The sequence below is a fragment of the Pseudoselenomonas ruminis genome (genome assembly GCF_008271295.1).
Lineage (GTDB): Bacteria > Bacillota > Negativicutes > Selenomonadales > Selenomonadaceae > Selenomonas_A > Selenomonas_A ruminis.
The window spans coordinates 1-57,671 of the sequence record NZ_VTOY01000011.1; the positions used below are offsets into that span (position 1 = coordinate 1).

Here is a 57,671-nt window from a genome sequence, read left to right on the forward strand (position 1 = left end):
GAAGCATCTTCGCAAAAACTCGCACAACCGCTTGCCAGTCAAGGCTTTGAGCTGTTTTTGTCTTTGCTGTATCTCTCAGCGACTTGTATTATGATACACGTCTTTGAATGAATTGTCAACACCTTTTTGCTAAAAAATTTAAAAATCCTTAAATTACTTTTTGAATAGCAACGCGGGCGAATCCCGCCATGAGATTCGCCCGCATCTTTCTTCTTAAATTAGAGCTGGATATTGGTAATAATACGTCCTAAGCGCGTACCCGAAAGCAGATTCCACATCCACTTGATGGCAACCGTCAAGTTCGTATGCGCACCAGCCAGACGGATAAGATGTACGAACATCCATGCACACCAAGCAATGAAACCGGTCAGCTGCGGATTCATGCTGGTCTTGTTGACTACTGCCTCGCCACGGCCAATCGTTGCCATTGCCCCCAAATCCTTATAATGGAAATCAGCCAGATCCGACTGCCCATGAATGAGCTTCATGATATTGTCATGGGCTACCTGTGCCTGCTGGGTAGCTACCGGTGCTACCGTCGGCAGCGGACGCTCCGTGCCATGATGGAAATTCGCACAGTCGCCAATTGCAAATACATTTTCACTGCCTTTGACCTGCAGTTTTTCATTGACCACCACCCGGCCTGCGCGGTCAACTTCACCACCGCAATTGGCGATAAACGGCACAGCCTTTACTCCGGCAGCCCAAATGACAGTCCGTGTAGGAATCTCACGGCCGTCTTTTAATTTCAACGTGTTCCCATCATAATCTACTACCTGGGTATTGAGCATGACATTTACTCCTTTGCGCTCCAACACTTTTACCGTGTGGTCGCGAAGGTTCGGTGCCATCATCGGAAGCACGTTATCGGTAGCCTCAATCAGGCTGACACTTACCTCATTAAAGTCGAGGTGATGATATTCTTTTTTCTGAATGCCAATGAGCTCCGAGATTGCGCCGGCTTCCTCTATCCCCGTCGGACCGCCGCCGACGACGACAAAACTCAGCATGCGGCGGCGCTCTTCCTCGTTGTCTTCATGCTTATTCGCGCGCTCAAACATGTGAAGGACATGGTTGCGGATATGAATAGCCTCCTGCAGGGTCTTCATGCCAAAGGAATTTTTTTCAACATTTTCCATGCCAAAGAAATTGGTGGTTGCACCAGCAGCCAGGATAAGATAATCGTAGGCAATTTCCCCATGATTGGTCAGCAGCACTTTGCGCTCCTGGTCAACGCCCTGTGCTTTTGCCATAAAGAATTCCACATTCTTGTTCTTGCGGAAGAAGGTACGAATCGGATATGCGATTTCATCCGTGGAAAGGACTGCTGTAGATACCTGATACAAGAGCGGCTGAAACAGATGAAAGTTATGGCGGTCCACTAAGGTGACTTCCACATCATCCTTCGCGAACAGCTTTGCCAGTTTTACACCGCCAAATCCTGCACCAACAATTACGATACGAGGTTTTTTGTCTGCCATGATAAAGCCCTCCCAGAATTATCAAATTTCCCTCAAATTTTCACCATTGTCGTGAAAGTGAAAAAAATCACTTTAACACCTATGGGTACTATCATAACATGATATCGTACAAATGCAAGTATAGATTTACATTTTTCTGTAAATTTATTATTATGTCCTATTTAACTGTAAATCTGCACCTTATTTTATCTTTCTTCCATGTTTTTATTCGTGAAAACAATCACTTGGATAAAATAAGAAATTCAATATATTGCAGTTTGTGGGGTAAAGAGGGGCCAGTTCGAGATAACTCGTCGGCGGCGAGGGACACAGTACCAACGCTCCGCCGGTGACAACCCGCTACAAGAAATTTTTGCCTTTTAATTAAGAGTTGGAAAACAGTTAAACGCGCTTCACTTGAACGAAACTGCTTTTCCAACGAGAACGCAGGCAAAAATTTCTTGCTTAACGCGGAACGTCAAGGCTGCGCTTATGGTAGTGTGTCCCCCGCCGCCTGGGATAGTGCCGACACTAAGCTGTCTTCCCCTCTGGGGGGCGGTGAAAGTTCGTGTCCGTTCCAACCTCAGCCGCCGCTTAGGACAGTGCCATAAACGAAGCGTTTGATGTTTTCCGTTAAGAACGAAATTTTTATCTTCCCCATTCGTCGAAAAAATGTAACCGTTCAAGCGAAGCGCGTTTTGAATTTTTTCGATGCTTAATTAAAGATAAAAATTTCGTTTAGGAAAACATCTCCCGCGTAGTGTTGGCACTGTCCCTAGCGGCGGCGAAGAGCTGTTTCGAACCAAACCTGCTAACCTACAAATTGTAATTTGCAAAAATTCCTGCTGACTCATCAGAGTCAGCAGGAATTCATAGTTGTAAAATATTTTTTAGTATCTTTTTCGTTTCACCGAAGATGGATATCCCAGCTGCTCGCGGTATTTCATAACCGTACGACGGGAAATATCCATCTTGCGTGCTTTTAGCAGTTCGCAGAGCTTCTGGTCACTGAGCGGTTTGTGCGGGTCCTCGCCCTTTATCAGCTCGGTAATCGCTTCTTTGGCCTGTGCCGCGGCAAAATCCGCCTCGCCGCTGTCCTTAGCCAAATTGGCAGTAAAAAACTTCCGCAACGCCATAACGCCATGGGGGAACTGTGCATATTTATTGGCTACGGCACGGCTTACCGTAGATTCATGGACACCAATTGCATCCGCCACATCCTTCATCGTCATCGGATGCAGTCCCTTGATTCCCTGCACCAGAAAATCCGGCTGACGGTTCAGAATTTCTTCCACCACCTGACGAATCGTCGTGCGGCGTTGTTCAATGCTGTTAATCAGCCAGGCAGCCGCATTAAGCCGCTGGGTGATGTATTTCCTGGTCTCAGCATCGAAGGATTCGGCATGCTGATAAGCGGCAGAAATTCTAAGCTGCGGTATATAGTTATCATTAAGCGTGATACGATAGGCGCCGTCCACCTCCTGAACCACTACGTCCGGTGTGATAAAAGATGCCTTCTCCCCGCCATAAGCCGCCCCCGGTTTGGGGTCCAACCGACGGACGATATCCACTGCCGCCTGTACATCCTGTGCCCGGCATTGCTCTGCCGCCGCAATCTTCTTGATTTGTGCGTCCGCCACTTCATCCAAATGATGGTCAATAACCGACGCCACCAGCCCCTGATAAATTCCCTGCCGTTTGGCCTGAATCCGCAGGCATTCCGGCAAGTCACGGGCTGCGACACCAGCCGGTTCAAACTCCTGCAGCTGCCGCAACACGGCTTCCACCGCCGGAAGTTCCGCCGCTGTTGCCCGCGCGATTTCTGCCAAAGGAAGTGTCAAATAGCCATTGTGATCCAAAGAACCGACGATAAAGACAGCAATTGCCCGTTCAAACGAATCCGGGAACGCAAAATTCACCTGGTCTATGAGTTCCTCTTCCAGCGTCATGGCAACAGGCTCTGCCACCTCTAACGACTGCTCGGAATCTTCCCCGTAGTAACCCGAGGCTCTGCCGCCTTCCCCCAGGTAGTCAACCAGCCGCGACATATGTTCTGCCTGTAAAAGATTCTCCTCTGCAGGCGCACCATCGCCGTAGTCTATTTCCAAAGCAGGGTTTTCCAAATATTCTTTTTCAATCTCGGACCGAAGATCCTGCGCTGAAAGCTGCAAAATCCGGATAGCCTGCTGCAATTTGACCGTCATTGCCAAATGCTGCGAAAGATTGAGATTAAGTGATTGTTCTGCTTGCATGGAAAGCTCCTTCGATGGTAAAATTTCCGTCCCCGAAAATCCTTGCCTTATTTCTGGGACATTGCTGCCGCAATAGCAGCACCGAGGCCTGAGCCGCCGTTTTCAAGAACCGTATCGATTTCGGCAGCATCCTCGCCGAGCAGCTCCGAGAGTGCCCGCATGATATTTTCTTTAGCCAGTGGCATTTTTTCATAGACGGAACCGTCAATAGCAATATGCTGCTTCTGCGGCTTGTCCTTGCCAGCCAGCTGCCAGATAATGCCTACATAAGAGGCCGTAACCAGGCGCGCCGAGCGGATAACCAGCGCCGAGGCCAGCTCCTGAACCATTTTGCAATCCGCCGTATCCAGCGTTTTGCCAGCCTTCTTGGCTACGATTTCAGCAACCTTTTCACGGGCAGGGCTTTCGTCCACAATGATATTGCTCATATCGATGCTCGTAAAGCCATAACCTTTGCCCGGCTCCTCCAGCAGCTCTGCCAACGCCATGCCAAACAGTTCGCCCATATAACGGCCCGAAACCATCTTTTCCAGGCGCTGTTCACCCGGTTTTTCCGAAGCCTTATCAAAGGCGATATCGAAGCGGTTCGGAATCAGCTTCATGAAGCCACCGGATTCCAGATTCAGAATCATCGGCGCCTCTGCACTGTCCGCATACGGCTCCAGATAGCAGGTATTGTGGCCCGTCGCATAGATAGAACCGATGTAAACGCCCGGCTGCTTGTAAGCAGCAGCCAGCAGAACCGCAACGGTATCGTTGATAACAGCCGTCGGCTGGACATTGTCGATTCCCTGACGATGCAGCGCTTCCTTCAGGAGGTCATTGACTACCTTCCCCTCAACACCGGCCGTAGCAAACTCCTTCGTCCAGATAATGAGTTTAGCATTATAAAGGTCCGTCTGCTCAGACGGGAACGAGAACGTATGACCAAGCAGGTATTTTTTCTCATGGTCGCCTTCCACAGCCTCATCCACGAGTTCTGCAATGAAGTCAAACATCTGCTCAGCCGTAGAACCAGCACCGACAAAGTCATAGACACCTTCTACGCGCAGCGGTTTTGCCACTTTTTTGACTATCTCGAACTTGCCTTTGCCCTCCAGGCGGATGCGCAGGACACGTACATTAGTGCCACCAAAATCCAGGGCCAGATACTCGCCAGTCTCCTCGCCTGTCGGAAGTCCGACATAGGATTTGAGCATGCGCAGCGAAGATTCGTCAGGGTCATCAAGTCCCTTGACCAAGTCATACCGGAAGTCCGCTGCAATTTCATGCAGCTGCTCCCCGCTTACCGTAAACTCCCGGATGATGTCGTCAAACTGATTCTTGTCGAATGCCATGATTACTGTCTCCTTTACCTCTTAAATTTATAAGTCATTGCTGATTTTCAGCAATTTCCTCCAAATATGCCCAGCGGTCCATGAGGTGTTCCAGTTCCGCCTGCAAGCGGCTCTCCTCTTTGCTGAGTTCATTGAGCTTGCCATAATTGGCTGCATTCTGCTCCATCTGAAGCTGTACAACCTTAAGCTCGCCCTCCTTGCTGGCTATAATGCCTTCAATTTCTGCATATTCTTTCTGTTCTTTAAAGGAAAGTTTCTGTTTTGATTCCGTACGCGGCGCACGGGATGATGGCTTTGCCTCGGTGGCGAGTTTCTTCGCTGCCGGCTTTTCCTCTGCCTGTGCTTCCCGCTCTGCCACCTTTTCCTTGTAGTAGGAATAACCGCCGGAATACATAGTCAGTCCGCCATCGTCTTCATAGACAAAGACTTTATCGACCAAGCGGTCAACAAAGAAACGGTCATGCGATACAAAGACAATAGCGCCACGGAAATCGTCGATAAAGTTCTCCAGCACCGCCATCGTCTCAAGATCCAAATCATTGGTCGGCTCATCGAGCAGCAACACATTCGGCTCCTCCATCAAAATCCGCAGAAGGTAGAGCCGCCGTTTTTCCCCACCGGAAAGGCGGGAAATCGGCGTCCACTGCAAATTGCCGGGGAACATAAACCGTTCCATCAGCTGAGAAGCCGATACGCGCGTGCCATCCGCCAGCGTGATATGATGGGCCGCTTCCTGGATATACTCAATCGCCCGCAGCCGTTCATCCATCTCGTCATTCCGCTGTGCAAAATAGCCAATCTTAACCGTCTGGCCAATGGTAACCGTACCACTGGTGGGCTGCAGCCGTCCCGAAAGAATATTCAGCAGGGTTGTCTTGCCCGTGCCATTGCGCCCCAGGATTCCCACCCTGTCATTGCGCAGCAGCGTATAGGAAAAATCCTTCAGGATGGTACGTCCATCCACTTCATAATGAACATTCTCCAGCTCGATAACCGTCCGCCCCAGCCGGCTGCCGGCCAAACCGATTTCGACCGTGCCCCGGTCCAGGTCGACCGTTTGATTCTTTACTTCTTCGTAGCGTTCAATGCGCGCTTTTTGCTTGGTCGAACGCGCCTGGGCGCCACGGCGAAGCCACTTGAGCTCATTGCGCAGGAAATTCTGGCGCTTCTGTTCGCTAGCCTGTTCCTGCTCAATGCGGGCTGCTTTCTGTTCCAGAAAATCGGAATAATTGCCGCTGTAAGTATAGGCCTTGCCCTTGTCCAGCTCCAGAATTTTCGTCGAAGTGTGGTCAAGGAAATAGCGGTCATGCGTAACCATCAACAAGGCGCCTTTGCGCCCCTTGAGGTATTCCTCCAGCCAGTCAATCGTTTCACTGTCCAGATGGTTTGTCGGCTCGTCCAAAAGCAAAAGATCACAAGGCTGAATCAGCGCCGTCGCTAAAGCCAGGCGCTTTTGCTGTCCACCGGATAAGGTTCCGGCCTTAGCCGTATAATCCGTGATACCGAGTTTATTCAGTACCATTTTAGCCGTGCTTTCCAGCTGCCAGCCATCCAGCTCATCAATCTTTTCCGTATACTGCATGATTTGCCGCTGCACGTCTTTGTCCTCGGGATTCCGCGCGGACTGCGCCAAGGCGAGCTCGTAGCCGCGTAAGGCCTGCATCAACGGCGTCATTCCACGAAATACTTCCATTAGAACGGTATTTTCCGGCTCAAAGACCTTATCCTGAGCCAGATATTCCACCCGCAGGCCGCGCATCGTGACCACAGAGCCTTCATCGACCGGAGTGAGTCCGGCAACGGCCTTGAGAAAAGTCGATTTTCCCGTGCCGTTCACACCGACGATTCCGACTTTGTCGCCATCATCCATGCTGAAATTAACTCCTGCAAAGAGCTGCTTTTCGCCATAACTCTTCGTGAAATTTTCTATCGTGATTATCATGCTATATACATCCTAACTTACAACATGCCCTTTTATTATAATCGTTCAAAAAGTAAAAACCTAGTACAAGAAATGTAACTTGTTACAACGAACCAAAATACGCCAAAATCGTCAGATTCAATACATAAATATACCTCTCTCCTAGCGGAGAGAGACCTATTTATACGATTTCTTCATGTTCTTCTGTCAGCTCGTTGGCCAGCTTGACCAGCACGCGGGTAATGCGCGCGCCATCAACCTCCTCGACAAAGAGCAGATTGCCGCCCGCGGCTGCCATCTGGCCGACCTGCGGTTCGCCGCCAATCTGGTCATAAAGCCAGCCGCCCACGCTGTCCACATCTTCATCCTCAATCCGGACTTCGAGAATGTCTTCGAGTTCTTCAAGCAGCATCTTGGCATCTACCGAATAGACGCGGTCGCCGCGGCTCTCGGCCGTAGGCCGCTCCTCATCGAACTCGTCCTGGATATCGCCTACGATTTCCTCAACGATATCCTCAATCGTCACCATGCCGGCAGTGCCGCCGAACTCATCCACCACAATTGCCAGCTGCGAATGGCTGCTCTGCATTGTTTTGAGCAATACGTTGACATCCATGCTCTCCGGAACCACCAAGGCCTTGCGCGAAAGCTTCCGCAGGTTCGGCTTGCGCCCTTCGACCATCACCCGCATAAGGTCTTTGACATGAAGGAAGCCGATAATATGATCCTTATCTTCCCGGCATACCGGATAACGGGTAAGCTGTTCTTCCATGATAATGTCCAGATTATCTTCAAAACTGTCTTCGAGATAAAGAACCACCATATCCGTGCGCGGCGTCATGATTTCCCGCACGTTAAGTTCCGTAAAGTCAAAGACGTTGTCCACAAAATCGGCTTCGGTGTCATCAATAAGCCCCTGCCGATGGCTTTCCTCCATCAGCAGGCGTATTTCTTCTTCGGTATGGGCATTTTCGCCCTCCGAAGCAGCTTCAAAGCCCATCTGTTTCGTCACCCAGTTGGCTACATGATTCAGCAGCCAGACAAACGGATACATGATTTTATGGAAAATCAGCATTGGAAGCGCTACCGCGAGCATTATTTTCTCCACGCTCTGTATAGCCATTGTCTTTGGCGTGAGCTCACCCATGATGATATGCCCGGCCGTGATGATAGAAAATGCCAGCACCAGGGAAATCGTATGGCCAATGCTCTCATCCATCCCGAAAAGCCGCGTAACCGGCAGGATTATCGTGGCCACGGCCGGCTCACCGACCCAGCCCAGCCCCAGCGATGCCAGCGTGATTCCGAGCTGGGTAACCGAAAGCGATGCATCCAAATGGTCTGTGAGCCGCTTGGCATAAACCGCCCGCTTGCTCCCTTCCTGAATCAGTGTCTCGAGTCTGGACGGGCGGATTTTTACACAGGCAAACTCCGCCGCCACAAAAAATCCATTCATAAAGATGAGAAAAGCAACCAGTACTAATTGCAATAGTATCGGCACAATATCCAAGGTATCGTTCCCTCCTGATTAGTTCGCACCAGGCTTCTTGTGCGAGGCCTTTTTATCATACGCCTTATACGGGCGGTTCTTCTTTTTCTTCTCAGCCTGAGGCTTTGCCTGCCCCTTAGCCTTCTTGATTGGCTTAAACGTAATTCCCAGCCGTTTTTCCAGCTGCTCGAGTTTATATGCCTCTTTGATATCGGCCAGCGTAACGACCGTTCCCTTTGCCCCGGCACGCGCCGTGCGGCCCGCACGATGCTGATAGGTCTGGGCATCATCCGGCAAATCCAGATTGAACACATAGTCAACACCTTCAATGTCGAGGCCGCGTGCCGCCAGGTCCGTAGACAGAAGCAGCTGGACTTTTCCCTTTTTGAGGTCGGCAATTGCCTTCTGACGGGCCTGCTTATTCTGATGGCCCAAAAGCGAAGCTGCCCGAATGCCATCATACTGCAAATGGGCCAGCGTCTTTTCCGCATCAAATACGCGGTTGATGAATACCAGACCGCGCTTTACGCCAAGATTCCGCGTAAGTTTGCGGACATTTTCTATTTTATCACGAAACGGAGTCATGAGATAGTAATTTTCCCTGGCCTCCCTGGCGGCCATATCTTCCTTAACGACGATGTGCTCCGGACTCTCCAGGAACTCAGCCCGGTCCATCGCCTTTTTCGGAGCTGTCGCCGAGAATAAGATAACCTGACGGTCCTTAGGCAAAAGTTTTACAGTCTCCACCGTATTGTCAAGGTTCTGGTCATCGAGCAAGCGGTCAAATTCATCGAGCACCAGCAGTTTTACCTGCTGCAGTTTGAGCTTGCCTTTGCGGGAAAGCTCGATAATACGTCCAGCCGAACCGACAATGAGCTGCGGCTTCTCTTTGAGTTTATCGATTTGACGCGCGATATTCGCCCCGCCGATAATCCCCTGCACCTTAATACCAAGACCTGCCTGCTGGCTAAGTTCCCTGGCCACATTGGCAATCTGCATGGCCAGCTCGTAAGTCGGTGCCAGAATGAGCACCTGTGCCTGACGAATTTCCGGGTCAATCTGCTGCAATGCGGGCAGCAGATATGCCAGCGTCTTTCCCGTGCCAGTCGGTGCCTGCCCCACCAGATTCTGGCCGGCCAGCACTTTGCCGATGGTCTTTTCCTGTATCTCCGTCGGCTTATTGAGGCCCTGTTTAGCCAGCACTTCACAAAGTGATTCCGTTATTCCTAAATCTGCAAAAGTTGTCATAGTCTCTCCTTACTTGTTATGACAGCAGCGGTTTATCATGGCTGTCATCAAATGTTGCCGTACAACGGGGATAGTTGCTGCACCCCCAAAAGACTCCGTTCTTGCCGCGAATCTGCCTGAGATGTCCCTCCCGGCAGCGCGGACAGAGGTATTTGTCCTTATCCGCCTTTTTGCTTGCCGCGCTTTCATTTTCTTTCATGTGTTCCAGCGGACTTGCCGAGTACTTCGGCTTATTATTCCAATCCTGCCAGTCGCTTTTCCGAGGCTTTGCGGCCTGATAACTTTGCATATCCGCCGCCATCTGCGCTTCGTAATCAGCCGGCGAAAACAGGCTGTTGAGTTCATCCATATCCTGGCTGGACGGAGCACTGTATTCCTGCGCCGCATAAGACACCACCGGCTGCGGGGAATACGCCCGTCCCGGGCGCACTGCCGGATGATTCCCGGACGCACTTTCCTGCCGGGCCAGTGCCGACGCCGAAATCGTCGTTGGCGCCATGTGACGCGGGCTGCGGGTAAGACGCATCCTGGCATCTTCCATATCGGGCTTGCCCTCTTTGTCATTACAGGTCATGCGGCACTTGGGGTAGTTGGAACAGCCCCAGAAAATGCCATTTTTCCCCTTGCGCTGCAAGAGGACACCCTGATGACAGGACGGACAGATATTTTCGCCCGTGACTTCCATCTTCACGGCGCCCGCTTTCTCACAAAGGCGGGTTGTAAAGTCAATCTGCCCCTTGAGGAACTCCTCGAGTGAACCATCGCCCTCCGACATGGAATGAAGCTTATCCTCCCAAATTGCCGTAGAATCCGGATAAGTCATTTCATCGGGCAAGGCATCCACCAGCAAATAGGCCGCCGGAGTCGGGCTCAAATATTTCTTCTTGCCCTTGGCCGTCATGAACTTGCGCTTGATGAGGTCATCGATAATCGTCGCCCGCGTAGCCTCGGTGCCAATGCCATAAACATCTTTCAATTGCTTCTTGGCTTCCGGATTTTTGACGTATTTATGGATTTCCTTCATGCCGGCCAGCAGCGTCGATGGCGTGAACCGCACCGGCGGCTTCGTTGCCCGCTGGGTAATGTCCCCGGCGGACCAATTCACGCCATCCTTTTTCTTCATCGCCGGCAGCGTCCTGCTCTCATCTTCCTCTTCTTTGCTGTCGTCCTCTTCTTCCACCTTTTTCCGCTTGGACTGATACATGATTTTCCAGCCTAAATCGCGCTCCGTGCGGCCGCTGGCCGTGAAGAGCTCTTCCTTATAGGTGACCTCTACCTTCGTCTGGTCATAGACATGAACCGGATAGAACTGCGCGATATACCCGCGCGCAATCAGATGGTAGAGATTTCGCTCTTCTTCTGTCATCGTCAGGACATTGGCCTTCACCGTTGTCGGTATGATGGCATGATGCGCGGAAATCTTTTTATCGTTCCACGCGCGGCTCTTTGTCTTGACATCAGCCTTTGGTGCCCACTCTGCCACCTCAGCGTCGCCAGCCTCCGCCAGATTGCGCAGGATTACTCCGGCGTCGCCGAACTGGTTAGTCGGCAGATACTCACAATCCGAACGCGGATACGTCGTGAGTTTTTTCTCGTAAAGCTTCTGGGCCGTATCCAGTACCAGCTGCGGCGCATAGCCATACATCCTGCCGGCCAGCACCTGCAGTGTCGACAAAGAAAACGGCAGGGGCTGCGGTTCCTGCTTCTTGGTTTTCTGATAGGCCGATATCACACCATCGAGGGGAGCCTTGCCAAATGCGGCCAGTTTCTCTTCCGCGATCTGCTTATCCACCAGCCGGTTTTCGCTGTCCAGCCCCGCCATGGTATCCTTGGGTTTCCACTGGGCCTGAAAGCTCCCATTCTCATGGGTAAAGGTACCCTTGATGGTATAGTAGTCCACCGGCTTAAAATTTTCAATCTCTCGTTCCCGGCGCACCACCAGCGACAGTGTCGGGGTCTTGACCCGTCCGATGGGAAGTACCAGCTTATCGTGGCCAGCCCGCCGGGCAGCTAACGTATACGCCCGAGAAAGATTCATGCCAATCAGCCAGTCAGCCCGTGCTCTGGCCAAGGCCGATTTTTTCAGATTGACGAAATCCTTATTTTCGCGCAGACTGCTATTGGCCTTTTTGATGCTCTTCTCATCGAGCGCATTTAGCAAAATTCGCTTTACCGGTTTGGTCATGCCGATATAGTCGAGCACCTCATCCACCAGCAGCTGGCCCTCACGGTCCGGGTCACCGCCATGAACGATTTCATCCGCTTTTTCAATCAGCGATTTGACGATGGCAAACTGCTTCTCACAATCATTGGCCACGAATAATTTCCACTTATCCGGAATTATCGGCAAATCTTCTGCCCGCCACCGTTTGAAACGCGGATCGTATTCATCCGGTTCCGCCTGGCGCAGGATATGGCCAAACAACCAGGTAACAATCCCTTCCCCCGTCTCCAGATAACCATCATGACGAATCACCGGGCCGGCCAGACACTTTGCCAGTTCACGCCCAACACTCGGTTTCTCGGCAATATATAAACGCAATGTAACAGTCTCCTCTTCTAACACTATCCCACGATATAAGCAAGCAGGCAGTAGGCTCCATAGACGAACAAGCCTACCCACAATAAGATAAACAGCGAAGCGCCAATCATCAGCAGCGGCATATAGCGGGCAATGCGCTCTGCCTTCATCTCGGCCTCCCGCCGCACATGCGAGGGCAGCATATTCGTAAGACCGCATACCGCCGCCGGAACGATAACCATATCATCCAATATCCCCGCCAAAGGAACGGTATCGGGAATAATATCTATCGGACTCACCAGATAAACAACCGCGAGCCCCAGCATGGCCTTGATGCGCCGTGGCGTATCCCGATGACGCAGTGCGGTCAGCAATACAATCAAATCATAGCGGAACAATTTCAAAAAACTTAAGAATCTGCGCATCTTCATCCTCCTCGCAGCGGTCATTTCTTCCCTATATAATATAGCCCCATTGTATCATTTATGCCTGCTGATGAAAAGAACCAATGGCTCCGCAGACAAAAACGCCGTTGAGCAGTCTGCTAAAAGACCGCCCGACGGCGTTTTTCCAACGTATTTTATATGGATACAGACGTCCGGATTTGCTGGCCCTCCACAGCCTTCCATTCGGAACCATCGGTATACGTGATGGACACAAGTTCCACTTCATATTTGCCAATATCAGATTGAGGATTAACCCGCCAGCCTTTCCGCGAATCGGTATACTGCCCTGGCAGGATATTCTGATTGTATTCATATAACTCACTGGCCGCACTCGAACGCTTTCTGTTTTCCGGTATGAGCTGTCCTCTTTTATCATACTTGTAGACATTTACCCGGTAGTTGGCAATAGTCCGCTGTGGGTCAGTGTTCTTCAGTTTCAAGCAAAGATACTTAAAACGTAAATCATCTTCTTCAAAGGTGAGCCCCTCAATGGCTGCCTGCGGCGCATTTTCCGCTATTTTCTGCGGATCGACTCCTGTCTTTGGCAAAGCCTCAAATTTCAGACTGTCCAACACTTCCTGCGGCTGTTCTTTTCCCTGTTTGGTGCTAAACGCAATCGCCCAAAGCTCCTTGTTTTCGACCAGGGTAATATAAACCGTGCAATGATACTTTTCCGAACACTCGTTGTAGTCAAAGTCAATTTTTCTGGCAGCTTTGCCATCTAATGTTGTCTGTTCAGTAGTCCAGTTCGCTACATCGAAATGCATCCCCTTGAGCATCGACTCAGATTCTTTTACTTCACTATCGAAATTTATCCAGTAATTCTTATCCGGATCATAATACCCAGTTTCTATCGTGATATTCGTATCTCCGGCCTTGCCTGTCCAAGATTTTGTTTCCATACCATTGGATGCCAGTATACTCGTATGTTCATTTTCTGATCCCTTAGGAAACTTAACGTGCACCGTCGCATACTGACCGGTCAAAGTGGTATCTTCCAAGGATGTTTTTCCCATTCCATCTAAGGTCACCACACCGGCACATCCCGATAATATAACGCACAAACATAACATGGCCAATAAAACTATACTGCTTTTCTTTCTCATACTATATCGTCCCTCCCTATCGCTGCTCTTTGCCACAGCAAAGCAAATTTATTGTAATAGCTGCTTGTTACAGGACAATTACATCGAGATGAAAATCTGCTGATATTCCCCTCCACCGTTACATGACTATACTATTTTTTTATATATGTTGACTTTATTATGCTGCCTTGTTATAATTTATTTACAATTTTACAGTTAATAATTATTCTCTATAAACGGCAGGAGGAATACCGATATGGCAAAAAAATCTTTCCCACTGAATAAAGAACAACTCCAGGAAATTGTCAAAAAATATCCAACGCCATTTCATATCTATGACGAACACGCCATCCGTGAAAATATCCGCGCACTGCAAAAGGCGTTTGCCTGGGCTCCCTCCTTCCGCGAGCAGTTTGCCGTCAAGGCACTGCCAAATCCGCGCATCGTGCAACTTCTCCACGAAGAAGGAGCCGGCACCGACTGCAGCAGCCTCGCGGAGCTTTTGCTCTCCGATATTGCCGGCGTCAAGGGGGAGGAAATACTCTTAACCTCGAACGACACCCCGGCCGATGAATTCCAAAAGGCTATCGAACTCGGTGCCATCATCAACCTCGATGACATCTCCCATATCGAATACCTAGAGAAAAACGCCGGACTTCCAAATATCATCTGCTTCCGCTACAACCCAGGCGACCTTATCGAAGGCAACGACATCATCGGCAAGCCGACCGAGGCCAAATACGGCCTGACCCGTGAGCAGCTCTTTGAAGCCTATAAGATTGCCAAAGAAAAAGGCATCAAGCGCTTTGGCCTTCACACCATGGTTGCTTCCAACGAACGCCGCACCGAAGCCTTCCTGTTCACGGCGAAACTGATGTTTACACTGGCCGTCGAACTCAAGGAAAAACTCGGGATCGAAGTCGAATTCGTCAATCTTGGCGGCGGCTTCGGAATCCCTTACCTGCCGGAGCAGGAACCGCTGAATCTTATGGAAATCGGCGAAGGCATCCATAAGCTCTACGACGAGATGATGGTTCCCGCCGGCCTCAATAAAACCGGCATCATGACCGAGAGCGGCCGCGCCATGACCGGTCCTGCCGGCTGGCTTGTCTCCACAGTTCTTCACGAAAAGAAAACCTACAAGGACTACATTGGCCTTGATTCCTGCATGGCTAACCTCATGCGCCCGGCACTCTACGGTGCCTATCACCACATCACGATTGCCGGTAAAGAAAATGATCCCTGTGACCATCTCTACGATATCACGGGTTCCCTCTGCGAAAACAACGACAAATTCGCCATCGACCGCAAACTGCCGAAAATCGATATCGGCGATCTGGTCATCATTCACGACACCGGCGCCCACGGCAGTGCCATGGGCTTCAACTACAACGGCAAACTTTGGTGTGCCGAGCTGCTGCTCCGCGAGGACGGCAGCATCGAACTCATCCGCCGCGCACAAACCATCGATGATTATTTTGCCACGCTCAAATATCCGGGCTCGCTGGTAAAATAAATACGCCAGGAAAACAACCGCACGCAAAAACAGCCTCAAGGTCTAATGCCTTGAGGCTGTTTTGCTATTTATTTTTTGGGGGTAGTTCCATATTACCAGCAATCAGTTTTTATAATCCGGCTTTCTCGCGGATATATTTACGCGCCTTCTGCGCATATTCCAACGGGTTGGCCTTGGCAGGGTCCTGCTCGGCTTCGACAATATACCAGCCATCAAAATCGCTCTTATTCACGTAATCGAATATGGGTTCAAAATCCACATCCCCATCCCCGGGAACGGTAAACATACCGGCACGTACACCATCGAGGAAACTCATCTTCTCGTCAATTACCCGCTGGCGTACATCCATGCGAACATCCTTCAGATGAATGTGACGGATACGGGACATATACTTTTTCAAAATCCCCAGGTAGTCCTCCCCCGAGCAGACCAGATGGCCCGTATCATAGAGCAGCCAGACATAATCCGGGTTGGTATTTTCCATCAGGCGGTCAATTTCGGCCTCGGTCTGAACTCCAGTGCCCATGTGGTGATGATAAGTCATCGTCATCCCCATATCCTTGGCTACTTTTCCCAGTTTATCCAGGCCTTCCGTCAAAAGTTTCCACTGCTCGGCCGTATTTTCCGGCTTGCCAGCAAAGACCGGCACATCCAGTTTGCCCTGAACACTGTTACCCTGCTCCGCTACATTGCAGAACTTCGCACCCATGCTTTTCAAGAACGAGCAATGCGCAATAAAATCTTTTTCGACCTGCTCATACGGCTGCGTCAGCAGGAAGGAGCTGAACCAGGCACTGGCAATCTCCATGCCGCGCAGTGCTAAAGCCTTTTTCAGTACAGCCGTATCCCTTGGGTAACGGCCGCCCACCTCGCAGCCTGTGAACCCTGCCAGCGCCATTTCACTGACGCACTGCTCGAAGGTATTTTCCTTCCCTAAATCCGGCATATCATCATTCGTCCAAGCAATAGGCGCAATACCAAGTTTAATCGTTGCCATGCTGCATACTTCCTTTCCTCACGAATCAAAGGCCATACTGGCTACGGATTTCTTCAATGCGTACCGGGCGGTGTTCAGCCACAGACTTCTTGGCAGCCAAACCAATCAGCACGGGTTCCAAACCATCTTTGGCATTGACTTCCGTCTCGGTGTCATTGACAATGGCTTCAACGAAGCTGTCCACTTCTTTTGCATAGGCCATCATATAACGTTCCAGGAAGAAGAACATCGGTTTTTCTGCTACTACGCCATCTTTGCCGCTGAATACCGCATTGGAATCCGAATCGTTGCTGATAGCAATGCAGCCCTGGTCGCCAAAGACCTCAGCTCGCTGGTCATAGCCATAGCAGGCTGCACGGCAGTTATCGATGACAGCCGTTGCACCATTGTCGAGTTTTAACGTGATAACAGCGGTATCAATGTCTCCGGCTTTGCCGATTTCCGGGTCTACCGTAACCGAGCCAGCTGCATAAACCTCTTCTACCTCAGCGCCGGACAAATAACGAACCATATCAAAATCATGAATCGTCATATCGAGGAAAATTCCACCGGATACTTTTACATAATCAATCGAAGGCGGCTCCGGGTCACGCGACGTAATTTTGATAATCTGCTGTTTGCCTACGCGGCCATCCTTGACAGCCTGGCGTACTGCCTGGAAATTGTGGTCAAAGCGGCGATTAAATCCAACCTGATATTTTTTGCCAGTTTCTTTTACGACTGCCAGGACTTCCTTGATTTTCTCTACATCATGGTCAATCGGTTTTTCGCAGAATACATGCTTGCCAGCGCGCAAAGCCTCGATGGAGAGCGGCGAATGCTGGTCCGTAGAGGCGCAAATCAGCACAGCTTCAATTTCCGGGTCATTGAGGATTTCATGATAATCCTTAGTCGTTTTTTCGACGCCCAAAGATTTCGCCCATGCTTCCGTCTTTTCATTCATAAACGGGTCAGCAATCGTTTTGATTTCTGCATGTTTCACAAATTTCGAAATGCTTTCCCCATGAACATGTCCGATACGGCCTGCACCAATAATACCTACTTTAATCATTACTCTCTCCGCCTTTCGCTCAAATATTTGAAGAACTTATGGTTACCTTGTTTGTTCTTCTTGATTAACTTTATCTTTATTATAGCACCGGTTTATCAATTGATTCTGCGGTATTTTGGCATATTTGCATCATTTGCACGCTTATTTATCCGTTTTATCCCCAATTTTACCATCATACACTATAAAATCTTGTTATCAGACCGCCAAACAGAAAAAAGTGCTGACAACTGCCCTTTTTTCAGTATAAAATAGTAACAGTTATCCAACATAACAAGGGGGTTGAAGATATATGCTGCAATACTTCATGGACAATCACTTCCACTCCGCCTTCCAACGGGGACACTGGCCCCAATTGGAATATATCTGCAACGTAGATGCCGAATCTTCCCGCATGCCGCGCAGCATGCACGAACACCAGCACATCACCGAAATCGTGCTGGTCTATGATGGCGCAGGTATTTTCATGATTGACGGCAACCGCTATACCGCCAAAACCGGCGACCTCATTTTCTACAACAGCAAATCCATCCACGATGAATTTGGCGGCAACGGCAGTGAGCTCTATACCTACTGCATCGGGCTCAGCAATCTGCGCCTCGATAAACTGCCGCCAGGAAAAATCATTGCCCCAGACCTTTCGCCGGTTTTATCCTGCGGCGATGATTACCCAATCATACTTGATTTATTCCAAAGCATCGAGCGGGAAAGCCGCCTGCCGCAGGGTGCAGAAACCGCGGCCTTCCTCTCCTACGCCCTGCTCACCAAGATTTGCCAGCTCATCCAAACGCATAGTTCTCCCAAGGAAGAGCCAAAAACCTCCCCAGCCACCCTGGCCCGGGAGTACATTGACAGGCACTACAAGGAAAATATCAAACTCGCCGACATCGCCAAATCCGTCCATGCCAACACGTATTACATCTCCCATCTATTCCGTTCCGAAATCGGGCTCTCACCGATGAAATATGTCATCCTGCGCCGCATGGGGGAAGCCCAGAACCTGCTGATTAACACACAGCTGACCATTACGGAAATCGCCACCCGCGTCGGCTATAACAACTCAAACTACTTCCAAAACGCTTTCAAAACAGCTACTGGAATAACACCTGGCGATTACCGGTCCACCTGGACCAAGTAACCGCAATAGCAAAGGCCCTGCCGGGAATCCCCGGCAGGGCCTTTGCTATTGCGGTCATTTCTTGGCCTGACGCATTTCCACATAACTCTGGATGAGGTCTGCTGCCTCTTCCAGCGAAATCCTGCTCGTGTTGATCATCATGTCATAATTTTGCGGGTCGCCCCACTTGCGGCCAGTATAATACGCGTAGTAATTGCGGCGCTGTTCATCCACCGCATCGAGCTCTTTTACCGTCTTCTCATCATACTCGCTCTTTGCCCGTTCCGCGCGGAACGCATCATCAGCATAGATGAAGAAAGAGTAATGTTCCGGGCAGTCCTTCAGGACGAAATCCGCACAGCGCCCCAGGAAAACCGCCCCCTCGCCGCGCTTGGCAATCGCCAGGATGGCCTTGGCCTGCTCGAGGTAACGGCGGTTGTAATCCGCCACCCGGCCAAATCCTCCCTGCTGGAAATACGGCTTGCTGGTTTCCGGGGAAGCATACGAGGACGCTACAATGCTCTCGATGTCGGCACCATGCCCCATTTCCTCCGCCGCCATGCTGACAATCTTTCGGTCATAGCGGCGCACGCCCATGCGCTTAGCTAGGATTTCCGACACCTCCCGGCCACCGCTGCCATATTGGCGGGTAATCGTTATAAGTGTATTCTCTTTCATCATAGACTCCTTTTTACATCTGGCCTAAAGCTTCACGATGTACCAGTTCCTGCATGATAGCCGGATATTCCTTATCCAGTTTGTAGTTCACCAGTACGACAATCAGAACGCCCCAGACAACCAATGGTGCATACATATAGATACTCATAATCATGCTGATAACAGCCGGCGTCTGCGCGACGGAACCCGTAGCCGTTGCCACATAACCAGCATACGAGAGCAGTCCCGTCAGGATAGCGCTGGTAAGACCCGTACCAACCTTGGTACCAACCGAGCCGCCCGAGAACACCAGCCCCTCCTGGCGAAGATGGCTCTTCCACTGGCCATACTCAACGGCATCACCAAGGAAGCCAAAGATAACCGACTGAATCGGTGCAAAACCAATGCCGCGGATGACACAGCTGAACACCAGCATGTTGAAATCTTCCGGATTGAGCAGGAAAATCAGATGGCCGACCAGGCAAATCAGAACGCCGCCAAGGCTCATGTTACGCTTGCCGAAACGCTGCAAAAGCTTCGGGCTGAACAGAGCCATGACGCCAATAGTCACCAGCGTCTCCAAGAGATACAACCCACTGTAGAGGGAATCGTTATTGAAGATATACTTGCAATAATATGGCAGGATAGTACCCGTGACCGTAAAGATGACGTTCTGCATCATCCAGATGGTCATGCCGGCCCAGAAATACTTGTTCACAGCCAGACCTTTCAAAGCCCGTTTTACCGGAACCTTTTCATCAGCCTTCTCACGGGCTTCGATAACAACAGTTTCCTCACAGTTGCGGAAGCAGAAAATAAGAAGTGCCAAACCAACCACAGCCCAAAGGCTCATTACCTCAACCCAGGCCATCTGGCTGTCACCAAAGACCTTTACCAGCGGAAGCGTAGCCGAAACCGAAAGGATGCGGCCCCAGGGAGAGAGGCACATACGCGTGATGGAAAGCATATCACGCTCCTTGGAAAGTCTGGTCATCATCGCCGACAGGCTGCCATAAGGAAGATTCAATGCCGTATAACAGAAAGTAGTGCAGAAATTATACGTTACAAAGATATACGCAAATTGCAAAGCTGACGTAGTTTGCGGTACCGTATAAATCAGAATGATTGACACCGCAAACGGTATACTCATCCAAAGAATCCAAGGACGGGATTTGCCCCATTTGGAATGAGTCTTTTCCACCAGGAATCCCATAACAACATCGGAGAAACCATCAAAGCAGCGTGACAGCAGCATGACCAGACCAACAATAGCCGGATCAATACCCGCATAATCCGTATAGAAGAATGTTAAGATACCCATGGCACCCCAGACAACATTCTGGGCTGTATCGCCTAATCCGTAAGCAATCCTGGTTTTCCAGGAAAGCTGTGCGTTTTCTGTACTCATCGTTATCACTCCTCATGTTCATTCAAGAAATCCTCAGGAACTGTTTGAATCTTGTGATGTTTTGGCGCCTTTTGTACATCTGTTGATTATATTATATCTATTTCTTTGCTATTATTTCTATAGAAAATTGTTTTTTTCGCGAATAACCCATATAAAATAAATATCTAGACCACGAAAAAAGCGAAGTAATTCGGACAAAATTACCAATTATCCCCGTTATACTATAAAATATTGCGCTTACACAAATTCATGGATTTTCATTCCGTTCCTAACCTCCTCTGAACAAACAAAAACAGGCAGCTCCCTACAGAACTGCCTGTTCAACTACTCGATCAATATTTCCTTGCTGCATCGTAATGCGGTTTCATGACTTTTTCGTAACACTCGTTGACTTTCTCGTTTTCCGAAACCTGGGCCACCCCTACGCGCCACCAATCGCCATAACCATGGACCATGGTCTTGGGCAGGACTTTTACATCGATAAGGGTTGAAACGGTCTGTTTCTTGGCGTCCTCAATGGCAGCTTTCAATTCTTCGATGGTGTGAACAGTATACGCCACGCAGCCATAGGAACGGGCATTCATCGCAAAGTCCACCGGCACAAAGCTGCCATCCAGCTGACCGGTCTTGGCATTGCGGCGACGGAATTCCGTGCCATAACTGCCCTGGCCATGTCCTACTTCCAGATTGTTGATGCAGCCGCCGCTCATGTTATCGAAGAGAATCACGTTGATTTTCTTGCCTTCGGCAATCGAGGCCGGGAGCTCCGAATGAAGCATCATATACGCATAGTCACCGACCAGAGCATATACTTCGCGTTCCGGTTCAGCCATCTTGACGCCCAGAGCAGCATTTACCTCATAGCCCATGCAGGAAAAACCGTATTCTACATGATAGCTGCCCACGGACTTAGCCCGCCATGCCCGCTGCAAATCCCCCGGCAGGCTTCCGGATGCACCTACGATGATGGCATCTTTGTCGATGCACTCGTTTACCGTGCCCAGCACCGTGGTCTGCGGCAGGCTGCATCCCGTCAATTCGATAAACTCTTTGGCAGCAGCCTTGAAATCAAAATCATCGTTGACTTCCGGTACAAAATCCTCGCCGGTATATTCGATATGGTAAAGACGGTCTACCTCTTTGTCATAGGCTTCCTTGGCAGCCTTTACCTCAGCCTCGTATTCCTTGGACACATGATAGCCCGTAGCCGAAAGTGCTTCATCGAGCATCTCCAAAGCCGCCCCAGCATCACCAACGACCTGCAGGCCATCCATCTTGTACGCGTGGAATTTGCTGACGTTGATGTTCAAATACTCCACCTCGGGATTCTGATAAATCCACTTCGAGGAAGTCGTAAAATCCGTATAACGGGTACCAATGCCGATAACGAGGTCCGCATCTGCCGCAATCGTATTAGCGCCCAGGCCGCCCGTTTCGCCCAGGCCGCCCAGATTCAGCGGATGTTCCCAAGTGATCGTTCCCTTGCCGGCCTGCGTCTCGCCAAAGGCAATGCCGTATTTCTCGGCAAATTTGCGGAAGGTATCTTCCGCCTCGGAATACTTCACGCCGCCGCCAAAAATCATAATCGGTTTTTTCTTGCGGCGAATGAGTTCCACCGCCTCGCGAATTGCCCGCTCCGAAGGCTTTACTCTATCAATATGGTGTACTCTCTTCTGGAAGAAATACTCCGGATAATCCCAGGCCTCGCCCTCTACATCCTGCGGCAAGGCAATGCAGACCGCACCGGTATCTGCCGGGTCAGTCAAAACTCTCATGGCATTGATGCAGGCCGTCATGAGAATTTCCGGACGGGTTACGCGGTCCCAATATTTGCAGACCGCCTTAAACGCATCATTGGTCGTGACGCTCAGGCTGTTCGGCTGCTCCATCTGCTGCAGCACCGGGTCCGGCTGGCGGTCAGCATAGGTATCACCGGGCAGGAACAACACCGGAATGCAGTTAGCTGTAGCGGTTGCTGCTGCCGTCACCATATTGGCTGCGCCAGGGCCTACTGAAGACGTGCAGGCATAAATCTGTTTCCGGCGCTTCTGTTTGGCGTACCCCATAGCGGCATGCGCCATGCCCTGCTCATTGCGGCCCATGTGCATGACCAGATGTCCCGGGTCCTGCTCCAAAGCCTGCCCCAGACCAACTACATTGCCATGGCCGAAGATGCCAAAGATGCCGGCAAACATCGGATTTTCTTTTCCATCAAATTCAACATACTGATTATTAAGGAACTTCACCAAAGCCTGTGCCACAGTGAGTCTGATTGTCTTAGCCATATCCAAGCCCTCCTTAGAAGTTATCGATTGGGTTCCCAAATCTGGGCCTCAGGGTCCAGCAGCCAGGTGTGCTCTGGCAAATCCGTCCGCGTCTTCTTCCACGGATTATCCGGCAGATGGCGAATCATCCAGCTGTACCACATGGCATACCCCGGTGCCGTAACCTGCGGATGCATGAGGCCGCCGGAAAGCTCCGACCAGCTGTTATGGGTAATCTTGAACGCATCATCGCCAATAAAGCAAGCTCCAAATCCCTGCGGTTTGTCGAATTTATACGTATAAACTTCCGGCTGGGGATGATTGTGCGGGATGTAACCCGACCAGCGGCCGGGGCTGTTGATTACCTCACCATTTACCATATTGGAATACGGCGCATTGTCATAGTCAAAGATGGTGCGCACCGTGCGCTCGGCCGTGCCCTTCCACATGCCCTTGCCAAATACATCGGCCTGCACATCTTCCGGCCGGTAAAATACCGGCGCAAAGTTACGGTCGTTTAAGGTCTGCTGCACTAAGACTTCCGAAGCTTCCAGTGCATTGATTGTCACTTCCACACCACAAGGCACATGGAGACAGTAGGGATTTTCGTCAAACAGGGAATGACGCTCCATAATTTCCTGCTTGCCCTGCCAGGCCACTTCTACCTTGCCCGTGAGGATGACAAACGCCGTCTCCTGAACCCTGTCCAGGAAATTCACGCATTCCCCTTCCGTCATTACCTGATAGCCAATATCCATCATCATGTCACTGCCACGGGTAGTCATGGCATTATAGCCAGATTTAAGTTCCGTTCCCAATCTGCCGAATCTCATAATTTAGCCTCCCAGTCAAGTTCCGTAATAACTTTTTCCTCTTTATGCTCCTGCATAAAGGCTTCGATCTGTTCTGCTGTCTGCATCGCATTGGAGCAGCTGTGGCTGGCTACTACCATCGCGGCATGGGCCGTCGCATGCTGCAGGGAATCCGGAACGCTCCAGCCTTCCAACAGTCCATAGATGAAGGCACTAGCATAGGCATCCCCGCCGCCAAAGGACTTCAGAAGCTTAATGTGATACGATTCCACTTTGTAGGCATGCTTATCAGCCGTATAGCCAATCGACCCCTTCTTGCCATGCTTGATGATGACAATCTTTGCACCGTTTTCGATATACTTTTCGGCAATCTCATGGTCCGGCACATCATTTGCCAGCACCGGCAGGCCTTCAATGAGGTCAATCTCATCCCGGGAACCGATGATGACATCCGCAAAGCGGGCCACCAGCGAGTAGTACACGCAGATGTCCTTATCCGACCGCCAGCTGTAAGGACGATAATCCGCATCAAATATAACCTTGGTGCCATGTTTTTTTGCATACTGCAAAGCCAGCAGGCAGGCCTCACGGGACGGGCTCTTGGAAAGCGCCACCCCGGAAATCAAGAGAATCTTAGAACCAGCGATATACTCCTCGTCGATATCCTCTGGCGCAATCTCCAAATCAGCGACCCGGTCACGGTACATGAGAATACTGCTTTCCGTCGGGCTCTTGATTTCCGTAAAGGTCAGCCCGATGCGTTCGCCATTTTTTGCCCGCACCATCTGCGACGTATCAATCCCCCGGCTTTCGAAATAATTCAGCACGAAATCGCCAAACTGGTCATCGGATACACAGCCGATGAAACCGACCTTTTTCCCCAGACGGTTCACACCTACGGCAATATTTCCCGGCGACCCGCCCAGATACATGGAAAAGGTCTCCACCTTATCCAGTGTACGGTTTATCTCATTGGGATTAAAATCCAGTGTCACGCGTCCAATCAAAACAATATCCCGTTCTTTTTTCTGGTCAAATTCTATCAGTGCCATATCGATACACCCTCCAAGGAATTCTTTTCAATCTCTTCCTGCGGCCTTTACCAACAGCCCCAAGAACACGGCTGCGAGCAATCCGCAAATACCAACGATGAAACATGCTGCTTCTTCAATTATATAACGCAGCCTTGCCCTCAAGTCCAAAAATTTCCATGTGTTTCTTAACATTTTCGTAAGTCCCCACACAAATGGCATCACTGAAGTCAAAATAGCTTGCGTCAGGCTTTGCCTTGTGCACGGCTTTTATCTCAGCCGCGGAATTATCATAGGATGCCGTCGCAATATTTATCTTGGTAATGCCATTTTCCAGACAATGCCTGAAATCCTCGCGTGTCAGGCCCGTTCCGCCATGGAGCACCAGCGGGACAGCCAGCGCTTCATGAATCTCTTTTAGCCGGTCAATCCGCAAATGGGGCGTTTCCTTATAATTGCCGTGAGCCGTACCAATGGCTACTGCCAGCGCATCCACCTTCGTTTCCTCCGCAAAACGCTTGGCTTCTGCCACTGAGGTCACCTTGATATCCGCCGACGCCATATCCCCCTCAGCACCGCCAATACTGCCGATTTCGCCTTCTACGGACGCGCCGAACTTTTCCGCTATCGTCACGACTTCCCGGGTCTTTTCAATATTTTCCGCCAGCGGGAAATGCGAACCGTCAAACATGACGGACGTAAAGCCAAGGCTCAGGGCCAGGCGAACCGTTTCCAACGTGCGCCCATGGTCCAGATGAACCGCCGTAGGCATGCTGCATTTTCTCGCAGCAGCTATCATCACCGGCCCCAAAAGCTCTAACGGCGAATAACGCAAGCGTCCCTCGGCAATCTGTAAAATCAGCGGGGCCTTGAGTTCCTCTGCAGCTTTGATAGCCCCCATTGCCATCTCCATATCTGAAACATTGAAAGCCCCCACCGCAAAACCGGCATCCGATTTAGCCAGCAGCTCCTTCATATTTACCAGCGGCATAGTGTCTGCCTCCCCTCAATATTTCAAAATAACTTCTTGTAGATTTCAATCAACTCTGCTTTGGCAGGCACCCGCATCGTATTCTGTGGACTGCCGCTCTCCAATGCATCATCAGCCATCTTATCGAGCTGAGCGAAGAAGTCTTCCTTTTTCACGCCCAAATCCGCCAATTTTGGAATACCAACGGCTTCGCAGAAACGCGTAACTTCTTTGACAAACGCCTTAGCAGCGTCCATGGCCGGCGTATCCTCACCAGCTACTCCCATAATCCGGGCAATGTCAGCAAAGCGCTCCGTATTTTCCTCAATGGCAAACTCCATGCAGGCCGGCAGCAAAATCGCATTGGATACACCATGCGCGATATGGAACAGGGCACCAATTGGACGGCTCATCCCATGAACAATCGTGACCGATGCATTATTGAAAGCAATGCCTGCTTCCAATGCGGCTAAGCTCATGGCGAAACGGGCCTTTACATTATTCCCATCTGCATAACAGAGCGGAAGATTCTGGTGAATCTTAGCAATAGCCGAAAGGGCAAAGGTGTCTGTCAGCGGCTGTGCCTTGCGCGACGTGTACGCCTCAATAGCATGACACAACGCATCAATTCCCGTTGCCGCCGTGACTTTCGGCGGTGCCGTCATCGTAAACGTCGGATCGACAACCGCCAGTGCCGGAATGATGGATGGCCCGCCCAGCAGCATTTTTACATTGTTCTCCGTATCGGAAATGATGGTGTTCTTCGTTACCTCACTTCCCGTACCAGCCGTAGTCGGAATGGCCACCAGGTACGGAACTTCCATATCGATATTTTTATGCATGAATTCACTAATTTTCGTTCCTGCCGGCACCGTCGACATAAAGCCGATGGCTTTGGCCGTATCCATCGGGCTGCCACCGCCCAGCGCAATGATGAAATCGCAGCCTTCCTGCTGATATACGCTAAGGCCAGCCTCCACAATTTTGTCCGTGGGTTCACTGTTGGCTCCATCAAAGATTACATAAGAAAGACCCGCTTTCTTCAGTGCATCTTCCACTTTGGCCACATTGCCAAACTTAACCATAAATTGGTCCGTTACAATCAGAGCCTTCTGCCCTTTACCTTCAATATGTTTTCCCAATTCAGCAATAACATTTTCACCAGAAATAATCTTGGCAGGAACCATAAACGTGTAACCCATGACAACGCATCTCCTTCGTTTGCTATTTGTAAACATTTGGTAACTTCTTGGTAACTTTATGGTTATAATTTACACCTGTACAATCACTTTGTCAATATTATTTCGGCAAAAATCATCATTTTTTGTCATTTTTCAACTCATTATTATAAAAACGGCGTCAAAACAAGATTAATTCTAATATCTCTTGCCTTATGCTAAGATTGGAAGTATAATATATCCATAAAATATACCCAAAACTTCACAAACACATTAACATAAATACAAGAGGTGGATATTATGAAAATTGACCGTATTCAACAAATCCATGAGCTCTTGAAGCGCAATCACAGCGTCTCCCTCAATGACCTCTGCGACAACTTCGGAGTCTCCAAAAACACCATCCGCCGGGATGTTGCCGAACTGGAAGCCAGTGGCATCGTCAAGAAAGTCTACGGGGGCATCGTGCTGGCCGACGAAGAAACCGGCGCACCGGAACCCTTCGCCTACCGCGAAGGACGAAATGTCGATGCCAAGAAATTGGTAGCCGAAGCCGCCGCCGCCCAGGTACAGGACGGCGATGTCATCTACATCGACTCCGGTACCACCACCATGCACATGATTCCCTATCTGGTAAAACGGCGGTATCTTACGATTGTAACCGCCAGCGTCCATGTCATAAATGCTGCCGGCAGTTATCCCGGCCTTAACATCATCGCCACTGGCGGCACCCTCTACATGCCCTCCAACGCCTTTGTCGGCCCCAGTGTTCTCGCCGCCCTGCAGAACTACAACTTGTCAAAAATCTTCTTAGCCAGCACGGGCATATCCATCGCCCATGGCGCCACCAATGCTTCGCCGCTGGAATGTGAAATCAAGCGCAGCCTGTCCCAAAAGAATGCCGAAACCTTCCTGCTGGTGGACAGCAGCAAATTCGGCAAAGCCTCCCTCATGACGTATTGCCAGCTCTCAGACCTCAATGCCCTCATCACGGAAAAAGAACCCGCCAAGGAATATGTCGACTACTTTGAAAAGCACAATGTACGGCTGATACTGCCATGATGCCATAAAAAACGGCTATTGCCCCGTTCCGGGCAATAGCCGTTTTTAGTTTACAGATTCGCCATCTGTCAGGCATACGCGATTGCGGCCGCTGTTTTTAGCCTGATACAGTGCCGTATCGGCACGCTTGAAAAGTGCCTCCGGCCTGTCGCCTGCTTCCTGCCAGACCGCAATGCCAATACTGCAGGTAATCCATTTGCCTGCTATTTCCGTTTGTCCAATTCGCCGGCGTATTTTTTCCGCCAGCGCCAGGACCTCATCCCTATCCGTCGCATTGACAACGACCATGAATTCTTCGCCGCCCCAACGGATGCAGTGACTGTACTGCCCCAACTCCGATTGAACCACCTTGGAAAAGGCCATCAGCACAGCATCACCAGTTTTATGGCCATAGGTATCATTCACTTGCTTGAAGTGGTCAATATCCAGCATCAACAGAGCCAGCACGCCCCCTGACAGCTGTACCCTGGCAATGCCCGCCGCTAACAGCGATTTCAACCGATTCCGGTTAAAACACCCCGTCAAAGCATCGATATCCGACCGCCGCCGGGCCAAAGCTGCCTTTTGCTCCAGCCCCGCAGTCCGCCGTTCGAGCATTTGCCTTTGCCGCAGCTGCCCCCGCATGATTTCAATGACAAAAAATGCGAATCCATAAACGGCCAGTGGCGTGATAAACGTCCGCCATGGCAGCAAATGAAAATGACCGGTCAAGCCATCAAAGACGCCAAATACTGTGAACATACACGTAGGCAGCAGCACGGCCCGGCAAAGATAATCTCCCTGTCTGGCCGCTTTCAGTACCCAGACCATAGCCGCCAAACCGCCGATTCCCATCAACGGATAGTAAAGCGCCATCAATCCATTCATGGTATGAAACCCAGCCAATTCCCCCGTCATAGCGGCCAAAAACAGCAGCAGCGCTGCCCTCACAATCCATTTCATATGCGCATAGGGTTTGTTCCGCAGCAATTCAGCGAGGATAAGATACGATGACACTGGGAGCAGATAGGCCAAAATGCCAGCACAATACCACCAAAAGGCCGGATTATCCAGCAGGATATATTTGAAATAAGACACGCTGATCAGCCAGCCGAAAAACGCCAGCATAAACAAGCTGATAAATCCATAAAGGCGTTTCACTCCATGAAAATAAAAATACTGATAAACCGCCATAATGACGAGGATAATAAACGCCACTGGCAGCGCCAGTATTACCGGTATATCAAAATAGTAGAGCCGCTTAATCTGTTCCAGCTCACTATCCAGGAAAAACATATTGAAGAAACCCGGATTATGCTGCGAATTGCCATACAGCTCCACCAATAACGGTTCCGGCCCCTGGAATTCCGGCAATTTCACCACATGCAGAACCGCCCCTTCGTCAAACCGGACCGGTGCAAACGAGCCCCTTTCATAAAGCAGTTCGCCCTTGAACCAAATCCTTACCGCCTGATTCGTAGTCATGAACATCAGCGTATCCCGTTCCGGGCAGTCAGCCTGAAGCATCGTCGACAGCCGGCAGTCTTCCCCGCTTTCCAGCTGATACTGCCAATCATCAGCCAAAGCGGCAGCATGAACTGGCGAAAGACTGCTCCAAAGCAACAACAGCAGCAGGCAGCATCTTTTTATTTTCTCCGCGAGCGGCTCCCGAAATTTTATCCTGCGCATCATAGCACTCACTTCATCTTATTCCTGCATCACACAATTCCTGCCTTCATGCTTGGCCCGGTACAGGGCATCATCCATGCGGCGGAATAAATCAATATCGCTGTCCGCATCACCATGCCAATGAGCCACCCCAATGCTGACAGTAATCTGCCGTTCAGGCAAAATCTCTGCTTGCTCCACCGACTGGCGGATATTTTCGGCTAGTGCCAGGACAGCCGCTTCCTCATCGTCCGGGCAGTAGACAACGAACTCCTCACCGCCCCATCGGAAGAAGCAATGATTTTTATCCAATTTCTCCCGCACCAAAAGCGAAAATTTCCTTAAGACCTTATCGCCGCTGTCATGTCCGAGCCTATCATTGACCTCCTTAAAATAATCGATATCCAGCATGATCATCGAAAATTTTTCTTCGTGCCGCTGCTGCATAAACCGGTCAAAGGCCGTGCGATTGCGGCAGCCCGTCAACGTATCCAGCTCGGATTTCTCGATTGCCAGCGCAATTTCATATTCCAATTTGTTCGCATGTTCCTGCATCTTTCGTTCCCGCAGCAATTGCTCCCGCAGCATGCAAACCACAAAAGCCGCTAAGAAGTACACACAAACGGGCACGAGATACGTCTTCCAAGGCATAAGCGGCAAAAACTGGTTTACGCCATCCAGCGCGCCTACCAGGCAAAAGCTAAGCATCGGCCCCATCGCATACCGCGAATAATGATTTTGATATTTGCGTGCCGACAGCAGTAAACACCCCAGCACATAAAACTGGCAAGGGACTATCAACAGATAATACAGATACAAACCATAACTAAAGCCCGGCCAACCGAAAAGCTCCAGGACGAATGCCGATAAGGCCAGGATTGCGTATATCCCGATTACAGGACAAATTTTCCGTTTGAATTCCGGCTCCACGATTTGATACAGCACAAAATTCCCCATAACCGGCAAAAGATAAATAACCACCTGCGATATCAGCCACCACCAAGCCGGCCAGTCAAAAAAGAGCTGCACCGTATGCGAAAGACTGATGCTAAGTACACTCATCAGCAGCAAAAGCCCCAGCAGACTGATATCGAGCTGTTTCCACGCCGCCTGCTGGAAATAATACATGAGGATAATCAGCGTCAGCAGCAAAGCCCCCGGCAGGGACAACACATAGGGAAGGTCGTACAGAAAAACCTTGCCGGCCTGCACTTTGGCCGTATCCAGGCTAAACTCGGAAAAACAGCCCCAGTCAAAACTCCGCTCTCCCCAAAGCTCCACCTGCAGCTGTTCCGGCTGGGTGATTTTCGGAAGCTTCACCAGATGCCAGCGCCGTCCATACGACGTCAACAGCCTGTCCTCCTGTTGTTCCTGCGCATAAATCAGCTGATTTCCCACGCTTATGCGGACATTCTGGCCGCTGGTCTGGAAGAACAACGTATCTTTCCCCGGCTCATCCGGTGACAGCATGACCGAGAACCCCACGCCATTCTCAAAGCTGCGATAGTGCCAATCGTCCTGTATTGCTGCCAGTTCTCCTGTAGCCGGCTGACTGACGGCAGATAAAAAAAAGAACAGGAGCCTGATTGCCAGCGTAACTGCGCGCTTCATATCAAAACCTCCTGTTCCCATCTGCTAAACGTATTAAAATCACTTTCACTACATTAGCTGATAAGCAACATTTTGTCAAGGAATTTCCTTATTTATCAAGACTAAAGTCCTACGCTTCCACAGCACAACAGACCATATTCCGGCCATTCCGTTTGGCCGTATAAAGTGCTGTATCCACCCGTTTTAACAACGCTGTGGCAGTGTCACCACTTCCCTGCCAGGACGCCACACCAATACTGCAGGTAATCCGCTGCCGCGGAAAAATATCCGAATAAGCCACCTGCCGCCGCAATCGCTCTGCTACCAGCTGCGCTTCGTCTTTCGAGCAGCCGCGGCATACCAGAATGAATTCTTCGCCGCCCCAGCGCACAAACACATCCGATTTTTTGATATTATCACGGATAAGCCCGGCAAAGGATGCCAGGACTTCATCGCCTGCATCATGACCATAGCTGTCATTGATTCGCTTGAAAAAATCAATATCCAGCATGATGAGTGAGAAGGTCTCCTTCTCCTCACGATGACGGCTGATTTCCGTCTCGAGTACCGCATCCAGGCGATTCCGGTTATAACAATGGGTCAGCCGGTCGGTTTCCGACCGTTCCACCGCCTCTGCCATCGCATCGGCAAGCCCCGCCGCCCGTATCGCCAGCGACCGTTCCCGCCGAATCTGCTGCCGCACAATATAAAGCACAAAAATGCCAATCGTGAACGTACCATAAGGAAGCAGCGACCCGCTTTCCGGCAGCCAGAAAAAATGGCCAAAAGCACCATCCAGCGTACCCATAACAAGCATTGCCACCAACGACGGCAGCAGGGCCCGGCAGTAATAATTGCCCCGGATTGCCGAGCGGATCGTCCAATAAGCAACCAGCCCCTCCAAAACCGGCAGCAGGATATAAAAAACCGAAGCACAGGCATCCAAACCATTCAGCCCGACCAGTTCTGCCAGCAGCGCAGTCAGAAACAGTGCGGCAAAGGCCAATACCGTCAGCCACGTCCGCCGCCGGTACTGCCGGTCAATGACCCGATAGATAATCAGATTGGCCAAAATCGGCAACATATAGGCATTGATGCGCAGCAGAAACCACCAGAACACCGGCGCATCCAAAAACAACTGCTTCGTATTCAATACGCACATCATCCAGCTGACAAAACAGCCGATAAACAAAATAATCTGCGTATAAAGCGATTTTGGTGCAGTCGGACTCATGTAATACATCATCATGATAAAAATCATAAAGATGCCCAGCGGGATATTGGCGATATACGGAATATCCCGCCGCAGGATTGTCGCCATCTGCGTCACACTGGATTCCAGCTGGATGGTGCCAAAATTGCCCAAGCAAAACGGATTGTCAGAACGCGTACGTATCAATAGCGTCCTGCCTTCATAATCCGGCGGCAGCGTCACCATATGCCAGCGCTGTCCATACGACATCGGCCCCTGCTCCATATCGCCGTAGCTGTAGATTTTCTGGTCATCCAGCCAAATCTCAAAATTTTGACCGGTTACATTGAATAAGAGAGTCGCATCATGGACCGCTTCCTCCGGAAGCGTTGTCCGCAGCCATAAATATTGCGTCCCCTTCGCAAATGGCGGCTGCCCCGGAGGTTGGAAGGGCCTCCACGCCCCTGCACATTCCGGGTCATCCTGCCAATACCACTGCCCATCCAATTTCATCGCCTGGCAACACGGCATCATAGCCAGCAGGCAAAGGATGAGCGCCCACCAAAAGCCCATCATGCTCCACCAGTTTTGCCATCGTCTTTTCCCACATATATCCGCCTTAACCAATTCGATCCCCTTCTGTAAAAAAGCCCCACTGTTTCCAGTGAGGCTTTTGAATAGTTCTGATTATGCAAGGACGCGGGCCAGGCGAACCAGCTCCGGATCCAGCGTCTTTTTGTTGTTGACGGCATCAAACAGGTTTACACCGACGACTTTGCCCTCATTGAAACCGAATACAATATTCGTTGCACCAGAAATGATGGCAAGAGCAGCTTTTTCCCCCAGCATCGAAGCCTTCATGCGGTCTTCAACCGTCGGCGAGCCCCCACGCTGGATATGACCGAGAACCGATACACGGGTATCAATGCCCGTCTTCTCCTCAACGACTTTGCCAAGGCCAACTGCAGAACCAGCGCCTTCGGCAACAACGATAATGCTGTAGCGCTTGCCGGCATCATACATTGCCTTGAGTTCATGGCACATCTCATCCAGGTCGTATTTAACTTCCGGTACGAGAACGTACTCAGCACCGCCGGCGATACCAGCCATCATAGCCAGCCAGCCAGAATTGCGGCCCATGACCTCAACGAGCATGATGCGGCGATGAGCCGAAGCCGTATCGCGCAGCTTGTTGATGGCATCGACAATCGTATTGGCGGCCGTATCGCAGCCAATCGTGTAGTCCATACCCCAGACATCGTTATCAATTGTGCCCGGCAGGCCGACAATCGGCAGGCCCGTTTCCTTAGAGAGCAGGCTGCCGCCCGTGAGGCTGCCATCGCCACCGATGATTACAAGACCCTCGATACCGCGTTTCACCAGGTTATCAAAGCCCTTCTTACGGCCTTCCGGCGTCTTGAATTCCATGCAGCGAGCCGTTCCGAGGAACGTGCCGCCACGCTGGATGAGGTCACTTACGCTGCGGCTCGTGAGCTGGACGATATCATCATCAACCATCCCCTGATAGCCGTTGTTAATGCCATAAACCTCAATACCTTCGTAAAGTGCCGTACGGACAACAGCACGGGCAGCTGCGTTCATTCCCGGGCTGTCGCCACCGGACGTCATTACCGCAATTGCTTTTTTAATCATGGAAACATCTCTCCTATAAAACTATGAAAAACTAATAAATATTTATTATCAAACCATACTACTTTATTTTACGAAACTCAGCCATAAAAGTAAAGTATTTCATAAGAAAAAGGAGCCGAAAATCAGCTCCTTTCTCAATTTTGTAACGATGTTTTATTTTACGTTCATGATGCCGAGGGCATAGCAGATGATACCAACTGCGAACAGACCGAAAATAATCGTGATAGCACTGACTTTGCGTTTGAGGAGTGCCATGCAGGCAAACGTCATGAGCAGTGGAACAAGACCCGGCATGAGCTGGTCGAGGATCCCCTGAACCGTCGTAACAACATGCTCGCCTTTGGCGTTCGTGATTTCCGAAACGACAACCGGGATGTTGACCGACGTCCATTTGTTAACGAGCGCACCCATGACAAACAGACCGAGGATGGAAGCACCTTCCGTAATCTTCTGGAGCTTGTTGCCAGCGATATCTTTGACGATATCCGTACCTTTGGCATAGCCGTATTTGATGCCGTACCAGCGAACTGCCAGACGAATGGCATTGAACAGAACGAAGAACAGGATCGGGCCGATGATGCTGCCCGTCAGTGCGAAGGATGCACCAAGAGCTGCCGTGATCGGACGGAGCGTGCCCCAGAAAATCGGGTCACCGACACCAGCCAGCGGGCCCATCATACCGACTTTGATACCGTTGATAACACCGTCTTCGATCGGTGCACCGTTAGCTTTTTTCTCCTCAAGAGCAGCCGTGATACCGATGATCGGTGCCGTTACGAATGGCTGCGTGTTATAGAACTCGAGGTGACGTTTGATCGCTTTTTTGAGCTCCTCGCCCTCATAGAGACGGCGAAGGATTGGTACCATGCCGAAGCAGTAACCCAAACCCTGCATACGCTCCATGTTCCAGGATGCCTGCAGGAAGTTAGAACGGACGAATGTCCAGAAAAAATCGCTGGAAGTAATTTTCTTTTCCATTATGTATATCCTCCTCTACTCGCGCTTAGTCAAGTTCGTCGTCAAGATCGTCGTCAGAGCTGGATGCTGCTGCGGCTGCTGGAGCTGCGGCTACTGCCTGATATTTCGGGTTCAGCTGGATGTAGACAACAGCGGCTACCAGGCCGATAACACCGAGAGCAACGAGGTTGAAGTTCGTGAAAGCTGCTACAACGAAACCGAGGAAGAAGAACGGCATGAGGTACTGAGCGCCCATCATGTTGATGACCATTGCATAACCTACGACAACGATGAAGCCGCCAGCGACCTGAAGACCACCGGAAATGACCGGCGGAATAGCACTCAGCATGTTCTCAACAGCACCCGTACCAACCGTCATAGCGACGAGCAGAGCCGGTATACCAACGCGGAGACCCTGCAGAATCAAAGCGCCGTAGTTGCACAGATCGATACCAAAAAGATTCCCCTCTTCTGCGTAATCGTCTGCTTTGTGCTGGAACACGACGGAAACCGTCTTACAAATGATTGCCAGTACCTGACCAGCAGCAGCCAGCGGCATGGCAATTGCGATACCAGTTGCCACGTCCTGATGGCTGGCAATAACCAGAATCGTCGAAATAACCGAAGCCAGTGCAGCATCCGGTGCGATTGCAGCACCGATGTTCATCCAGCCCAGTGCCATCATTTCGAGGGTACCACCGATGATAATACCAGTCGTCATATCACCAAGAATAAGGCCAGTGACCGTGCAGGCAATCAGCGGACGGTGCGTCTGCATCTCGTCCAGGCAGGACCCCATGCCTGCGATTGTCGCGAAGATAAAGATAAGCAGGATTTGAATAGAGCTCATTGTTTATTCCCTCCATTATGTAATATGAAATTCCCCAGGGAAGAAGCCGCCCCATACAGCTTCCTCCCTTCTATGAAGAATATCCTTATTTCAGGACATCCATCAGCATAACTTTCTTATCCGTATCAACTTTACGGATTTCCAGCTCGATGCCTTTCTCGTTGAGTTTCTTGAAGGACTCGATATCCTTGTCATCAACGGAAACAGCACCGGTAATCTGGTGTTTGCCTTCCTTGAAGCTCATGCCGCCAATGTTGACGCTCTTGATGTCAACGCCATGTTCAACCAGGTACAGAACGCTGGTCGGGTTCGTGAACAGCAGCAGGCATTTTTCGTTCTCATATTTCGGATTTTCATAAACGCGGATAGCTTTGTCGAGGTCAACGACATGGGATTTGATACCAGCCGGAGCAACCTGTTTCAAAAGCGTTGCGCGAATCGTGTCTTTTGCGACCTCATCATCGCAGACGATGATGCGCTGGCAGCCCGTTACCTTCGACCAAACCGTGGCAACCTGGCCATGAATCAGACGGTCATCAATTCTTGCTAAAACGATATTCATTATAAATCCTCCTCTTCATCATCGGAAATCTGGCTTGCGTGGAACGTCTGCGTGCCGTTCTTGCCGGCTTCAACAGCTTTCTCCATCAATGCCTTGATATCCGAACCATCATCCATCATCTGAGCGCTGCACATCTCGATAAGCATCGGCAGATTGACGCCCGTTACAATGCCGTAGTTCTCATTGCCGATAACCAGACGGCAGGCTGCGTTGTACGGGCTGCCGCCGAACAGGTCGTTCAGGAACAGGACACCGCCATCGCAATCGAGCTCTGCAATAGCAGCCTCGTATTTCTTGACGACGTCATCCGGACCCTCGCCCGGAATCAGCGTTACGGCACGAACATTTTTCTGTTCGCCGCAGATCATCTCGCAGGACTTCAAAAGTTCCTGTGCAAAAATACCATGTGTTCCAACAATAATACCAAACATGGAAACATCCTCCTTATACTACATTCCCTTATAACCATCCGGCTGTCTCTGAATGTTTTTGGCTTTTTTTGCCTTACGCCCCTATATATTGCAAGCTGCGTGCCAACTTTGTGTATTAAAACGAAAAAATCTTTTTACGCCTTATTTTACAGGGGTTTTTCATAAAACTTTTTTTCAGTCTGATACTTTTAATACACTATTGATACACTTTCAGGCTTTTTTCGATACACTTTAATACTGTCAGAAAATAAAATATCGACAAATAAAATACACTATGATGACAAACGTCATTATAGTGTATCGTATCGGCTTATTTTCTATTGACTTATATCATATTTGCCATGAAATAAAACTCATCTTCATCAAACCGGAGTTTTAGTGTCTCATCGAATACTCTGGCTGCTTTTTTCAGCGCCTGCAATTTTTGTGTATCGACTTCATCCTTATCGCCCTTGTAAACCAAGGCACTGCGGGTAACAATACGCTCCAGCGCACAGCCACAATGAACCAGCAGCCGGATTCGTACGGGATTTGAGAGCTTTTTCCCCAATTCTTTTTCCAGCAGCCGGTCAAACTCGAGCAGCCCGCCCATGACTTTGGCAGGATTCAGGTAGGTCAAAAACTTCTGCAGGGATTCCTCGCAAAGTTTCTGCACGACCATGCTCCCTCGTTTTTTCGGCACCATATCGATTTTCCGGTCCAAAACCAATTCCGAAAGCAGCTGCTCGCCCGTGCCGTCAATAAGCTGTTCCAACGGGATAAACGGAATCTTCGCCTGAGGCTTCTTCATCCCCACCGCCGCTACGATGCGATACGCCTGGCTGATTTCCTCGATGCGCTCTTCCATGTGTACCAGCCCGATGGGGATAACCTCAACGGCCCGTCCCGCATGGCGCAGGATATCTTCCACCAATGCCTTGAGTTTCAAGGCTGCCCCCTGGCCCGTAGAGCAAATGGTCACAATAGCTTCCTGGCTGTTTTCGTTATGCTGGGAAGCATCTGCCGAATCCACCGCTTCATAACCCTTGAAATTCCGCAGGGATTCATAGATGCTGTCCAAATCCATTCCCGCGATATCCACCTTGCGCATCGCCTCAAGAATCAATGGCGTGGATACCATATCCAGCGTGCGGATAGGAATTTTCAGCTTTTCCGAAAGCATGGAGCCGATGTTGCAAAGCGACCCCATATCCGCGAGAATCAGTACGCCTTTGGCACAGTTCATGGTCCGCAGCATTGCCGCCGTCTTGTCGAATATCTCCTGCGGCTTGATTTCCAGCGGCATATCCACCGCAATGATATTGATATCGGTAGAACTGAACAATTTCTGCGCGACATCGACCATCGAGCTGGCCGTGCTCTTGCCATGGGTTGCCACGAGTATCGTTACCTTCTCATCGAGACCGTCATCATCGGACGATTCCAGCAGCAGGGCAATATACTCGATTTCATTGCGCGGCACCTTGAGATGGTAATGCTTTTCAATCATCTCACCGATTTCGCCAGCCACCTGCACGCACTGCGAGTCCTGCGGAACTGCCCCCTCAATTTCCGTATAGGGAATCGATTCCTTCGACTTTACCCGCTTGAGGAACGCCGACAGGTGCAGGCTAAACGCGTACAAAAAGCGGTCGCGGTAGCTGCGGTTCATGCGTTTTTGCACGTAGAGCGATACCTGCTCCGAAAAATCCACCAGGGCTTCATCGACAATTTTCAGCAGGCGCTCACGCGTCGTCATATTGACCGAATGCTTCTTATTATAGAGGTCTTTGACATACACATTGACATCCGTAGCAACGATTTGCTTGATGAGCTCATCGCTGATGCCTTCGCCTTTTAACAGCGCTACTTTGTCTTCCACAACCTGATACAAATTGAAGCCGCCTTCATTTCCGCCAGCGCCTTCCATCTGGAAATTACCGCCCGGCGGCGATACAACCAGCGGTTCGCTGACATATTTCGTCAGTTCCGTCAGCGCCTGCCGGTTGGCCGAAAGCGTCAGCAAACCATCCTTGACATTCGGCGGCAGCATCTTGAAATCGACTTCGATATAATTCGGATTGTCAATGCCATTCAGAAAAGCCTGCGCACAGAGCAGTTTGATATTCGACTTCAGCTGCCCCACGTTGCCGCTGCCAATGCTTCCAATCAGCGCCTTTACCGATTCGACACTGATGCGGACCGGTTTTTTGACGCGCTGGGCTTCATCCATAAACAGCAGCTTCAAAATATCCAATTTTTCTTCCAAGGTGCGCTCCGCCAGCGGCCGGATCGTAATGATATTCGGAATGCGGCGCACGAAGGTACGCGTGAGCGCCGAGTTCGGGTCCTCGGTCGTCGCGCCAATGATAAGCACCTTCGCCCGGCGGCTGCGGGTCGTCTCGCCCAAACGGTTAAACGTGCCCGTATCCATAAAATAGAATATCATTTCCTGCCCTTCTGGTGGCAGGCGATGAATTTCATCCAGGAACAATACGCCGCCATCGGCCTCTTCCACAAGACCAGCCTTGGCCGTATCCGCCCCGGTAAATGCCCCTTTGATATGACCAAAGACATGCGAAATCAAAAGCTGCGGATTGTTGTAATAATCGGCACAGTTAAACGTCACAAACGGTGCATCGTCGGCAAAGCGGTGCATGGCCTTGCCATAGGCAAACATCATGTGCGCAAACAAGGTCTTGCCGACACCAGTCTGGCCTACAATCAGCGTGTGCAGGCCATCGGGCGGGTAGAGAATAGCGGCCTTTGCCTGTTCGACCTGCCGCTTGAGGCTCCGCTCCGCACCAATCAGATGTTCAAACGGATTTATCTCCTCCTCTTCCACGCCACTGAGTTTCCGGCACTCCTCAATATCCTGGAACTGGCAGCTGCCAGTTCCAAAATCCGTTTCCAACAGTCCCTCCAGCGTTTCCCTGTCGAAATAACGAACCGGCCGCCCGGAAAATTTAACGATTTTCCCCTGGCGATGCAGTTCATTTAATTCTTTTGACACATTATTGCGCAAAATATCCAAGGCACCGGCAATCTCCTGAGCGTCCATCCCCACCTGGCCCTTTAACTGCTCTTTCGTATAGGCTGCCGATTTCTCCTGAATATAGTGATAAATCCGCTCGCTGCGTTTCATCCATATTCCTCCATTCTGATACTCTAATTCTTATTATAACGCCATTGTTCCAGATTTGTCGAAGACAAATCTTATTCCGAGTTATAACAGTGTATCAAAAACAGAAAAGCCAGCAGCTAGGCTGCCGGCTCGTACCTTACGGGTTATTTCTTGTTTTTCTTTTTGTCCTTGTCATTGGCAGCATCCTGCTTCTGCTGCTCAATCGGTGACAAGCTAAAGTCAACAATCTGCCCCTTCTGATTGGTAATGACATCGCACTGAACCAGCGGATGCTTCTCGAACTGGGTCACATAGACAAAACGGTCATATTTACCCAGGCGAATCCAGGCATTAAACTGATACTTCTGCAGTTTGCCCAAATTCTTGAGAATGGCCTCCTGCTTTTCCTTCACCGTTTTTTCGGTCAAAGCCTTTTGCCGTTCTGCGTCCAACTGGGAATAAGCCGTCTTATAGTCCGCCTTGACCAGCATCGTCTCCATCCACTTCTGCGCTCCCTGCTGTTCCACCGACATCGTCTCTGCTTCCGGCGTAGCGGCAAACACATTGGCCGACATTGCTACGAGGCAGGCAAGGCAAAGCGCTAAAATATATTTTTTCATAATGGCAACCACCTTCCCAAAAATAAAAGATTCACTTATTTCTGTCCATTGTATCATATCCATCCTAAAAATTCATAAAAAAAGAAGCAGTTATCAAAACTGCTCCCTCTACCAGCATCAAAGAATCAATTCATAGCCAGCTTCCTCGATGACCTGCTGAAATTCCGCCTCCGGAATCTCGCGGCTCATCTTGACGGCTGCCGTTCCGTTTTCCAGATTGACTTCCACCCCGGTCACACCGTCCATCTTAGCCAGTGCATCCGTCACATGTTTCTGGCAGTGTTTGCACATCATGCCTTCAATTTTAAGGGTCTTCTCCATAACCAAAACCTCCTCATTTATCATCGAGCCGCCATCAACGGGCTGCGGCTGGCGCAGCGTAACGAAGCGCAGCCGCAGGGCATTGAGGCAGACACAGACACTTGACATACTCATAGCAGCTGCTCCAATCATCGGCGACAGCTTGATTCCCAGCGACGGGAACAGCACCCCCGCAGCCAGTGGAATGCAGAGCACATTGTAGAAAAATGCCCAAAACAGATTTTCCTTGATGTTGCGCATAACCGCCTTTGACAGGCGTATCACTCCTACGGCATCCAGCAGGTCATTTTTCACCAGCACTGCATCGGCACTTTCCAGGGCAATATCGGTTCCCGCACCAATCGCGATTCCCATATCCGCCTGCGAAAGCGCGGGGGCATCGTTGATTCCATCGCCAATCATGGCCACCCGGTGACCTGCTTTCTGCAAAGCCGCAATATGCGCGGCCTTATCCTCTGGCAGGACACCAGCAATGACCTGCGAAATATCCAGCCGGCGGCCGATTGCTTTGGCCGTGCGTTCATTATCGCCAGTCAGCAGCACCACATCCAGTCCCATAGCGCGAAACTGGCGGACGGCCAGACCGCTGGTAACTTTCTCCCGGTCAGCCACACCAAAGATTCCCACAACAGCCGTATCGCGCGCCATCAGCAGCGGGGTAGCACCTTTATCGGCAAGCGCCAGCAGCTGCTCTTGATACGCTTGCGTATCAATCCCCTGTTCTTCCAGGAAGCGCTGATTTCCTGCCAGCCATTTATGCCCGTCCTTTTGCGCATTGACGCCGCGGCCAAACACGGCCGCAAAATCCGTCATCGGTTCCGGCGCGATTTGGCGTTCCTTCGCATACGTCAGGATTGCTTCGGCCAGCGGATGCTCACTGCCTGCTTCGAGGCCAGCCGCCGCAGCGATAAGCGCCTCCTCCGAAATGCCGAAAGCCTGCACCGCCGTCACCTCAGGGCGGCCTTCCGTAACCGTTCCCGTCTTATCCAAAACAACCGTATCCACGCGATGGGCGGTCTCCAACGCTTCGCCGGACTTAATGAGGATTCCGTTTTCTGCTCCTTTGCCAATGCCCACCATAACCGCCACCGGCGTAGCGAGCCCCAGCGCACAGGGGCAGGAAATGACGAGAATCGAAATCGCAATGGAAAAGGCAAATTCGGCATCGGCCCCCGCCAACAGCCATGCCCCTCCGGCAATTGCTGCAACCGCCATGACCGCAGGAACAAAGATACCGGCAATCTTATCGGCTAAACGGGCAATCGGTGCTTTGCTCGCGCTGGCCTCATCCACCAGCCGGATAATCCGGCTAATCGTGGAATCTTCCCCTACGCGTTCGGCTTTAAATCGGATAAAGCCATTCTTATTGATGGTAGCCGAAATCACCGCATCACCGATATTCTTTTCTACGGGAATGCTCTCACCAGATATTGCCGATTCGTCGACACTGGTCGTTCCCCAGATAACGACACCATCAGCTGGAATGCGTTCGCCAGGGCGGACGACCACGGTGTCCCCTGCCAGCAGCTCAGCACTATCGACGACAATCTCCTGCCCATCCCGCAGAACGGTTGCCTGTTTGGGCGCCAGTTCCATCAGTTGCTCGAGCGCACTGCTGGTCTTGCCCTTGGCCCGGCTTTCCAGATATTTTCCCACTGTAATCAACGTGACAATCATGCCCGCCGATTCGAAATACAGATTCTGGCTATACGATGACACCAACATCCAATCGCCATGGCCCATTCCCCAGCCGATGCGGAATATCCCCACGACACCAAACAAAGCCGAGGCCATCGAGCCCATCCCCACCAGGGTGTCCATATTCGGCGCTCCCTGTATGAGTGCGCGGAACCCGCCGATATAAAACTGGCGGTTCAGCAGCATAATCGGCAGCAATAGCAAAAACTGGACAAAGGCAAATGCCACAGCATTTTCAGGTCCGGCTAAAACATCGTGAACCATAGCCGGCACCCATGCGCTCAGATGACTTTGCATCGCCACCACCATCAACGGCAATAGGAACACCAGTGACCAAAGGAGCCGCTGACGCAGTTTCTCTATCTGCCGTTCCGCCATCCGTTCCATTTTCTTTTCCGAATGATTCCCTGCCCCTTGGGCCGACGCTCCATACCCGGCCTTTTCCACCGCTGCGATTACTGCCGCTGCATCCACGACCTGCTCATCGTATTGGAGCTGCATGCTGTTTGTCAGCAGATTGACCGATACCTCCTGGATTCCCGCCAGTTTTTCTACAGCTTTTTGCACCCGTGCCGAACAAGCCGAACAGGTCATTCCTGTCACATTGAACTTTTCCTTCTTCACTCGATTCTCCTTTCCTGTAGGAGCATGTTTACTTCATGACCTTTTGCAAAAGCCCGCAGAGCTCATCGACCACCTCGTCATGGCCCGCGCGGATATCGGCCACCACACAGCTATGAATGTGCTGGTTCAAGAGCTCCTTTGTAAACGCATTAAGTGCCGACTGCACTGCACTGACCTGTGTCAGGATATCCACACAGTAGCGGTCGTCATCCACCATTTTATGAATGCCGCGAATCTGACCTTCGATCCGATTCAGCCGGCGCACCAACGATTTATACTCCTCACCATTCTTATCACGGAATTTATGCTTAACCGCCCCCGCACAACAGCCGCAAACCTTCTGCTCCATCTCGCTCATCGCCAACTCTCCTCTAATACAATATACCCTATATAGGTATATTATACCTCCTGTAGGTATATGTCAATAATAATTCGCAATTACCCCCCCACCCAATATTTTCCCCAAAACATAAACTACTTAACACAGGTTATACAATTGCAGTTTATAGGAGAGAGGGGCGATACAGCTCTTCGGCGGCGAGGAACACAGTACCAACGCTCCGCCGGTGACAACCCGCTACAAGAAATTTTTGCCTTTTAATTAAGAGTTGGAAAACAGTTAAACGCGCTTCGCTTGAACGAAACTGCTTTTCCAACGAGAACGCCGGCAAAAATTTCTTGCTTAACGCGGAACGTCAAGGCTGCGCTTATGGTACTGTGTCCCCCGCCGCCTGGGGTGGAATCGACACTACTATGCCTTCCCCTCTGGGGACGTCAGCGGGATGCCAGTGGCATCTCCGAGAGGTGGGCGCGAAGCGCTCGGATGAGGTCATTCTGTATAACTTACGATTTAATTAATACCTAAAGCTGCTACCTCATCTGCCCCTAACGGGGCACCTTCCCCAGAGGGGAAGGCAAAAGTTCGTGTTTGTTCTAACCTCAGCCGCCGCTAGGGACAGTGCCATAAACGAAGCTTTGATGTTTTCCGTTAAGAACGAAATTTTTATCCTCCCCCTTCGTCGGAAAAATTCTACCGTCCAAGCGAAGCACGTTTTGGATTTTTCCGATGCTTAATTTAGGATAAAAATTTCGTTTAGGAAAACATCTTGGCGTAGTGTTGGCACTGTCCCTAGCGGCGGCGAAGAGCTGCTTCGAACCAAGCCTCTCTAACCCACAAACTGCAATTTACTAAAAAAAGACCGATAATTCCTACGAACCACCAGTCTTTTCATATTCACCGCTCATGCAGCATATAGTCTTCATCTTCATCGATAATCTGGAGCATCACATCGGCAAACTCCGGGTCGAACTGCGAATTGCGCCCTTTGGCAATTTCTGCCCGCACCACATTCTGCGGCAAAATATCACGGTAACTGCGCTTAGACGTCATCGCATCATAAGCATCTGCCACGGCAATGATGCGCGCATAAATGGGAATCTCACTGCCCTTTTTCCCATCCGGATACCCCGTACCATCAAATCGTTCATGATGGGAACGCGCGCCAATAGTAAGTTCCGGGAACTCAGCCACCAGCTCGAGGATTTCCGAGCCGATAACCGTATGCTCCTTTATCCGGTTATACTCCTCATCGGTAAGCCGGTCCGGTTTGTTGATGATTGCCTCCGGCACGCCAATTTTGCCAATATCGTGAAGCAAGCCCATAAAATAAAGCTTTTGCTGCTCTTCTTCCGTCCAGCCCAGTTTATAGGCAATATGACGGGAATAACGCCCTACCCGCTGGGAATGACCGCGGGTATACGCGTCCTTGGCATCGATGGTTTTCGCCAGCGCCATGACCGTCTCCTCGAACAACCGCTGGCTCGAGGCCAGCCGTTCCTCAGCCAAATGCGTCTGGCGTCTGACTTCACTGCGCAAATGGCGGTGCAGATATTCAAGTTCCAAGACCTGCTCTACCTTTTTCACCACAATGATTGGCACAAACGGCTTGCGCACAATCTCAAACGCCCCCGCCATAATACTGGCAGCCTCTGCCTTTTGGGTCTGGTCCATGGTCATCATGATAACCGGAATATCCTTGAAGCGTTCATCCTCCCGAATGCGCCGCAGCACTTCAAAGCCATCCATATCCGGCAAGTCATCCGACAATAGCACCAGGTCCGGCCGCTTCTGCTCAACATACGCCAGTGCCGCACTGCCAGCCGCCACACCAAAGAAATTAACACGGGAGGCTAAAACATGTTCCAACTTTGTGCGGTCCTCCGTCCTGCCATCAACTGCCAGCACCAGCGACTGCCGCATCTGTTCAATTTGCATATATCCTTTTCACCCGTTAAAAATCCCTACACTTTAAAGAAATTATAAACCACCTTTCTATTTTGCCCTTTTTCCTAAAAAAAAGCAAGTTCTGTAGCGAAATGACCAACAATTGTCGTTACTCCATGCTTATCTGCTGCATCACCAGTTTGGCCACAGCATCGGCCAGGCGGTCAATCGAGCGGACCATCACCGCCTGCTGGCCGTATATTGCCCGCGCCGCTAATTCGGCACCATCACTTGCCAGCACACTATTCACCAACGCCACGAGTTTCACGCCACGTTGCCGCAATTTTTTCACCGCTTCCGCCGTATCTTCGATGGCGGCCTTATCCATATAACGCTGGCTTCTCCCCCAGCCTAATGAAATGTCCAGTATATCACTGGGATTAGCATCGGTCAGCACCATCAGCAGCTGCTGCCTGCTTCCATCCTTTGGGATGAGCTTTTCCACCCCCAGAAGCGCCAGCCCGTCCCGGTTCCAGCCGCCTGCACGATACGAAAAGATTCCCTTGCCATCGCTTTGCCCAAAAGATTTCAACTGGCAAAATACAGTCACGCCCTGCACACTGCAAAACGAATACACCTGAACCGGAATCCGGCAGTCTGCCAAAGCCGTGGCGATCGCGTAAGTCTGTGCCGCCACCACGCCCTGCTGTGCCCGCCGCGATTCCGAAGCATCCAGCAGCAGCGTAACGGCAAAATCTGCCCGATCTTCCTCCTGATACTGACCGAAAACACAAGGGTCATGCAGAAAAATTCCCCGCCAGGCCTTCTCGGGCGCAAAGACTCCCTGCCGTCCCGCGATTTTTAACGGCTGACGATAAATCAGCAGACAATTCCGCAGGGAATCGCGAAGCCGCCGCCGGCAAAATTGATAGTTCCGTTGATTTTCCCGCCAGAAGGCTCGATTCGGCTGGCAGGCATCCGTTTCCCGGCCATAAGCAAAATACAAATGTGCCTGCCGGTGCTTCCCACAGCATAATTCCGCCTCGAACTGCGCACGCACGGACTCTGTCAAAAGCGGTTTACCATACCTTGCCGCAAGCTCCGCCAGCCGCGCCGCCTGTTTTTCATGGCCCCATCCCGGAAGATTCCCGCCTGCATTTCCCTGCTCGCCATCACCGGCAGCTGGCGGCAAGCGGCGGATAGAAAATTCCGCCTGCCCTTCCAGCCGCAGCCAGCGCCGGAGCCATTGCTGCAAACGGCTGCCCAGGATAATAAGCCAACTCCGCCGTCTGCCTGCCATAAAGCGGAAGACAAAAAAACGCCGCAGGATTTGGTCGGTCCGCCCGATGATTTTCTCAGTGGTAAGGTCTGCTGGGTAGTCGAGCGCTTCATATAGTTTTTTGTCCCAGGGATTGCGTATGCCATGCGGCTCCCCAAGGATTTCACGGCAGCGGCCAGCCTTCAGCGTCTGAATGATTTCACTTCGCATCATGAGCTGCTGCATGCTCACATCAACCGAATCCTGTAAAAAATGCCGGGCATGTTCCCGGCGCAGCCCGGCAAGAACCGGACGGTTCGGAAGCTCCCGTTTATAAACGGCCTGTTCTATTCCGAGCCATAAAATATCTTCAAACACACTCGACAACACCGACTGGTCAAGCTGCCCAACGTATGCCGCCAGTTTCTCCTCATCATAGAAACGATGGGCAAAGCCGATAATAGAATTCAAATAAAGGTCTGGCGTTCCATCTTCATGGAACGCCAAAAAAGCAGGCTGAAAACCATACGAGCCTGCTGCTGTCCATACGATATTCATCGCCCGGCGCCGCCGGGCCTCACGATTGGACGCCTGCCTCATTACCTTCATCCTGTGCCCCCGTCAATCGAACAGTTCTGCCGCCTTCATCGTCTCCGAAATCCGCAGTGCCACGGTATCCCGCACCAATTCTTGTTCGTCTTCGTCAAAACACTTATGGATAATCCCCATTGAAAGCGCCGGATACACACCTAAGCCAAACTCCATCAGGCGGATTGCATCAAGAAGCCCGCGAATATCCACGGCCTTACTGCTGATTTCCCCATTCTCGCACTTCTTTTGCAGGTCAGCAAAAAGCTCCACCATCAGCCGTCTGCCCTTAGCTGTGAGCCGCGGAAATTCAGCCCCGATAAGGCGTTCCAAATCCTCAGCACCAATCGCCGGAAGCTGCAGCACCACAAACCGGGACGCCAGTGCTTCATTGAGTTCCCGCGTCCCCGCATAACCATAGTTCATCGTGGCAATAAACCGCGTTGCCGGATGAAGCCGCAGCCGCCCATAGCCCGGAACATCCAAAATCCGGCGGAAATCCAGCAGCGAATGCAGGACCGCCAAGGCCTCATTCCGGGCCATATTGATTTCATCAAGCACCCCAAAGCCACCGGCCTTGGCGCACTCATATACAGGACCGGGACGGAATTCCACCGCACCATTCCGGAAGGTATCGGTTCCCAAAAGATAGGTGGAATCCATATTAATATGAAACGAAATATTCCAATCGGGGCGGCCAAAAGCCGCCGCCAAATTTTCAGCCAGCACGTTTTTTCCCGTTGCTTTCGGGCCTGCCAGCAGCAGATTTTTCCCAGCTGCTATAGCAGTCACCGCCTGTTCCAGCACCTCGCGCCCGTAGTAGCGAAACCTTGGCTCGGTCACCGGCCGCTCTCCCTGCCATGGATACTGCTGCCGATAGCGGTCCACTTCCGCCAGCAGCGACTCACTCAATCCCTGCTCTTGCCAAAATTCTCTCATGGTCTTTCATAATCCCCTCTGATGGCTCCAATCAACACATCCCGGAGAACCTGCTCCAGCGACCCTTTGCGCCGCGATGGATATGCTTTTTCCTTGGCCCGGTATAATGCCGCTTCCATCTCTGCATCCGTCTTGTCCGACGCCTCCCAGGCCGTCTTTATTTCCGCATAAGCATCCTGCCACTGACGGCGGTCATAATAGATCAGCCCACGATAATAATGCGCCCGCCAAACCGGATAGATGCTGTCATCATGCGGCGTACTCTGCGCCAGCCCAAAATCCTCCAAGGCCCGCGAATCATAATTGAGTTCATAATAAGCCCGGCCGCGCAAATAATAAGCATAAGCCAGCGGACTGTCCGTTACCGACGCATCGCGGATCACACGGCCGAGCTCATTGATGGCCCGATGCTGCTCCCCGCGCTGAATCATCGCCACACAGCGGTCAAAAATAAGCCCTAAGCCATACTGGTTTTCCAGTTTTGTCCCGAGCGTATCTTTTTCTTTGCCGCTGGCCTGCCGGTATTTTTCCAGCAGCTCTTCATTCTGCCGCTTGAGTTCGTCGCGCTCCTTTTGCAATTTTTCCAGTTCGGTACGTTTCTCCATCATCGCCTTCAAATCGAGATTGTCGGTATCAATTTCAGCGGTAATCACCACCGTATACCGCCAGACATCGCCATCGAGCTCCGGTTTGACTTTTTCATCGGTTACTTTCAGAACTGCGCCCGAGATAACCTTCACATCATCTTCCGTCAGCTGCATGTTCTGGGTCTTCGAATAGCTCTCCACATAGACGCCGGCCTTCTCCACTGCCGCCCGCATAGCTTCCTGTCGGGCAGCATCCTTGGCAATCTTTGGCGAGTCATTTTCACCCATGATATAAACACCATTTGCCGTGATGATTTGCGGCGCCGCTTCGCCCACGGCCACCCCCAAGAGGAGCAGGCAGGACATGAAAAATCCCATTAAATATTTTCCCATTGCAAACACCTTCTCCATCTGCCTTACAAAATATATCTTTCGTTTCTCTCATAATATAAAAATTAGTTGACAAAGTCATTAATCTGTTTTTATATTTCTATTAGATTTTCTCCATTCCTCACCGAAATCCTGCCCCTGCGGCCAGACATACAAAAAAGGCCTCCGATTACTCGGAAGCCTATGCTTTCAATGGAGCTGATTATAGGACTTGAACCTACGACCTGCTCATTACGAATGAGCTGCTCTACCAACTGAGCTAAATCAGCAAAGATATGGAGCTGATTATAGGACTTGAACCTACGACCTGCTCATTACGAATGAGCTGCTCTACCAACTGAGCTAAATCAGCAATTTGTCAGGTACTCCATAACTGACAGGATTTATTATAAGGGATGAAAGTCATCCTGTCAACACTTAAATCATATTTTTCTTACAAGCGGCGAACGCCGAACCATTCACAGCTGTCATCCCAGAATGCCTGCGTCTGGAAATCCGTACGGCCATAGCTGTTCGTGCTGGTGATTACCAGCTGCTGGTCGACAATGCGCGAAGAAAGTTTGTGCCAACGGTCTACGCGGAAGCCGATGTTTGCCAGGCTGTTCCAAGAAATATACGTCGTCCAAAGACCGTTATGCTTGCCAACGAGCCAATAGCCGCAGTTCTTGTCGTTCGAACCATGGGTTGCCGTAATTTCAAACAAGCGCATTCCCGGATCAGTCGTCTCGATTGCACGGACATTGAAATCCACTCCCGCGTACCGGCCATCAAAACTGTTAAAGGACAGATAGTCTTTCTCACCATCAGCACTCATCAGGCGCATGACACGGCCATCCGAAACGAATTTTATCTTCTGGCCATCCTGGTCTGTCGCCGTTACGGTTTTATCCGCAATGGTCATGCTCTGGCTTATGCCGGTTACTACCATTGCATCTGCCTGGCCCTGAGAAAACACCATCGTAGCCGCAATGCCGGCTGCCGCCAATAATTTACTGATCCGATTCATAATGCTAACACTCCTATCATGATTCCCTGTTGGATATTCTGGAATCTATTTTATCATCCACAATACATAATTCAACATCAGTCTTCATATTCCTTCTTTTCAGTGCCAATATTCTTATGCTACAATGAATTCAAATAAACCATTGGAAAAACATTGAGAGGTACGATATGCAGGGGCTTCGTTTATTGCTTATCGAAAACTCCATATATTTTCAGGACACCTGCGCGCAGGAACTGCTCACACGGCTTCCGGCTGGCAGTCTGGTCGAAAAAACGGCTGACCCGGTAGACGCCAAGACAAAGATTCAGCTCTTCCAGCCAGCCGTTATCGTCATGAATTTTGCCATGTCCGTGATTACCATGGATGGCAATCCACTGCTGCCAGTCTTCGCCAGCCAGTATCCGCAGATTCCCGTCATCACTTACGGTTTGATGGATACCAGCAAAAAAACGGCCATGAATTCCGGCGCATATGCCTACCTGAAAAAACCGGGACCAGAGCAATCCCTCGACGGCTTCTATGACGAACTCGTCCGCCTGGCAGCTGCTGCCGCCGCATCAGTCACTAGCACACCGCAGACCAATGTCGGCCCGGGCGCTATGGTCACTAAGGAAGTCTGGACGGCAGCCATGCCCAAAAAGGGCTGGCTCCCCCTCGCTCCATCGGCACAACCGGCACAAACAGCACCACCGGCCCCAATGGCACCGGCAGCACCAACGCCGGAAATACCGCCTGCCAAACCAGCGCAGCCAATGCAGCCAGCATCGGCTGTTCAGGAGCCAGCCGAAAAGCCCGCGGTAATCCTGCCAGCTGCCAGCAAAAAGGAAATCCAGCTCATAGCCATCGGCTCCTCCACCGGCGGAACCGAAGCGCTTTCTTCCATTTTAACCCGCCTTCGTCCGCCGCTCCCCGGCATCGTCATCGTACAGCATATCCCGCCCATGTTCTCACGGCTTTTGGCGCAACGCCTCAACGATGAATGCGTCCTCACCGTCAAGGAAGGAGCTACCGGTGACATCGTCCGCCCGGGTCACGTCTATATCGCACCGGGCAATAAACATATGACCGTGCATCGCTGTGGCGGGCAAATCATGCTGGACTGCACGCCGGGAGAACCCGTCCATAGCTGCTGCCCATCGGTCGATGTCCTCTTTGACTCCGTTGCGCAGGAAATCGGCGCCGGAGCCCTCGGCGTCATTCTCACCGGCATGGGAAAAGACGGTGCCGAAGGACTGCTGCATATGCGGCAAAAAGGGTCTCCAACCCTAGGACAGGACCAGCAGAGCTCCATTGTCTACGGCATGCCTAAGGCGGCCTTTGACTGCGGTGCCGTCGAGCATCAGGTCTCTCTGACCGATATGCCAAGGGCCATCACGCTTTCCGCCCGCTGACCAATATTGACCATAAAAAATGCCAGCTTTTCGCTGGCAATTTTTTTTATCCTTTTTGGTGATTCCGTTCACGGTAACAATAGCCCAGCCACAAAACCAGCAGCCAGACCGGCAAGAGATATACCGCCAGTTCCATATCAGGAATCTGCAGCATAAAATACCAGACCCCCACGAGGAACGCAATGCATACATAATTGATGAACGGATATAGCGGCGATTTAAATTTCGTTTCCTTCCCATGTTCCTTGCAGTACTTGCGGAACTTGAGATGGGTAATCGTAATCGTCATCCAACTAATCGTCGCGGCAATTGTCGCAATCGACATCAGATACATAAAAATCTTTCCTGGGAAAAAGTAATTGAGTGCCACACAGATAAGCGTGATTCCCGAAGATACGAAAATTCCCTTGACCGGCACGCCGCGCCCGGAAAGATGTCCCAAAAACTCCGGTGCCTCATCCTTTGACGCCAGGCCGTAAAGCATGCGGCTGTTGCTGTAGATGGCAGAATTGTAGACCGATACGGCCGCCGTCAAAACGACAAAATTCAGGATATGCGCCGCCGCTACCACACCTACATTGGAGAAAATCTGCACAAACGGGCTGGCGTCAACACCGACCTTATTCCACGGCCAGAGAGCCATAAGAACAGCCATCGTGCCAACATAGAACAGCAAAATGCGCCAAATGACCTGATTGATAGCCCGCGGAATCGTCTTATCGGGATTCTCCGCCTCACCAGCCGTGATACCGATGAGCTCAATGCCGCCAAACGAGAACATGACAACAGCCGTAGCCATCGCAAGGCCCCACCAGCCATTCGGCAGGAAACCGCCGTTCACCCAGATATTGCGGAAATTATCGGGGAAGCTCAGCGGGCCGCTAAGCAGCAGATAGAGCCCCAACACGATCATCAATACGATAGCGGCAATCTTGATGAGCGCCATCCAAAACTCAAACTCGCCGTAGAGTTTGACATTTATGAGGTTGATTGCCGTTATGACGACCAGGCAGATAAGCGCCGCAATCCACTGCGGCAAATCGGGATACCAGAACTGCATATAGATGCCCACAGCGGTAAGCTCGGCCATCGAAACCAGCACATAATTGAACCAATAATTCCAGCCGGACAAAAATCCCGGGAACTTGCCCCAATATTTCGTGGCATAATGGCTAAACGACCCCGATACCGGTTCATCGACTGCCATCTCACCCAGCATGCGCATGATAAAAAAGATAACGATACCGCCCAGCAGATAAGCCAGCATAACAGCAGGCCCCGCCAGGGCAATCGTCGAAGTCGACCCATAAAAAAGTCCCGTGCCGATAGCGCCGCCCAGCGCGATCATCTGCAAGTGACGATTTTTGAGCCCACGCTTCATTTTCGTCGGTTCACTCATACATTCATCTCCAAATAAAAAGAATACCTTCCCATTATAGCATTTTCCCTTATCGCTTTACAACATTACAGAAATAAAAAGAGAGGAGCGCTGCTCCTCTCTTTTGTCAGAACCGCTGGCGTTCTTTCAGTGCGCGTTCTACATCGCGTTTGGCCGCTTTGGCCTGCAAGTCCTGACGCTTATCGTAATTATGTTTACCGCTTGCCAGTGCTAATTCCAATTTGGCCTTGCCGTGTTTGAAATAGACTTTAAGCGGTACCAGCGTATACCCCTTCTCCCGGGTTTTGCTGAAAAGTTTGATGATTTCCGCCTTGTGCATCAAAAGTTTTCTGGTGCGCAGCGGATCATGATTGAAGATATTTCCCTGCTCATACGGACTAATATGCATGTGTTCAACAAAAATCTCGTTATTCTTGATAACAGCATAGCTGTCCTTGAGATTTGCCTTGCCAGCCCGCAGGGACTTTACCTCGGTTCCCTGCAATGCCAGTCCTGTTTCAAAGGTCTCATGAATGAAATAATCATGACGGGCCTTGCGGTTCTCACAGGCAATCTTGATAGGGATGTTCTGCTTACCCAATGATTATCACCTTACTTCCCCATGGGAATTGATTATTTACTGTTAGCCGTACCGCCTTCGGTCTTGCGGTGCGGACGCGGACGGCGTTTGGGTGCCTTTTTCGCCTTTTCCTTCTCCAAACGGGCCTCTTCACGCATTTTACGTTCATGATACCCCGGCGGGTCCGGCCAAACGGCACTATTGAGTCCCGTCACGTAAACGCGATGATAGTCGCCCTCTTTGCCGCTGCGCCGCTCTTCGCGGTTGCGGCTGCGGTCGCCGCCTTTTTCCTGAGGACGGGCATCCTTTTCGGGACGCTTGCGCTCCTTTTTCTTCGGCTGCTGGTTTTCCTGCTTTGGCAATTTTTCGCCAGATGCGCCGCGCTTCTTGCCACGGGCGCCTCGGGATTTCTTCTTGGGCTTTTCGGCCTCGAAGTCTGTTACCATAGCCTCAGCAATGATATCCTCGGCAGCTGCTTTTTTCTTATCGTTCTTCTTATCGTTTTCCTTGCGGCCACCGCGTTTATCAGTGTTGTTGGTCTCTTTTTTGCCGCGATTCTTGTCTTTTTTATTTTTCTTGCTGTTCTTGCCGCTCTTTTCCTTGCCTTTGCCGGCATTGCGGCCACCGCGGACGGCATTTTTCATTGCCTCGGGGTCATAGGCACCATTGTCTTTTAGCACAAAGTCGAGATTGCGCTCTTCGACATTGGCACGCACCAGCAGTACTTCGACCTCATCACCGAGGCGGTATTTCGCCTGGGTGCGTTCGCCGACCATGGCAAACTGTTCTTCAACGTACTCATAATAATCGTTGACCATCGTCGAAACGTGAACCAGACCCTCAACGCCGTTGTCGAGCTCCACAAAGATGCCAAATGCCGTTACGCCGCTGATAACACCGGAAAATTCCTCGCCGACGAACTGCGCCATATACTCGATTTTCTTCATGTCCGTCGTTTCGCGCTCGGCCTCGATGGCAATGCGCTCACGCTGGGATGCATGGTCAGCGGTCTCTGGCAGGACTGCCTTTAGTTTTGCCTGACGCGCAGCCGGCAGTGTACCGGTCGCAAACGTCTCGCGCAGCAGACGATGAACGATGAGGTCCGGGTAACGGCGGATTGGTGACGTGAAATGCGTATAATAGCGGGCAGCCAAACCGAAATGTCCCAGGCTGAGTTCTGAGTAACGCGCCTGCTGCATCGACCGCAGGGCTACCGTACTGATGATGCGCTCCTCCGGACGGCCTTCGACCTTTTCGAGCACCTTCTGCACGTCCATCGGCTGAATCTGGCCAGCCTCATCCTGACGGACGAACAGGCCAAAGGCGCCGAGCAGATTATTGAGACGCTCGATTTTTTCCGTCGTCGGCTGCTCATGAACGCGGTACATAAACGGCAGGTTTTTCGTGTCCATGTGACGGGCTACCGTCTCGTTGGCAGCCAGCATGCATTCCTCGATAATCGACTCTGCCAGCGAACCCTCGCGCTTAATCAGGGCAACCGGGTGTCCCTTCTCATCGAGCTTTACTTTGACCTCTGGCAGGTCAAAATCAATCGAACCGCGGCGATGGCGCTTGGCTTTTAAGACATTGCGCAATTCCGCCAACGTCGTAAGCATCGAATAAATGTCATGGTTGTCGGACAGGAACGGTTCTTCCTTATTGACCAGCACTTTATTGACAATGTTATAGGTCAGGCGGCGGTATACATGGATAACCGTCGGCAGGATTTCATAACTTACGATTTCACCCTCCGGGGAAATCTGCATTTCACAGGCCATCGACAGGCGGTCAACACCGGCGTTGAGGCTGCAAATGCCATTGGAAAGCTCCTTCGGGAGCATCGGGATAACGCGGTCGACGAGATAGACACTCGTTCCGCGCGCATAAGCCTCGCGGTCAAGCGGCTGATTCTCACGGACATACCAGCTGACATCGGCAATATAGACCCCCAGGAAGAACGAGCCATCCTCATTCTTGCGGGCATAAACGCCGTCGTCAAGGTCCTTGGAATCTTCGCCATCGACCGTCACAATTGGCAAATCACGGCGGTCAGCCCGGCCGCGGTATTCCTCTGGCGACGGTTCCTGCTCTACGGCATCGGCTGCCGCCTGTACGTCCTCCGGGAAGGTCTCCGAAAGCTCATACTGACGCATAACCGAAAGGACATCGACACCAGGTTCGCCGACTTTGCCCAACACCTCAATTACATCACCTTCGGCACTGCGCCGTCCATCCGGCCACTTCGTAATCTTGACAACGACCTTGCTGCCGGTTTTCGCACCATGGAAGAACTTCTTCGGCACGAAAATATCCTGGGTGAGTTTCGTATTATCTGGCGTTACAAACCCAAAGGTCTTACTGCTCTCAAAAGTGCCGACGATTTTTTCATTGGCGCGTTCCAAAATGCGAATAATTTCGCCCTCGCGCGAACGTCCCGGCTGCTCTGACGGGGTAACACGAGCCACCACCCGGTCGCCATGCATCGCCGAGCCAATGCCCGGTCCCGGTACGAATACATCTGTTTCCTCTTCCGATTCGCGTACATCCGGAATGATAAAACCAAAGCCTTTGGCCGTCATGGAAATGTGCCCCACGACCAGATGCATGCGGCTTGGCACACCATAGAGATCACTGCGGTTCTTGATGATAGCGCCTTCCTGTTCCAGTTCCTCCAGCGCCTGCTCAAACTGCACGAGTTCCTCTTCGGTAAGTTCCATTTCCTCGGCCAAATCCTCTGCCAGCAATGGTTTATAGGCATCTTCACGCATATACGCAACAATTCGTTCTTTTAAATCCATATACTTTCTTTTTCTCCCTTTTCCTAAAGCGCCCGCGTGGCACTTCGCTCTCGATTCCCGCGTCATCCCTTACGCGTCGGATGACTGCAGGAAAGCCGCTGCCTCGGCAAATACTTTCTCGCGCTCTGCCGCCACCGGCAGAAGGTGGCCGGACTTTTCCAGCCAAACGATACGGCGGTCTTCGCTTTTGACATGGTCATAAATATATCCGGCACTAGCTGGTGCAGCCGTATGGTCATCATGGCTATGCATGATAAGCACAGGTACGGAAACCTTATCAATGCAGCCCTTGGTCGCCTCAATCACATCGACAAGCTCATGCACTCCGATGAGCGGCATCTTGCGATACGTCTTATTGACTGCTTCGGGGACGCCCTTGAGCCTTCTTCTGGCCTTCGGGATGAATTGATTGTTACAGACCTCCCGCGGCGGCAAAAATTCAATGCCGCGCTCTTCGGCGATCTGGATGGGGGCTGCTAACGTCACCACTTTGCGGACCTTTTCCTCTGTTGACAGCAGCAGCGAAAACAGCCCGCCCATCGAATGACCGATAACATCGATAGAATCACAAAAACCGGACAGGACCGCATAGCCGTCCCGCACGGAATCCATCCAATCTTCCCAGGTCATGTGGCTCATGTCCTCCACCGTGGTTCCGTGCCCAGCCAACCGAACCCCAAGCACGGTAAAACCAAGTTTATGCAGATACTGCCCCATGAGTAAAAGCTCTGCCGGAAGTCCCGTAAAGCCATGAATCAGCAGAACCCCTTTCGGCCCTCCCGGCAGGAAAAAAGGTTCCGCTCCTGGCAAAATCATCCTCTCGCCCCCTCGTATCCATAAAGAAAAAACCCCGCTCTGATTGCAGAACAGGGAACGCTTTCTCGTATTAGTTGCTCATGCGAGCAATCACAATCGTGATAACCGCGAACAGAATCGCAAAGACCACGGTCACGCGTGCCAGCAATGCATCCATACCACGAGCCTTGCTCGAAAATACGGTATCCGCACCGCCGCCCATGCCGCCCATGCCCGAGGATTTTGCCTCCTGTCCAAGCACCGACGCGATGAGGATAATTGCTACCAATGCATCTAATATCATCAAAACGGTAAGCAACATGTATGTAAGCCTCCCTTTAATTACAGTTTCCATATTATTCTACCATAGAGTAGCGCTCCTCCGCAAGGAAAAGCAGACAAAAACAAAAGAGCTTCCCCGCAGGGAAGCTCCTTGAAAAACCTGATGAAATTATCAGATAGCGTAAACACGGATGGAGTTCGTGTTCTTGCCAACAGCAGCGCTGCTGTCAACTTTGATACCAGAGGTAACAATCGTCGTATCGCCGCGTTTTACGTACTCATTCTTAACAGCGGCCGACGTAGCATTGCTGAGCATCTCGTCAACATCGTTCCACTCCGTGCCGAGGATCGGATATACACCCCAACGCAGGTTCAGCTGACGGACAAC

At 51.1% G+C, this 57,671-nt stretch carries 45 protein-coding genes and 2 tRNA genes (1 of these 47 running past the window's edge); 4 read left to right on the forward strand and 43 right to left on the reverse strand.

Annotation, left to right across the window (positions count from 1 at the left end):
- Positions 1-218: 218 nt before the first annotated feature.
- The 9 genes from FZ040_RS10890 to FZ040_RS10930 form a co-directional block, all read right to left on the reverse strand.
- Positions 219-1,481, reverse strand: a complete 1,263-nt coding sequence (locus FZ040_RS10890; protein WP_149172008.1) for an NAD(P)/FAD-dependent oxidoreductase — start codon at positions 1,479-1,481, stop codon at positions 219-221.
- Positions 1,482-2,350: 869 nt separating this feature from the next.
- Complete coding sequence (gene rpoN, locus FZ040_RS10895) at positions 2,351-3,712, reverse strand: RNA polymerase factor sigma-54 (RefSeq protein WP_149172009.1); 1,362 nt, start codon at positions 3,710-3,712, stop codon at positions 2,351-2,353.
- A gap of 47 nt (positions 3,713-3,759) precedes the next feature.
- Positions 3,760-5,049, reverse strand: a complete 1,290-nt coding sequence (locus tag FZ040_RS10900) for a hexokinase family protein (RefSeq protein WP_149172010.1) — start codon at positions 5,047-5,049, stop codon at positions 3,760-3,762.
- Between the two features lie 34 nt (positions 5,050-5,083).
- Positions 5,084-6,991, reverse strand: a complete 1,908-nt coding sequence (locus FZ040_RS10905) for an ABC-F family ATP-binding cassette domain-containing protein (RefSeq protein WP_149172011.1) — start codon at positions 6,989-6,991, stop codon at positions 5,084-5,086.
- A gap of 160 nt (positions 6,992-7,151) precedes the next feature.
- Positions 7,152-8,480 carry a hemolysin family protein gene (locus tag FZ040_RS10910; protein ID WP_149172012.1) on the reverse strand — a complete coding sequence of 443 codons (1,329 nt, stop codon included), beginning with the start codon at positions 8,478-8,480 and terminating at the stop codon, positions 7,152-7,154.
- Between the two features lie 18 nt (positions 8,481-8,498).
- Entirely contained in the window at positions 8,499-9,707 is a 1,209-nt protein-coding gene (locus FZ040_RS10915) for a DEAD/DEAH box helicase (RefSeq protein ID WP_149172013.1), read from the reverse strand.
- A gap of 16 nt (positions 9,708-9,723) precedes the next feature.
- A complete protein-coding gene (locus tag FZ040_RS10920) occupies positions 9,724-12,249 on the reverse strand; it encodes a DNA topoisomerase III (protein WP_149172014.1) in 2,526 nt (841 codons plus the stop codon).
- Between the two features lie 23 nt (positions 12,250-12,272).
- Positions 12,273-12,653 carry a YkvA family protein gene (locus FZ040_RS10925; RefSeq protein ID WP_149172015.1) on the reverse strand — a complete coding sequence of 127 codons (381 nt, stop codon included), beginning with the start codon at positions 12,651-12,653 and terminating at the stop codon, positions 12,273-12,275.
- A 155-nt stretch (positions 12,654-12,808) separates the two neighbouring features.
- Positions 12,809-13,708 (reverse strand): DUF5780 domain-containing protein, encoded by a 900-nt coding sequence (locus FZ040_RS10930; RefSeq protein WP_149172016.1) that lies wholly within the window; start codon positions 13,706-13,708, stop codon positions 12,809-12,811.
- Between the two features lie 307 nt (positions 13,709-14,015).
- On the opposite strand from FZ040_RS10930, the gene FZ040_RS10935 reads away from it, so the two are divergent.
- Positions 14,016-15,275: a diaminopimelate decarboxylase family protein gene (locus FZ040_RS10935; protein ID WP_149172017.1), complete on the forward strand. Its 1,260-nt coding sequence runs from the start codon at positions 14,016-14,018 to the stop codon at positions 15,273-15,275.
- 109 nt (positions 15,276-15,384) lie between these two features.
- Here FZ040_RS10935 and iolE read toward each other — a convergent pair whose 3' ends face one another.
- On the reverse strand, positions 15,385-16,272 hold the full coding sequence (gene iolE / locus FZ040_RS10940; protein WP_149172018.1) for a myo-inosose-2 dehydratase: 888 nt from the start codon (positions 16,270-16,272) through the stop codon (positions 15,385-15,387).
- A 25-nt stretch (positions 16,273-16,297) separates the two neighbouring features.
- Complete coding sequence (gene iolG, locus FZ040_RS10945; protein ID WP_074515720.1) at positions 16,298-17,323, reverse strand: inositol 2-dehydrogenase; 1,026 nt, start codon at positions 17,321-17,323, stop codon at positions 16,298-16,300.
- A gap of 289 nt (positions 17,324-17,612) precedes the next feature.
- Here iolG and FZ040_RS10950 point away from each other — a divergent pair, with 289 nt between their 5' ends.
- Positions 17,613-18,458, forward strand: a complete 846-nt coding sequence (locus FZ040_RS10950) for a helix-turn-helix domain-containing protein (RefSeq protein WP_149172019.1) — start codon at positions 17,613-17,615, stop codon at positions 18,456-18,458.
- 54 nt (positions 18,459-18,512) lie between these two features.
- On the opposite strand, the gene FZ040_RS10955 is transcribed toward FZ040_RS10950, so the two are convergent.
- The 7 genes from FZ040_RS10955 to FZ040_RS10985 all read right to left on the reverse strand — a co-directional run bounded on the left by FZ040_RS10955 (position 18,513) and on the right by FZ040_RS10985 (position 26,781).
- Positions 18,513-19,118, reverse strand: a complete 606-nt coding sequence (locus tag FZ040_RS10955; RefSeq protein WP_149172020.1) for a cytidylate kinase-like family protein — start codon at positions 19,116-19,118, stop codon at positions 18,513-18,515.
- 10 nt (positions 19,119-19,128) lie between these two features.
- A complete protein-coding gene (locus tag FZ040_RS10960; protein ID WP_149172021.1) occupies positions 19,129-20,502 on the reverse strand; it encodes an MFS transporter in 1,374 nt (457 codons plus the stop codon).
- A gap of 332 nt (positions 20,503-20,834) precedes the next feature.
- Positions 20,835-22,787, reverse strand: coding sequence for a 3D-(3,5/4)-trihydroxycyclohexane-1,2-dione acylhydrolase (decyclizing) (gene iolD, locus FZ040_RS10965; protein ID WP_149172022.1), 1,953 nt, complete (start codon positions 22,785-22,787; stop codon positions 20,835-20,837).
- A 20-nt stretch (positions 22,788-22,807) separates the two neighbouring features.
- On the reverse strand, positions 22,808-23,599 hold the full coding sequence (locus FZ040_RS10970; protein ID WP_149172023.1) for a 5-deoxy-glucuronate isomerase: 792 nt from the start codon (positions 23,597-23,599) through the stop codon (positions 22,808-22,810).
- Entirely contained in the window at positions 23,596-24,630 is a 1,035-nt protein-coding gene (iolC, locus tag FZ040_RS10975) for a 5-dehydro-2-deoxygluconokinase (RefSeq protein ID WP_149172024.1), read from the reverse strand. The genes FZ040_RS10970 and iolC overlap by 4 nt, the downstream gene beginning before the upstream one ends.
- A gap of 115 nt (positions 24,631-24,745) precedes the next feature.
- Positions 24,746-25,600, reverse strand: coding sequence for a class II fructose-bisphosphate aldolase (locus FZ040_RS10980; RefSeq protein WP_149172025.1), 855 nt, complete (start codon positions 25,598-25,600; stop codon positions 24,746-24,748).
- A 23-nt stretch (positions 25,601-25,623) separates the two neighbouring features.
- A complete protein-coding gene (locus FZ040_RS10985; protein ID WP_149172026.1) occupies positions 25,624-26,781 on the reverse strand; it encodes an iron-containing alcohol dehydrogenase in 1,158 nt (385 codons plus the stop codon).
- A gap of 276 nt (positions 26,782-27,057) precedes the next feature.
- Between FZ040_RS10985 and FZ040_RS10990 the strand changes: the two genes are divergently transcribed.
- Complete coding sequence (locus tag FZ040_RS10990; RefSeq protein ID WP_149172027.1) at positions 27,058-27,819, forward strand: DeoR/GlpR family DNA-binding transcription regulator; 762 nt, start codon at positions 27,058-27,060, stop codon at positions 27,817-27,819.
- Positions 27,820-27,864: 45 nt separating this feature from the next.
- On the opposite strand, the gene FZ040_RS10995 is transcribed toward FZ040_RS10990, so the two are convergent.
- The 19 genes from FZ040_RS10995 to FZ040_RS11085 all read right to left on the reverse strand — a co-directional run bounded on the left by FZ040_RS10995 (position 27,865) and on the right by FZ040_RS11085 (position 50,059).
- Positions 27,865-29,490: a GGDEF domain-containing protein gene (locus tag FZ040_RS10995; protein ID WP_149172028.1), complete on the reverse strand. Its 1,626-nt coding sequence runs from the start codon at positions 29,488-29,490 to the stop codon at positions 27,865-27,867.
- A 15-nt stretch (positions 29,491-29,505) separates the two neighbouring features.
- Positions 29,506-31,077: a GGDEF domain-containing protein gene (locus FZ040_RS11000; protein WP_187620307.1), complete on the reverse strand. Its 1,572-nt coding sequence runs from the start codon at positions 31,075-31,077 to the stop codon at positions 29,506-29,508.
- Between the two features lie 109 nt (positions 31,078-31,186).
- The gene (locus FZ040_RS11005) at positions 31,187-32,875 is read right to left on the reverse strand and encodes a GGDEF domain-containing protein (RefSeq protein WP_149172030.1); all 1,689 of its coding nucleotides are present in this window, start codon (positions 32,873-32,875) and stop codon (positions 31,187-31,189) included.
- 60 nt (positions 32,876-32,935) lie between these two features.
- Entirely contained in the window at positions 32,936-33,901 is a 966-nt protein-coding gene (gene pfkA, locus FZ040_RS11010; protein ID WP_033170955.1) for a 6-phosphofructokinase, read from the reverse strand.
- 153 nt (positions 33,902-34,054) lie between these two features.
- On the reverse strand, positions 34,055-34,879 hold the full coding sequence (manZ, locus tag FZ040_RS11015) for a PTS mannose transporter subunit IID (RefSeq protein WP_074515708.1): 825 nt from the start codon (positions 34,877-34,879) through the stop codon (positions 34,055-34,057).
- A 25-nt stretch (positions 34,880-34,904) separates the two neighbouring features.
- Positions 34,905-35,708 carry a PTS mannose/fructose/sorbose transporter subunit IIC gene (locus FZ040_RS11020; RefSeq protein ID WP_074515707.1) on the reverse strand — a complete coding sequence of 268 codons (804 nt, stop codon included), beginning with the start codon at positions 35,706-35,708 and terminating at the stop codon, positions 34,905-34,907.
- 85 nt (positions 35,709-35,793) lie between these two features.
- The gene (locus tag FZ040_RS11025) at positions 35,794-36,270 is read right to left on the reverse strand and encodes a mannose/fructose/sorbose PTS transporter subunit IIB (RefSeq protein WP_033170958.1); all 477 of its coding nucleotides are present in this window, start codon (positions 36,268-36,270) and stop codon (positions 35,794-35,796) included.
- The gene (locus tag FZ040_RS11030; protein WP_074515706.1) at positions 36,270-36,701 is read right to left on the reverse strand and encodes a PTS sugar transporter subunit IIA; all 432 of its coding nucleotides are present in this window, start codon (positions 36,699-36,701) and stop codon (positions 36,270-36,272) included. The genes FZ040_RS11025 and FZ040_RS11030 overlap by 1 nt, the downstream gene beginning before the upstream one ends.
- A gap of 325 nt (positions 36,702-37,026) precedes the next feature.
- On the reverse strand, positions 37,027-39,825 hold the full coding sequence (locus FZ040_RS11035; protein WP_149172031.1) for a sigma-54-dependent transcriptional regulator: 2,799 nt from the start codon (positions 39,823-39,825) through the stop codon (positions 37,027-37,029).
- A gap of 143 nt (positions 39,826-39,968) precedes the next feature.
- A complete protein-coding gene (locus FZ040_RS11040) occupies positions 39,969-40,424 on the reverse strand; it encodes a hypothetical protein (protein WP_149172032.1) in 456 nt (151 codons plus the stop codon).
- Positions 40,425-40,541: 117 nt separating this feature from the next.
- The gene (locus tag FZ040_RS11045) at positions 40,542-43,067 is read right to left on the reverse strand and encodes a heavy metal translocating P-type ATPase (protein ID WP_149172033.1); all 2,526 of its coding nucleotides are present in this window, start codon (positions 43,065-43,067) and stop codon (positions 40,542-40,544) included.
- 28 nt (positions 43,068-43,095) lie between these two features.
- The gene (locus FZ040_RS11050; protein ID WP_149172034.1) at positions 43,096-43,425 is read right to left on the reverse strand and encodes a metal-sensing transcriptional repressor; all 330 of its coding nucleotides are present in this window, start codon (positions 43,423-43,425) and stop codon (positions 43,096-43,098) included.
- Between the two features lie 876 nt (positions 43,426-44,301).
- Positions 44,302-45,342, reverse strand: a complete 1,041-nt coding sequence (locus FZ040_RS11055) for an HD-GYP domain-containing protein (protein WP_187620308.1) — start codon at positions 45,340-45,342, stop codon at positions 44,302-44,304.
- Positions 45,343-45,460: 118 nt separating this feature from the next.
- Complete coding sequence (locus tag FZ040_RS11060; protein WP_149172035.1) at positions 45,461-47,158, reverse strand: vWA domain-containing protein; 1,698 nt, start codon at positions 47,156-47,158, stop codon at positions 45,461-45,463.
- A 12-nt stretch (positions 47,159-47,170) separates the two neighbouring features.
- The gene (locus tag FZ040_RS11065; protein ID WP_149172036.1) at positions 47,171-48,076 is read right to left on the reverse strand and encodes an AAA family ATPase; all 906 of its coding nucleotides are present in this window, start codon (positions 48,074-48,076) and stop codon (positions 47,171-47,173) included.
- On the reverse strand, positions 48,073-49,056 hold the full coding sequence (locus tag FZ040_RS11070; protein ID WP_149172037.1) for a hypothetical protein: 984 nt from the start codon (positions 49,054-49,056) through the stop codon (positions 48,073-48,075). Before FZ040_RS11070 ends, FZ040_RS11065 begins: the two co-directional genes overlap by 4 nt.
- A 190-nt stretch (positions 49,057-49,246) precedes the next feature.
- Positions 49,247-49,322 (reverse strand) — tRNA-Thr (locus tag FZ040_RS11075).
- Positions 49,323-49,329: 7 nt separating this feature from the next.
- A tRNA-Thr gene (locus tag FZ040_RS11080) sits at positions 49,330-49,405 on the reverse strand.
- A gap of 81 nt (positions 49,406-49,486) precedes the next feature.
- Positions 49,487-50,059, reverse strand: coding sequence for a hypothetical protein (locus tag FZ040_RS11085; RefSeq protein ID WP_149172038.1), 573 nt, complete (start codon positions 50,057-50,059; stop codon positions 49,487-49,489).
- Between the two features lie 167 nt (positions 50,060-50,226).
- Here FZ040_RS11085 and FZ040_RS14255 point away from each other — a divergent pair, with 167 nt between their 5' ends.
- The gene (locus tag FZ040_RS14255; RefSeq protein ID WP_149172039.1) at positions 50,227-51,450 is read left to right on the forward strand and encodes a chemotaxis protein CheB; all 1,224 of its coding nucleotides are present in this window, start codon (positions 50,227-50,229) and stop codon (positions 51,448-51,450) included.
- Between the two features lie 46 nt (positions 51,451-51,496).
- Here the strand turns inward: FZ040_RS14255 and FZ040_RS11095 are convergent, their stop codons facing one another.
- The 6 genes from FZ040_RS11095 to pyk all read right to left on the reverse strand — a co-directional run.
- The gene (locus FZ040_RS11095; protein ID WP_149172040.1) at positions 51,497-52,849 is read right to left on the reverse strand and encodes an amino acid permease; all 1,353 of its coding nucleotides are present in this window, start codon (positions 52,847-52,849) and stop codon (positions 51,497-51,499) included.
- Between the two features lie 106 nt (positions 52,850-52,955).
- The gene (gene smpB, locus FZ040_RS11100; RefSeq protein WP_033171037.1) at positions 52,956-53,429 is read right to left on the reverse strand and encodes an SsrA-binding protein SmpB; all 474 of its coding nucleotides are present in this window, start codon (positions 53,427-53,429) and stop codon (positions 52,956-52,958) included.
- A gap of 32 nt (positions 53,430-53,461) precedes the next feature.
- Complete coding sequence (gene rnr / locus FZ040_RS11105) at positions 53,462-56,206, reverse strand: ribonuclease R (protein WP_149172041.1); 2,745 nt, start codon at positions 56,204-56,206, stop codon at positions 53,462-53,464.
- Between the two features lie 69 nt (positions 56,207-56,275).
- Positions 56,276-57,022 carry an alpha/beta hydrolase gene (locus FZ040_RS11110; RefSeq protein ID WP_149172042.1) on the reverse strand — a complete coding sequence of 249 codons (747 nt, stop codon included), beginning with the start codon at positions 57,020-57,022 and terminating at the stop codon, positions 56,276-56,278.
- A 70-nt stretch (positions 57,023-57,092) separates the two neighbouring features.
- On the reverse strand, positions 57,093-57,305 hold the full coding sequence (gene secG / locus FZ040_RS11115; RefSeq protein WP_074515729.1) for a preprotein translocase subunit SecG: 213 nt from the start codon (positions 57,303-57,305) through the stop codon (positions 57,093-57,095).
- Between the two features lie 150 nt (positions 57,306-57,455).
- A protein-coding gene (gene pyk, locus FZ040_RS11120) for a pyruvate kinase (protein ID WP_149172043.1) crosses the window boundary here: on the reverse strand, positions 57,456-57,671 show its 3' portion. The gene runs 1,212 nt beyond the window's last position; only the last 216 of its 1,428 coding nucleotides appear in the window; its start codon lies off the right edge, out of view; the stop codon is at positions 57,456-57,458.

Bases quoted from the DNA above. Each gene is read 5' to 3' on its own strand.
- FZ040_RS10890 (WP_149172008.1), bottom strand. From the start codon at position 1,481: ATGGCAGACAAAAAACCTCGTATCGTAATTGTTGGTGCAGGATTTGGC.
- rpoN (WP_149172009.1), bottom strand. From the start codon at position 3,712: ATGCAAGCAGAACAATCACTTAATCTCAATCTTTCGCAGCATTTGGCA.
- FZ040_RS10900 (WP_149172010.1), bottom strand. From the start codon at position 5,049: ATGGCATTCGACAAGAATCAGTTTGACGACATCATCCGGGAGTTTACG.
- FZ040_RS10905 (WP_149172011.1), bottom strand. From the start codon at position 6,991: ATGATAATCACGATAGAAAATTTCACGAAGAGTTATGGCGAAAAGCAG.
- FZ040_RS10915 (WP_149172013.1), bottom strand. From the start codon at position 9,707: ATGACAACTTTTGCAGATTTAGGAATAACGGAATCACTTTGTGAAGTG.
- FZ040_RS10925 (WP_149172015.1), bottom strand. From the start codon at position 12,653: ATGCGCAGATTCTTAAGTTTTTTGAAATTGTTCCGCTATGATTTGATT.
- FZ040_RS10935 (WP_149172017.1), top strand. From the start codon at position 14,016: ATGGCAAAAAAATCTTTCCCACTGAATAAAGAACAACTCCAGGAAATT.
- iolE (WP_149172018.1), bottom strand. From the start codon at position 16,272: ATGGCAACGATTAAACTTGGTATTGCGCCTATTGCTTGGACGAATGAT.
- iolG (WP_074515720.1), bottom strand. From the start codon at position 17,323: ATGATTAAAGTAGGTATTATTGGTGCAGGCCGTATCGGACATGTTCAT.
- FZ040_RS10950 (WP_149172019.1), top strand. From the start codon at position 17,613: ATGCTGCAATACTTCATGGACAATCACTTCCACTCCGCCTTCCAACGG.
- FZ040_RS10955 (WP_149172020.1), bottom strand. From the start codon at position 19,118: ATGATGAAAGAGAATACACTTATAACGATTACCCGCCAATATGGCAGC.
- FZ040_RS10960 (WP_149172021.1), bottom strand. From the start codon at position 20,502: ATGAGTACAGAAAACGCACAGCTTTCCTGGAAAACCAGGATTGCTTAC.
- iolD (WP_149172022.1), bottom strand. From the start codon at position 22,787: ATGGCTAAGACAATCAGACTCACTGTGGCACAGGCTTTGGTGAAGTTC.
- FZ040_RS10970 (WP_149172023.1), bottom strand. From the start codon at position 23,599: ATGAGATTCGGCAGATTGGGAACGGAACTTAAATCTGGCTATAATGCC.
- iolC (WP_149172024.1), bottom strand. From the start codon at position 24,630: ATGGCACTGATAGAATTTGACCAGAAAAAAGAACGGGATATTGTTTTG.
- FZ040_RS10980 (WP_149172025.1), bottom strand. From the start codon at position 25,600: ATGCCGCTGGTAAATATGAAGGAGCTGCTGGCTAAATCGGATGCCGGT.
- FZ040_RS10985 (WP_149172026.1), bottom strand. From the start codon at position 26,781: ATGGGTTACACGTTTATGGTTCCTGCCAAGATTATTTCTGGTGAAAAT.
- FZ040_RS10990 (WP_149172027.1), top strand. From the start codon at position 27,058: ATGAAAATTGACCGTATTCAACAAATCCATGAGCTCTTGAAGCGCAAT.
- FZ040_RS10995 (WP_149172028.1), bottom strand. From the start codon at position 29,490: ATGATGCGCAGGATAAAATTTCGGGAGCCGCTCGCGGAGAAAATAAAA.
- FZ040_RS11000 (WP_187620307.1), bottom strand. From the start codon at position 31,077: ATGAAGCGCGCAGTTACGCTGGCAATCAGGCTCCTGTTCTTTTTTTTA.
- pfkA (WP_033170955.1), bottom strand. From the start codon at position 33,901: ATGATTAAAAAAGCAATTGCGGTAATGACGTCCGGTGGCGACAGCCCG.
- manZ (WP_074515708.1), bottom strand. From the start codon at position 34,879: ATGGAAAAGAAAATTACTTCCAGCGATTTTTTCTGGACATTCGTCCGT.
- FZ040_RS11020 (WP_074515707.1), bottom strand. From the start codon at position 35,708: ATGAGCTCTATTCAAATCCTGCTTATCTTTATCTTCGCGACAATCGCA.
- FZ040_RS11025 (WP_033170958.1), bottom strand. From the start codon at position 36,270: ATGAATATCGTTTTAGCAAGAATTGATGACCGTCTGATTCATGGCCAG.
- FZ040_RS11030 (WP_074515706.1), bottom strand. From the start codon at position 36,701: ATGTTTGGTATTATTGTTGGAACACATGGTATTTTTGCACAGGAACTT.
- FZ040_RS11035 (WP_149172031.1), bottom strand. From the start codon at position 39,825: ATGAAACGCAGCGAGCGGATTTATCACTATATTCAGGAGAAATCGGCA.
- FZ040_RS11040 (WP_149172032.1), bottom strand. From the start codon at position 40,424: ATGAAAAAATATATTTTAGCGCTTTGCCTTGCCTGCCTCGTAGCAATG.
- FZ040_RS11050 (WP_149172034.1), bottom strand. From the start codon at position 43,425: ATGAGCGAGATGGAGCAGAAGGTTTGCGGCTGTTGTGCGGGGGCGGTT.
- FZ040_RS11055 (WP_187620308.1), bottom strand. From the start codon at position 45,342: ATGCAAATTGAACAGATGCGGCAGTCGCTGGTGCTGGCAGTTGATGGC.
- FZ040_RS11060 (WP_149172035.1), bottom strand. From the start codon at position 47,158: ATGAAGGTAATGAGGCAGGCGTCCAATCGTGAGGCCCGGCGGCGCCGG.
- FZ040_RS11065 (WP_149172036.1), bottom strand. From the start codon at position 48,076: ATGAGAGAATTTTGGCAAGAGCAGGGATTGAGTGAGTCGCTGCTGGCG.
- FZ040_RS11070 (WP_149172037.1), bottom strand. From the start codon at position 49,056: ATGGGAAAATATTTAATGGGATTTTTCATGTCCTGCCTGCTCCTCTTG.
- FZ040_RS11085 (WP_149172038.1), bottom strand. From the start codon at position 50,059: ATGAATCGGATCAGTAAATTATTGGCGGCAGCCGGCATTGCGGCTACG.
- FZ040_RS14255 (WP_149172039.1), top strand. From the start codon at position 50,227: ATGCAGGGGCTTCGTTTATTGCTTATCGAAAACTCCATATATTTTCAG.
- FZ040_RS11095 (WP_149172040.1), bottom strand. From the start codon at position 52,849: ATGAGTGAACCGACGAAAATGAAGCGTGGGCTCAAAAATCGTCACTTG.
- rnr (WP_149172041.1), bottom strand. From the start codon at position 56,206: ATGGATTTAAAAGAACGAATTGTTGCGTATATGCGTGAAGATGCCTAT.
- FZ040_RS11110 (WP_149172042.1), bottom strand. From the start codon at position 57,022: ATGATTTTGCCAGGAGCGGAACCTTTTTTCCTGCCGGGAGGGCCGAAA.
- secG (WP_074515729.1), bottom strand. From the start codon at position 57,305: ATGATATTAGATGCATTGGTAGCAATTATCCTCATCGCGTCGGTGCTT.